The following is a 57671-nucleotide window of genomic DNA, read 5'->3' on the forward strand; positions in this document are numbered from 1 at the left end:
GCCCGGCCCCGGCCGGCACCGCCCCCGCCCGCCCCGTCCCCAGCGAGGTCCCGCACTCATGAACTCACGCCAGCGCCGCGGAGTGATCCTGCTGCTCCTGTCGGTCCTCTGCGCGCTCGGCGCGTTCGTCGGCGTGCTGTCGGTGGTCCGCAACGTGGAGTCCAAGGTCGGACCCGAGCGCACCGCGTACCGGCTCAAGTCGGACGTGGCCGCCTACCAGGCACTCGACCCGGGCCAGTTCGAACAGGTCGCGATACCGGAGCGCTGGCTGCCGGACACCGCCGTCACCGACCTGGCCCGGGTGCGCGGGAAGATCGCCGTGACACCGCTGCACAAGGGCTCGCTCCTCCAGGACGACATGGTCGTCGACCGGCCGGCGCTGAAGCCGGGGCAGCAGGAGATCGCCATCATGATCGACGCGGCCACCGGCGTGGCCGGGAAGATCAACCCCGGGGCGCGGGTGAACATCTACGCCACCTTCGAGGGCAAGCGCCCCGAGGACCGGCCCGTCTCCAAGGTGATCGTGGCCAACGCGCAGGTCATCGACCGCGGCAAGCTGACGCCGCTGGAGAACAAGGACCCCGGCGACACCCGCTCCTCCAGCACCCGCCGCGCCGCCGACGCCGTGCCGATCACCTTCGCGCTGGGCACCGCGGACGCCCAGCGCGTCGCCTACGCGGAGTCCTTCGCCACCCACGTACGTCTCGCCCTTGTCGCCCCCGGCACGGAAACCGCCATCCCGCCGGGCGAGCGCACCTACACCCTCGACGGCGACAAATGACCCGGCACCCGCGTCGGCGGCCCGTGACCCGGCCCCCTCTGACCCGGCGCCCTCGACGGCGACACACGACCCGGAGGCACAGGTGACCATCCGCATCCTCGCGGCCGTCGGCGAACCGGACGCAGCCCGTGCCGTGTCGTCGCTGATCGGCCAGTTGCCGGGCGCCGAGCCCGTACCGCCGGTCGCCGACTCGACCGCCCTGGTCAACGCCCTCGACCAGGCCGCGTCCCGTTCGGTGGCCGGTGCCGCGGACCCGCCGGGGCCGCCGTCCGCCGCCGTGGACGAACTCCCCGAGGTCGTCCTCGTCCACGAGCGCATCGGCCCCGTGCCCGCGCTGGAGCTGATCCGCGACATCGCGCTCCGCTTCCCCGCCGTCGGCGTCGTGCTGATCACCTCCGACGCGGGCCCCGCCCTGTTCGCCGCCGCGATGGACGCGGGCGCGCGCGGCGTCGTCGGCCTGCCGCTCGGCTACGACGAACTGGCCGCCCGGGTGCAGGCCGCGGCCCAATGGGCGACCGGCGTACGGGTGCACCTGGGCGGCGGCCAGGAGACGGCGGCCGGGCCCGCCGGCACGCTGGTCACCGTCACCGGCGCCAAGGGCGGTGTGGGTACCACCCTCACCGCCGTCCAACTGGCCCTCGCCGCGCGCGCCGCCGGGCGCAGCGTCGCCCTGGTGGACATGGACCTCCAGTCCGGCGACGTGGCCTCGTACCTGGACGTCCAGTTCCGCCGTTCGATCGTCGACCTGGCGGGTATCCAGGACATCTCCGTACGCGTCCTCCAGGACGCCGTGCACGCCCACCACACCGGCCTCGGCCTGCTGCTGGCGCCGGAGGAGGGGGAGCGAGGCGAGGAGGTGGACGACCGGGCCGCCCGTACGGTCCTGGCCGCGCTGCGCTCGCGCTACGAGCTGGTGGTGGTGGACTGCGGCGCCCAGATGCAGTCCGCCAACGCCGCAGCCGTCGAACTCTCCGACGTGGCCCTGCTGGTGGCCACCCCGGACGTGGTGTGCGTACGGGCCGCCAAGCGCCTCGTACGACTGTGGGACCGCCTCCAGATCCGCAAGGCCGAGGACACCACGACCGTCGTCAACCGCCTCACCCGCAACACCGAGATCCAGCCGCCGCTGGTCGCCAAGGCCACCGGCACCCGCGTTGCCCGCACCCCCGTACCCGCCGGTTTCAAGGAGCTCCAGCCGTACGTCGACGCCGGCCGGATGCAGGACCTGGACGCCCGCTCCACGGTCCGGCAGGCGCTGTGGGCACTGGCGGGGGAGCTGGGCCTGGTCGACGCGCCGGCCGTACGGCAGGGGCGGGGCAGCCACCGCGCCCGTACGTCGCTGACCGGACGCCGGCGGAAGGCGCTGACGGCCGGGCCGGGTGCCGGGGAGCCGGGCGCGTCCGGCACGTACGGACCGGCCGGCCCGTACGAGGAGGGCTGAGGCGTGCGCCGCACCCGGCTGGGCGACGACCGCGGTCAGATCTCCGTCGAGCTGCTCGGCCTCACGCCGCTGATCCTCATCGCCCTCGTCCTGGTCTGGCAGTTCGTGCTCGTCGGCTATACGTACACACTCGCCGCCAACGCGGCGGACAAGGGCGCGCGGGCAGGCACCGCCACCCGGACCGGTGGCGCGGGCGCTTGCACGGCGGCGGCCAAGAAGGACCTGCCCGGCGCCTGGCAGGGCGGCGCCGAGATCGCGTGCGGCGCGCAGGGCGGCCTGTGGACCGCGCGGGTCGGACTCAAGGTGCCGGTGCTCTTCCCCGGCGCCGGGAACTTCCCGTGGACGGTCACGGGTTCGGCGGGGGCGGCGGAGGAGGAGGGGACGTGACGGGGACGGTAGGTACCCGGAGAGGCAGGAGGCCGCGCGTCCGGCGCGACGACCGCGGCCAGGTCTCCATCGAATTCCTCGGCTTCCTGCCGATCCTGCTGCTCATCGGCCTCGCCGTGATCCAGCTCGGGCTGGCCGCGTACGCCGTCCAGCAGGCCGGTACGGGAGCCCGCGCCGCGGCCCGTACGGCCACCCTGGACGAGGCCGACCGCAGGACCACCCCGGAGGCCGCGGGCAAGGCGGCCATGAGCGACTGGGCGGGCGCGGACGCCGATGTCCGGGCCCCCCGGAACGGCGACGAGGTCCACGCGACCGCCACCGTCGAGATCCCGACCCTCCTCCCCGGTGTCGGCCCCTGGCACGTCACCCGCAGCGCCACCATGGCCCTCCCCGCGGAACCCGGAGGAACGACCACCCCATGAGCCTCAAAGCCCGCATCGCCGCGCCGGAGGCCCCGCCGACCGGCCGCGAGGACGGCCACCTCGTCGCCGTCTACCGCGCCAAGCTCCTCGAAGAGATCGACCTCGCCGAGATGTCCGCGCTGGCCGCGGCCGAGCGCCGCACCCGCCTGGAGCGCGTCCTCGGCCACATCATCAGCCGCGAGGGCCCGGTCCTGTCCACCGCCGAGCGCGCGCAGCTCATCCGCCGGGTGGTGGACGAGGCACTCGGCCTCGGCGTCCTGGAACCGCTCCTCGAAGACGCCTCGGTCACCGAGATCATGGTCAACGGCCCCGACCAGGTGTACGTGGAACGGCACGGCCGGGTGGAACTCGTCCCGGTCCGCTTCGCCTCCCACGAACAGCTCATGCAGACCATCGAGCGCATCGTCTCCACCGTGAACCGCCGGGTGGACGAGTCCAACCCGATGGTCGACGCGCGGCTGCCGTCCGGCGAGCGCGTCAACGTCATCATCCCGCCGCTCGCCCTGAACGGCGCCACCCTCACCATCCGCCGCTTCCCCCGCGCCTACACGCTGCGCGAGCTGATCGGCATGGGCACGCTCGACGAGCAGATGGTGATGCTGCTGGCGGCGCTGGTGCGCGCCAAGTTCAACGTCGTCGTCTCCGGGCCCACCGGCGCGGGCAAGACCACCCTGCTCAACGCCCTGTCCGGGCTGATCCCCGAGGGCGAGCGCATCATCACCGTCGAGGACGCCGCCGAACTCCAGCTCCAGCAGACCCATGTGATCCGCCTGGAATCCCGGCCGCCCAACGTGGAGGGCAAGGGCCGCATCACCATCCGCGACCTCGTACGCAACTCGCTGCGCATGCGCCCCGACCGCATCATCGTCGGCGAGGTCCGCGGCGGCGAGACCCTCGACATGCTCCAGGCGATGTCCACCGGCCACGACGGCTCGCTCGCCACCGTGCACGCCAACAGCGCCGAGGACGCCCTGATGCGCCTCCAGACGCTCGCCTCCATGTCGGACGTCAAGGTGCCCTTCGAGGCGCTGCGCGACCAGATCAACAGCGCCGTCGACTGCATCGTCCAGATCGCCCGGCACGCCGACGGCTCCCGCCGTATCGGCGAGATCGCCATCCTGGACTCGCACGGCCACGCCGACTACCGCCTCGCCACCGTCTGCCGCTTCGAGGCCGAACCCAGCGGCGCCGACCGCACCGTACGGGGCCGCTTCCGCTACTTCCCGCTCCCGCGCCGGGTCGCCGAACGCCTCTACCTGGCCGACGAACCCGTACCCCCGGCCTTCGGAGTCGCCGCCACCGACGGTCAGCTCGCCACCCGAGGAGCCTCGTAGCCGTTCCGAAGCCCCACTGCCCACAGCCCGCAGACCGCAGCAGGAGGACGGACCCACACCCATGTCCCTGGACAGCATCGCCCTGCTCACCCTCGGCACCGCGCTGCTCTGCGCGGTGCTGGCCGTGGTGGGCCTGCGGCTGTACGCGACCGGACGCGAGCGCCACCAGGCCCTCGTCGACCGGCTCTCCGACGACCACGGCCTGCCCCGGACGGGCCGCGGCCGCCGCTTCGCGGGCGTCGACCGCCGGCTGCGGGCCACCCGCCTCGGCCGCGGCCTCGAACTGCGGCTGGCCGCCACCGGCCTGAACATCACCCCCGGCGAGTTCTTCGTCTACCTGCTCGCCGTGGTCGCCGGGGTGTGGCTCGTCGCCCAGGCGGTCCTGGCACCCTTCTTCGGGCCGATCGCGGCGGTGGCGGCCGTCTGGGCCGCGTACGCCTTCCTCAACTGGCAGCGGCAGAAACGTATCGAGCGGTTCATCAACCAGCTGCCCGAACTCTCCCGCATCCTCGCCAACGCCACCCAGGCCGGCCTCGCGCTGCGCACCGCCCTGGGCATGGCGGCGGAGGAACTGGAGGCACCGGCCGGCGAGGAACTGGCCAAGGTCTCCGACAAGCTGGCCGTCGGCCACTCCCTCGACGAGGCCCTGGACGAGCTGGCCGCCCGCCTGCCCTCCCGCGAACTCGTCGTCCTCGTCACCACCCTCGTGCTGTCCAACCGCGCGGGCGGCACGGTCGTCGGCTCGCTGCGCAATCTCACCAAGACCCTGGAGGAGCGCAAGGAGACCCGGCGTGAGGTGCGCACCCAGCTCTCCCAGGTCGTCGTCACGGCGTACGTCGTGCCGTTCCTCGGCCTGGGGACACTGCTGCTGATGGACCGCATCGCGCCCGGGGCCATCGACCGGATGACGGCCACGTTCCTGGGGCAGGCCGCGGTGGTCGTGGCCTGTGTCCTGTACGCGGCCGGCTTCTTCGTGATCCGCCGCATCTCCAAGATCGACGTCTGAAGGCCCCGCCGTATCTCTCCGCCGTACCTCTGTCTCACTCCGCCGAACCTCCCCTCCAGAAGGCACCCACCCATGGGAATCGGAACGACCGGCCTCCTCCTGGCCCTCGCGCTCGCCCTCTCCGTGGCGGGCATCTGTTACGGCATCGCCCTCTACCGCCGCGAGGCCAGGCTGCCCCCGGACATCGCCGTCGCCCTGGAGATGGGCGCGTCCCGCACCACCGTCGTCGGCTCGGCGGTGGACCGGATGGGCATGCGCTACGCGCCTCTCGTCCTACGCCTGATGGGGGAGAAGCGGGTCGCCAAGGTACGCAGGCGCATCGATCTGGCGGGCAACCCGGGCGGCCTCACCGTGGACCGCTACGCGGCCCGCCGCGCGGTCTACGGCTTCCTCGGCTTCGGCGGCGCGTTCGTCATGCTGCTGCGCTCGCAGCTCCTGCTCGCGCTCCTCCTGGTCGCCTTCGGCCTCTTCTGGAACGAGGTCGGCATCTGGGCCGCCATTCGCCAACGCAAGGACACCATCGAACGCACCCTGCCCGACTTCCTCGATGTCCTCGCCGTCGTGGTCAGCGCCGGGCTGGGCTTCCGGCAGGCCCTGGACCGGGTGGCCGACAAGTACGAGGGTCCCTGGGCCGACGAGCTGCGGATCACCCTGCGGCAGATGGACATGGGCGTCAGCCGCCGCGAGGCGTTCGAGGAACTGCGCAGACGCAACGACTCCGATCAGGTGGCCCAGTTCGTCACCGCACTCCAGCAGGGCGAGGAACTCGGCTCCCCGATCGTGGACACCCTCATCCAGATCGCCGACGACATGCGCCGTACCGACGCGCAGAACGCCCGCCGCCGCGCCGCCCGCGCGGTGCCCAAGGCGACCGTGGTCGTCACCACGTTCATGGTGCCCGGCACGATGATCCTGCTGGTCGCGGGCTTCTTCCTGGGCTCGGGCACCGACTTCGGCTCGCTCATGGGCAAGTGATCGGCGCCGCGCGGCCGACGCGTCAACGCACATACCGCGCACGCGGTTTGCGCGTCTCGAAACGGCCCCCTGTTGCGCGTATGCCCTTCGCGTACGCAACGGTATATGGCACAGTCGGCATCCATGTGTTCCCCGGCCCCGGCCGCACCGCCGGGCACACCGGGACATCCGGATACGGCGCTGCCGACGAGGACGGGGCGGGGGTGGGACCAATGCCGTCGGACGGAACGGGCGTACCGGGAGAGCCGGGCGCGGCGGAGGGGACGGCGATGCCGGGCGGCCCGGACGGCCCGAAGTTCCACCCGATGCTTCAACTCGGTCCACCGGGAAAGGAATGGGGCCGTGTGCCCTGTTCCGGGACCGGTGTTCCGGCGTACGTTTCTCGTGTCGCGAGCGTGTGTGTGCGCAGCGTGCTCACGTTCGGTGCACGGGCGTCCGGCGCCCGCCCGGACGGGGCCCGTGCGTACGGCGCCCGCTCGCGCGGCGACACCACGGGGGCAGACCATCCGGACCGGAGCGGCCCGGCCGCCCATGGAGGGGAACACGATGGCGAAGCGGTTGTTCGTAAACGACCGGGGGCAGACCTCGAACGACCAGGGACAGGACTTGAACGATCCGGGTCGGACCTCGAACGATCGGGGACAGGCATCGAACGACCGGGGGCAGACCTCGATCGAGTACCTGGGCATCATCGCCGTGGTCGTGGCGATCGTGCTGGTGCTGTCGACCACGGACTTCGGCAGCCAGATCGCGACGGCCATCTCGAACAAGATCTCCCAGGTCGTGGGTATCTGACACGGGGGAAGTCCCGTTCCCGTTCCGTCTCCCGCCGGCAACCCCGGGACTCCGGGCAGGCGTTCCCCGTCTACATCGTGGCCGTGGCGGGCCTGCTCTTCCTCGCCCTGGCCTTCTTCGCGGTCGGGCAGGCCGCGGCGGTACGCAACTCCGCGCAGACCGCGGCCGATGCGGCGGCCCTTGCGGCGGGGCAGAAGTACCGCGACCAGTTGACCGCGAAGCTCCTTGACGCGGTCCGTACGGGCGCGCCGTGGCGCGACCTCCTCGACGGCCGTGGCGTCCCCGGTGACGAGGCGTGCACGAACGCCCAGTGGTTCGCGGGGCGCAACGACGCCGACGCGACGTGTGCCCCCGGCTCGTACCCCACATCGTTCGACGTCAAGGCCGACACCCGTAAGACGGTGGGTCGTTCGGTCATTCCGGGGACGGCGGGCAAGCATGCTTCGGCACAGGCCGAGGCGGTGGTGGAGCCGCGCTGCGTCGCGGGTCCGGAGCGGGAGCCGGGCCCCGGTACGGGCCAGGGGCAGAGCGGGGATCAGGGCCAGGGCGAGGACGGCGCCCCGCCTGCCGGGGAACCCGCACCCGGTGACGGCCCGGCCGACGGCGGGCCCGTCCCCGGCACCCCCCTCGACCTCGTCTGCGACCACGGCAAGAAGTGGACGATCGACCCCGCCGACCCGCGCGGCGTGCTGCCACAAGCGTCCGACCTGTTCTCCGTACGCCTTGCCGAATGACCAGCCGACGACGAGCAGAGGGAATCGCATCCATGAGTACCGGGCGCCCTTCGAAGGCCAGGAGAGTGGCCGCCGCGGCGATCGCCGCCGGGCTCGCTCTCGTCGTGAGCGGCTGCGGCGGTGACGACGGCGGCGGCGCGGCCGACGGCAAGCCGCCGACGCGGGCCACCGCCCCGAAGACCAGCGGGCGCGGCACCCCGGCCGCCGACGCCACCCAGGCCATCGGCGAGGTGAAGGGCCCGGACGGGGTGGTCGTCACCCTGCACTCCGCGGTCCGCGACTCCGGCGGCTTCGTCACGGTCAGCGGTACGGTCACCAACAAGGGCACCAAGATCTTCAACGCGATCAACTGGCGCTCCAACGAGACCGGCATGCGCTCGCGCTCCTCCGTCTCCGGCGCCACCCTGGTCGACAAGGCCGGCAAGAAGCGCTACCTGGTCCTGCGCGACACCGAGGGCGAATGCCTGTGCACGACCGGGCTCAGCGGCCTCAAACCCGGGGAGAGCCGGCCCCTGTTCGCCCAGTTCCCGGCCCCGCCGGAAAAGGTGACCGAGGTCGACTTCCAGCTGCCGACCCTGCCGCCCGCCACCGTCACGATCTCGGACTGACCCATGGCCACCACGTCCGGGACCAGGACCCGTACGGCGCGGGCCGCCGTCACCACGGCCGCCGCCCTCCTCCTGGCGGTCACCCTGAGCCCGCCCACCGCCCGCGCCGACGACCCGCCCGGCGTCTCCGAGGACACCACCGCACCGGTCAGGATCGACCCGCACGACCCGGACCTGCGGATGGTCCAGGGCGCGACCCTCGCCCCCGCCAAGGTCCTCAACATCAAGTCCATCGTGGAGACCGACGACGGCGCCGAGCGGCGGCAGGACACCAACTCCAACGTGACCTTCGCCCTCCAGGCCGAGGTCCTCTTCGGCAAGGACAGCGCCGAACTGACCCCCGACGCGCTGTCCCGCATCATCGCCATCGCCGCCGAGATCAAACAGCAGCGCGCCACCAGCCTGCGCGTCTTCGGCTTCACCGACGACCTGGGCACGGCCGCCCACGGCCTGGTCCTGTCCAAGGACCGCGCCAACGCCGTCCAGCGCGAACTGGCCAAGGCCCTCGGCCCGACGGTCACCTTCCAGATCCGCGGCTACGGCGAGCAGTACCCGATAGCGGACAACGCCACGGAGGACGGCCGCAAGAAGAACCGGCGGGTGGAGGTGAGCTTTCCGCGTACGGGGCGGTAGCTCTCCAGGGGGCGGCTCTCCGCGTACAGAGGCGGTTCTCCGTATATCGAGGGCGGCTCTCCGTGTGCAGGGGCGCGTCGGCCCCGGCGGGACAATCCGTTGGCGGACCACGGCGGCCACTGCTACTTTTCCGGTGGCCGTGCGAAAGAACGAGGAGGTGGTATCCGTGAACGCAGTATCGACATGGGTGCTCCCCTCCGGGGTCACGGTCGGACGATAGGCAGGTCGTCCGGGAGCGCCGCTCTGAGCCCTCCCGAAAGGCACGACCCATGCACGTCACTTCTGAGCAGCGTCTCGACGACGGCGTCCTCGAACGCGAATTCACCCTCGGTGGGATCCCCGGCATCCTGTGGACGCCCGAAGCCGCATCCGCTTCCGCGCCGGTGCCACTGATCCTGCTCGGCCACCCCACGCTCGGTCTGCGCACGATGTACCCCCGGCTGGCGGCCCGGGCCCGGCACTCCGCGGCCGAGGGCTTCGCCACGGCCACCATCGAACTCCCCGGCAGCGGCGACCGGCCCCGTTGGCCCGCCGCCGAGCACGCCCGCGCCGACCTGCGCCGGGCGAGGGAAGCCGGGCAGCCGGTCAGCGACGAGATGGTCGACGCCGTCATCCTCCCGCTGGTCGACAAGGCGGTCCCGGAATGGCAGGCCGCCCTGGACGCCCTCCTCACGCTGCCCGAGATCGGCGGCCCGGTTGGCTACTCGGGGGGAGTGATCTCCATCGGCATCCGGCTGGCGGTGGTCGAGCCGCGCATCGTGGCCGCCGGCCTCTTCGCCGGAAGTTTCGTACCCCGCGCCATGTTCGAGGAGGCCCGGCAGGTCACCATTCCCCTGCATGTCCTGTTGCAGTGGGACGACGAGGGCAATGACCGCCAGGCGGCCCTGGACCTGTTCGACGCCTTCGGCTCCAAGGAGAAGACCCTGCACGCCAACATGGGCGGGCACACCGGCGTCCCGCAGCACGCGGGGGACGACGCGGCCCGGTTCTTCAGCCGGCATCTGCGCCAGCCACGGCGGGCCGGTACCGCCGCCGGGCCCGTAGACGGGAGGCGGTGCCGGCCGGCACGCCGCTCACCCTGAGCGACCATGTGCCGAAGACTGCAAAGACTCGCCCATAAGGCGTGCGCGTCTTACCGGAGTTGATTGACTGGCGCCCATGGCCTCAACCCTCTTCGAGACCGACGCCCCCGACGCACATGTCTACCTCGACCGGCTCGCCGCGACCGACCTGGGCCGCGCCTATAAGGGGCGCATGCTCGACGAACTCGACATCCACCCGGGACAGACGGTCCTCGATCTCGGCTGCGGTCCGGGCATCGATCTCGGCGGGCTCGCCGACGCTGTCACCGCAACAGGCAGGGTGATCGGCGTCGACCACGACCAGGCAGCGCTCGATGCTGCCGCCGAGCGCACCGCCGAGCAGCGCACCGTCGTCACCACTCAGCGCGGTGACATCCACGACCTGCCGCTGCCCGACCGCTCGGCCGACCGTGCCCGCACCGACCGGGTACTGCAACACGTTGCCGATCCCGCCAGGGCGCTGGACGAGATTAGCCGCGTCCTGCGGCCCGGCGGACGGGTCGTCATGGGCGAGCCCGACTGGGGAACCCTGACCGTCGACCACCCGAACGGTGACCTGTCACACGCCTACACCCGGTACGTCACGGGCGAGGCCGTCCGCAATGCCCGTATCGGCATGCAGCTTCCTCGACTCGCGGCAGGGGTGGGACTCACGGTGCCGACGGTCATTCCGGTGACTCCCGTGTTCCGGGACGTCCAGGCGGCTGACAAGATCCTTGGGCTGGAACGCACCACACGACGCGCCCTGGCCGCCGGATACCTCACCGAAGACGCGGCACGAAGCTGGCTGGAGCACCTTGTCAGCGGCCCCTTCCTCGCGACGGTGACGTTCTACATCGTCGTGGCCGAGGCGTAGCCCACCGGACCTGGTACCGGCAGCAGGCCGGGACGGGCGGGACGGGCGGGAGAGGCGTATTGGACAGCCTGGTATTGAACTACCCGTTCCAATACCTGTACCGTCATCGCCATGGCCCGACCCAGGAAGTTCGACGAGGAGCGGGCGGTCGACGCCGCGATGCACGCGTTCCGGACCGCCGGTTACGAAGCCACGTCCACGCAGGATCTGTGCGAGGCGACCGGCCTCGGGCGGAGCAGCATCTACAACACCTTCAAGAGCAAGCATGACCTCTTCGAGCGGGCGCTCGACCGCTACATGGGGGAGCGCAACGGCGAACTGTTCGCGCTGATGGAGAGCGACCTGCCGGTACGGGAGAAGATCCGTACGCACCTTGAGCGGGTCGTCGAGGAGGAGTGCGGCGGCAAGGGCGACCGGCAGGGATGCCTGGTGGTGAATACTGCCGTCGAGGTCTCGGCCCGTGACGAGCAGGTCGCGGGCGAACTGGCGCGGGACTACCGGCTCCGACTGGAGGTGATCCGCGCCGCGCTCGCGTCCGGGCAGCGGGACGGCGACATCGCCGCGGACAAGGACGTCACCGCCCTCGCCCACCTGATCATCGCGGCCGTCGGCGGCCTGCGCGTCTCGGCGCGCTGCGGGGCCGATCGGCGCGCGCTGGGAGGGGTTGTGGAGGGGGTCATGGCGGCACTGTGAGGGGTGGCGACCCGGCAGGCGGGAGAGGGGTCCGACAAGACTCATTCGGGGCTCAGCTCACCCGCTTTCCTTTTGCCTTCGTTTTGGACTGGTCAATACATAACACCGAGTGGCTGTGTCCGTGCCACATCCGAGAACGGGAGTACGTGAAAGCCATGCCCATAGCCGTCTACCTCCTGGGGCTGGGAATCTTCGCCCAGGGAACCTCCGAGTTCATGCTTGCCGGGCTGCTGCCCAACGTGGCCGCCGACCTCGGGGTGTCCATCCCCGATGCCGGGCTGCTGGTGTCCGCGTTCGCCATCGGCATGGTCGTGGGCGCGCCCGTACTCGCCATCGGCACCCTGCGCCTGCCTCGCCGGACGGCCCTGGCCGCCTTCCAGCTCGTCTTCGTGGCGGGACACGTGATCGGCGCCCTGGCTCCGAGCTACGGGGTGCTGTTCGCGACGCGGGTCGTCAGTGCCTTCGCGTACGCGGGTTTCTGGGCGGTCGCCGCCGCGACGGCGGTGGGCCTGGTGCCCGCGGACGCCAAGGGCAAGGCGCTGTCGGTCGTCGGCACCGGCCTCACGCTGGCGACGATCGTGGGCGTACCGGCCGGGACGGTGCTGAGTCAGCACGTGGGCTGGCGCGCGGCGTTCTGGGCCGTCGTCGCCCTGACCGTACTCAGCCTGCTCACCCTCCTGGCCGCACTCCCCGCCGGCCGCACGCATCAGCGCGAACTCCCCTCCGTACGGCGCGAGATCGCAGCCATGGCCCGGCCCGCCCTCTGGGTCTCCTACCTCCTCACCGCGCTGAGCTTCGGCGCCGCCATCGTCACGTTCAGCTACCTCGCGCCGCTGCTGACCGAAGTGAGCGGCCTGCCGTCCGGGCTGGTACCGGCCGTACTCGCCCTGTACGGCGTCGGCGGCCTGCTCGGCATGACCCTCGGCGGACGCACCGCCGACCGCCGCCCCCTGCGCACCCTCTTCCTCGGCGTCGGCGCGCTGACCGCCGCCTCGGCACTACTGGCCCTGACGGCCACGAACCTGACCGCGACCATCGTCCTGATCTTCACCCTCGGCCTGACCGGCTACGTCACCAACCCGGTGGTCCAGTCCCGCGTCTTCACCCTCGCTCCGGACGCACCGACACTGGCCCCGGCGGTCAACACCTCCGCCTTCAACGTAGGCATCACCCTCACCCCCATGCTGGGCGGCCTGACCATCGACGCGGGTTACGGCTACACCTCGGTGGCCTGGGTGGGTGCGGCGGTCGGCGCGGCGGCGCTGGTGGCGGCGCTGTGGGCGGCGATGTTGCAGCGGCGGGCGGAGGCCCGTACGGCCGTGGCCCAGTCGTCGGACGCGGCCGAGGCCGGCAGGCCGCACGCACTCGCGGCGGTCGACTGACCGGCGCCCTTCAGCGGTACAGCTCGCACCACACGATCTTGCCGTCCACCCCGAGGCGGTTCGGATCGCAGTATCGAATCCGGTCGCTTCGGCCGGGACAGATGGTGCTCTACGCCTTCGGGCCGGTGTCGCAGCTGGACACCGTGCAGTTGGGCTCCGAGCATGGGGCTGAGTGTATGTATGCGGATCACCAGTTGGAGAAGTACCGCACTTTCATGCGTTGCTTCGAAGACGTCGCACTCCAAGAGGCCGCGTCTCGTGAGTTTCTTCATCAAGTAGTCAGCGAGTTCTGAGAGAGGCATGCCCGTGTCCGCCCTTTGGCAGAAGTCGTCCTACAGCAGCGAAGGAAATAATTGTCTGGAGCTTGCGGTGGGTACTGATGGTGAAGTGCTGGTTCGCGAGAGCGATGATCCGTCCATAGTCGTCGCTACCAGCCCTGCTGTGGTTGGAGGGTTGCTACGGGCCGCTCAGGGCGGAACGACCGACCGCCGAGGCTGTCCATCGGCGTAGAGACGGGTGTCGCAGCCATCGGTGTAAGGAGGATGGATCCCGATCGTGTCCATACCCACCTGGCAGAAGTCGTCCTACAGCGGCAACGCCAGCAACTGCGTCGAACTCGCGAAGGATGCTGATGCGTCAGCCCTTCTTCGCGAGAGTGATGAGCCCTCCACAATCATCGTCACCAGCCCCCGGGCTATTGGAGGGCTGCTACGGGCCGCCCGGAGCGATGTGATCGACTTCTGAGGGTTTCCGACGCCTCGGAGGTACGGCCATGTTCACCGAACCCGAACCGATGCCCAGCCATCGGGTCATAGAGAACCTGATCGCGCGGTATGCCGAGTTCGTCGACGACGGTGACTTCGCCGGGCTCGGCGCGCTGCTGGCCGATGCGACCTTCGTCGGCAGCGGGGCGCCGGTCAGTGGTGCCGCAGCGATCGAGCGGATGTTCCGGGAAACTCTGATCGTTTACGCCGACGGCACGCCGCGGACGCAGCACACCACGTCCAATGTGGCGATCGAGGTCGACGAGCAGGCCGGTACGGCGGACGCGCGGTCGTACGTCACGGTGTTGCAGGCGCTGCCCGAGTTGCCGCTGCAAGTCATTGCCGCTGGTCGTTACCGCGATCGCTTCGAGCGGCGGGACGGACGGTGGTGCTTCGTGGAGCGGCGCGTTCATATGCGGCTGGTTGGCGATGTGAGCCGGCACCTGCGTCGGACCACCGCGTAGCCGGGGCGGTGTTCGATCATGCGTGCGGCGCGGCGCGGTCATGCCTGGGTTGACGGCGCGAAGGCGCCATCTCGCGGCTGCCGGCGCCGGTTGCCGACTGGAAGGGGTAATTGCGCGGCGTCGGAAGGCCGGTTGGCGCCGGAAGATAGTACATATGCGGGTATGTGCCCTATGGTCGTTTTCGCACCGCTCACACGCGATCAGCTGGAAGCGCATCGCGCGGGCCTGCCTGCTTGCTCCTGCCCTGGGAGAGGCCGGCCCGCGGCAGGGAGACGAGCCACCAGCTGATGCGGCGTGCCGGCGGTGCCGAGCTGTCGAGCGGGGGGAGGCCGACGGGCCGAAGGGCCGGAAGGAACAGGGCCGAAAGGTCAGGGGGTGTCGACCGTGACACGTACGCCGGGGCGCAGGCCCCAGCGGGCCATCGCGCCGGCCTCCGCCTCCAGGACGTGCCGGGCGCGGAGACGGGGGAGCCCGAGCCGTCCCGGCCGCATGGTGCGGACGGTCAGCACGGTGAGGTCCCGGGTGAGGTAGGCGACGTCGATCGCGAAGCGCATGCGGAAGGTGTGAACCGAGCCGGCGGGCGTGAGGAGCAGGGCGCCGTCGATGCCGTCGCGTCCGAGGAGGCCGCGGGCGCGTGCGCGGTAGGACGCGGCGATCTCCAGGGGGATCGCCGTCGCCAGGCCAAAGGGCGCGGCCGGGCTGTAGGGGGACGCCGGGCTGTAGGGGGACGCCGGGCCACTCGGCGCCCCTGGGGCGCCGGGCGCCCCCGGCGCGCCGTAGCCGCCTCTTCCCGCCCGTGCGCCTTCCGCACCCGTCACATCTCCACCACCCCCCTGCACAAAGCGGAGCGTTCCTGATCCGTTCTGCCAGCGGGTCATGGTGAGCGTTTTATCAGCCTAGGGTCGGCCGTGTGCCTGTGTTGCTGATGGTTCTCGCCGCCGCTTACGGAGCCGCGGCCGGGCTGCTCGTGCCGCGGCCCGCGTACCGGCTGGCCGTCGAGCCGGGGGAGGCGTGGCGGGCCCACTGTCCGGGTGGGCATCCGGTCGCGGGGGTGTGGCGGGGCTGGGTGGGGCCGGGGCGTTGCCGCTCCTGTGGCTCGTACGGGCCGCGCGCGGTGCCGATCGCCCTGGTCACCGCGGTGACGTGCGCGCTGCTCGCCGCCGTCACCGGCCTCCGCCCCGAGCTGGTGGCCTGGCTGGCGGCCGCCCCGGTGGCGGTGCTGCTCGCCGTGGTCGACTGGCGCGTGCGGCGGCTGCCGGATGTGCTGACCCTGCCGTTGGCGGGAGGGGCGGTGCTCCTGCTCGGGGGTGCGGCGCTCGATACCGGGGCGGCCGGGTCGTGGGGCGGGGCGCTGCTCGGAGGGCTCGCCCTCGCGGGGTTCTATTACGTCCTTTATCTGATCAATCCGGAGGGAATGGGACTCGGGGACGTCAAGTTGGCGATCGGGCTGGGGGTCACTCTTGGGTGGTACGGCTGGGCAATTCTGATCACTGGCGCGTTCGCGGGGTTGCTGCTCGGCGCGCTCTACGGCTGCGGGCTCCTGCTGCGGCGCGCCGGACGCCCGGAACGCCGTAATGATGGGCTCAAACAGGCCATGCCGTACGGCCCTTTCATGATCATCGGCGCGTTTCTCGGGGTGCTCCTGGGGGCCGCGGCGGCACCTTGATCCAAAAACCGGCCACGCCGTTCCACCCGAAGTTGTACGGAGCACCCCCTCGACGGGGTTATGGTGGAAACCCCCCCTCGGGCCGGTCCGTATCCCCCCCACGGACCGGCCCGCTTTTTTGTGTCCGCGTACGGATCTCGCCATGATCACGCCAGGGCGGGTTTCGTACACGGAACGTGCGAACGTCTCTACGGAAGGTAGGGGGCGTTCCGTAAAGGCGTCGCGGACCGAACAGAATCAGCCGCGCTTGGCCCAGATGTTCACACCGTCGGTCGACTTCGCGAACTCCTCGATCTCGGACAATTCCTCGTCCGTGATCTTCGGGGCGCCCACCGCGGCCACATTCGCCTCCAGCTGCGCCACGCTGCTCGCCCCGATCAGCGCCGAGGTCATCCGCTCGTCCCGCAGCACCCAGGACAGCGCCAGCTGGGCGAGTGTCTGCCCGCGGCGCGCGGCGATGTCGTTCAGGCCGCGCAGCCGCCGCCGTACGTCCTCCGAGAGCAGCCCCGGGTCGAGCGACTTGCCCTGGGACGCGCGCGAGCCCTCCGGGATGCCGTTCAGGTACTTGTCCGTCAGCAGCCCCTGGGCGAGCGGGGCGAAGGAGATGCACCCCATGCCTTCCGCCTCCAGGGTGTCCAGGAGGGCGTCGTCCTCCGTCCAGCGGTTGATCATCGAGTACGAGGGCTGGTGGATCAGCGGCCGTACGCCCATCTCCCGCAGGATGCGGGCGGCTTCGCGGGTCTGCTCGGCGGAGTACGACGAGACACCCGCGTACAGCGCCTTGCCCTGCCGGACGGCGGACGCCAGGGCGCCCATCGTCTCCTCCAGCGGAGTGTCCGGGTCGAAACGGTGCGAATAGAAGATGTCGACGTAATCGACGCCCATCCGCTTCAGTGAGGCATCCAGCGACGAGAGGAGGTATTTGCGCGAACCCCATTCGCCGTACGGCCCGGGGTGCATGAGATATCCGGCCTTGGTGGAGAGGACGATCTCGTCGCGGTAGGGCCGGAAGTCCTGCGCGAAGATCTTTCCGAAGTTCAGCTCGGCCGAACCGGGCGGCGGGCCGTAGTTGTTCGCCAGGTCGAAGTGGGTCACGCCCAGGTCGAAGGCGCGGCGCAGGATGGCCCGCTGGGACGCCAGCGTGCGGTCGTCACCGAAGTTGTGCCACAGGCCCAGGGAGACGGCGGGGAGTTTGAGGCCGCTGCGTCCGGTGCGGCGGTACTCCATGGAGTCGTAGCGCGTATTCGCGGCAATGTGGACAGAGGGATCAGTCATGGTCATCTCCTTATCACGGAGTTGTGACACACCTGATTGGGCCGCCGGGAGGTCCGCGACGTAAAGTTGCCGACTTGAGGCGACGGGGGCGACCGCCATTTGCACGGAGGGGCTTGACCACACATGCTGCGATCTTCCGGGGTGCGTATCCCGTACCCGCCCGCGTTGCGCAACCTCGTCTACAGGCTCTACGCCCGCCGGGTCGAAGGCCGCCTCGACCATGCCCAGGTCCCCAAGCACATCGGCGTCATCCTGGACGGCAACCGCCGCTGGGCGCGGGCCGACGGCCGCACCACCGTGCAGGGCCACCAGGCCGGCGCCGACAAGATCACCGAGCTGCTGGGCTGGTGTGCGGAGACCGACGTCGAGGTCGTCACGCTGTGGCTGCTGTCCACGGACAACCTGGACCGGCCCGAGAAGGAACTGACCCCGCTGCTGGGCATCATCGAGAACACGGTGCGCGGCCTGGCCGCCGACGGCCGCTGGCGGGTCCACCACGTCGGCAACCGCGACCTGCTGCCCTCCGACACGCAGCGGGTGCTCAAGGAGGCCGAGCAGGCCACCGAGGACCACACCGGCATCCTGGTGAACGTCGCCGTCGGCTACGGCGGCCGCCAGGAGATCGCGGACGCGGTGCGCTCGCTCCTCCTGGACCACGCGGAGCGCGGCACCACCTTCGAGGAGCTGGCCGACGTCGTCGACATCGACCTCATCTCCGAACACCTCTACACCCGCGGCCAGCCGGACCCGGACCTGGTGATCCGCACCAGCGGCGAACAGCGCCTCTCCGGCTTCATGCTCTGGCAGAGCGCCCACTCGGAGTACTACTTCTGCGAGGTCTTCTGGCCGGCCTTCCGCAAGGTGGACTTCCTGCGCGCCCTGCGCGACTACGCCGCACGTCACCGGCGTTACGGGTTTTAGGCCACGCGGACCGTGAACTCCCGGCGCGGGACCACACCCGCGCCAAAGCCGTAACCAAGCGTTCACCGACCGTGCGTCATATGCCATTGCATGGGGGCGCGCGTTCGCGGGAATATCCCTTCCAGGTCGGTATCCGGCAGGACCAGTCATCGGATGCCGTATCTCAGCGGACGGCACGGGGCCGTCCGCCCGGGAGGCCCTTTGCACACCACGGACGACCGTGCGGAGCGCACGGACGACGCGGAGGGCCGGCGCTCGGCCCGCGTACGAGGGCCCGAGCCCGGTCCCGTCGCCCGCCGCCCGACGGCGCGGCGACTTCTCTCCCGCGACGCCGTCGCACCCCGACCTCATCCGAGGGGGTACGTCCACCCGTGGTGAACAGCAAGCAGCGCCGTGAGAACGGCCGGCGCACCTATGTCCTCGACACCAGCGTCCTGCTGGCGGATCCAGGGTCCATGTCCCGCTTCGACGAGCACGAGGTCGTGCTGCCCGTCGTCGTGGTCACCGAACTGGAGGCCAAGAGGCATCATCCGGAATTGGGCTACTTCGCCCGGCAGGCCCTGCGTCTGCTCGACGAGTACCGGGTGCGGTACGGGCGGCTGGACGCCCCGATCCCCATCGGGGACCTGGGCGGGACGCTGCGGGTCGAGCTGAACCACGCCGACCCCGGAGTGCTGCCGGCCGGCTTCCGCCTGGGCGACAACGACTCGCGGATCCTCGCGGTGGCCCGCAACCTCCAGGCGGAGGGCTACGACGTCACGGTCGTCTCCAAGGACCTGCCGCTGCGCATCAAGGCGTCCGCGGTGGGACTGCTGGCGGAGGAGTACCGCGCCGAACTCGCCATCACGGACTCCGGCTGGACCGGCATGGCGGAGCTGACCGCCACCGCCGAGCAGATCGACGAGCTGTTCGCCGCGGAGAGCGCGTACCTTCCGGAGGCCGCCGAGCTGCCCGTGCACACCGGCCTCGTACTCCAGTCGGAGCGCGGCAAGGCACTCGGCCGGGTGACGGCCGACGGCAGCGTACGGCTGGTGCGCGGCGACCGGGACGCGTTCGGCATCCACGGGCGCAGCGCCGAGCAGCGCATCGCCCTGGACCTGCTGCTCGACCAGGAGGTCGGCATCGTCTCGATGGGCGGCCGGGCCGGTACGGGCAAGTCGGCGCTGGCGCTGTGCGCGGGCCTGGAGGCGGTGCTGGAGCGGCGTCAGCACCGCAAGGTGATGGTCTTCCGGCCGCTGTACGCGGTCGGCGGCCAGGAGCTGGGCTATCTGCCGGGCACCGAGGCGGAGAAGATGAGCCCGTGGGCCCAGGCCGTCTTCGACACGCTGTCGGCGGTGACCACCACGGAGGTCATCGAAGAGGTGGTGGGCCGCGGCATGTTGGAGGTGCTGCCGCTCACCCACATCCGCGGCCGTTCGCTGCACGACGCCTTCGTCATCGTCGACGAGGCCCAGTCGCTGGAGCGCAACGTGCTGCTGACGGTGCTGTCCCGGATCGGCGCCAACTCGCGTGTCGTGCTCACGCATGACGTGGCGCAGCGCGACAACCTGCGGGTCGGCCGGTACGACGGCGTGGTCGCGGTCGTCGAGAAGCTCAAGGGCCATCCGCTGTTCGCGCACGTGACGCTGACCCGCTCGGAGCGGTCGCCGATCGCGGCGCTGGTGACCGAAATGCTGGAGGACGGCCGGATCTGACCGGGTGTGGCATACGGCGCCGTCCGGCGAAAGCGCAGCAGCTTAGCCGGGCGGCGCCGTGCTGCGCGGGCATTTCCGCAAAACACCTGGGGCAAACGGGGTGTGAGCTTTCACACGCAACGGAGAATTGATTCGACGAGTCCGCTTCGGGCAAAGTCTGGTTCCTGTCAGGCCCCGCATACGGCACACCAGCACCCCCAGCGGTGCGGAACCCCGAGAACTGCATAGCGCGCCGTATGCCGCCCGAGCACCACGCGGACCCCGAGGGGGACGTACCGGGTCAGTGCCTCCCGTGACCAGCCGTCCCCTCCGCTCGATCGGGGCCGGAACAAGGGGAGACCAGCGCCAGGGGCACGATTGCGTCCGCGAGGTCACCTATGCGGACGATGCTGGAAGGAAAGCGTGTGAGCCGGATTTCGGTCCGGGGATTCGCCGTGGCCTCCGCCACCGCGGTCACCACCGTCGGCGCCGTTGTCGGTGTCGCGTCAGGCCAGGAGCAGGGCTCGGTCGCCCACACCGAGGCCGCCGCGGCCGACACCACGATCGCCGATATACCCGCGGGCCAGCAGGCCCAGGTGCAGACCGCGTCCCTGACACACCAGGCGGACGAGGCGTCCACGCAGGCGGACGCAGCGGCCCTGAAGTCCGCGCAGGAGGCGGCCCGCAAGGCGGCGGCCCAGGACGCGCAGGACAAGAAGGACGCCGCCGACAAGAAGGCGAAGGCCGAGGAGGACGCCAAGAAGCGCGAGAAGGAGAAGGAAGAAGCTTCCCGATCCGCCACGCGCGACGCGTCCACCTTCACCGCCAAGGCGTCGTACTCGATAGCCGAGACGCAGGCCATCGCCCGGCAGATGCTGCCGGCCGACCAGTTCCAGTGCTTCAGCAACATCGTGGACCACGAGTCCGGCTGGAACTACCGCGCCACCAACGCCTCCTCCGGCGCCTACGGCCTCGTCCAGGCGCTGCCCGGCACCAAGATGGCCTCCGCCGGCTCCGACTGGCGGACCAACCCGGCCACCCAGATCAAGTGGGGGCTGAACTACATGAACAGCCGCTACAACAGCCCGTGCGGTGCCTGGGGCTTCTGGCAGAAGAACCACTGGTACTAGGCACGTGTGCGGCGGCCCCCGCGTAGGGTGGTCGCCGCTCCGCTTCGTACGCGAAACCCCCGACCGCGACGGCGTCGGGGGTTTCGTGCGCCTGTCACCGGTAACGTCGTCCTGACAGCACCGGGGGGCGGGAGGGGAAGAGGAAGCGACATGTCCAGATTGCCTCAGTGGGTCGGTGGCCTCGGCGCCGGTCTGACGCGGATCGCGCAGCGGCTGGAGGATCAGCGCCGACGCGCGGAGGCCGCCGCCGCAGAGAGCGACCCGGAAGAGCTGAGGCGTGCGGGGCACGCGGACGGTTCCCGGGCACCGCAGGACGACGCATACGGCGCGTCCGACGGCCCGGCTCCCGGCCCGCACGCCGCCGGGCTGCCCGACGGCCGGGCGCCCGGCGCGCCGGAGGACGCATCGCAGCCGCCGAACTCGGTCCCCGCCCCGCCGGCCTACGCGCCCGCCGTCGCGCCCCGCCCCGACCCGGTGGCCGCCGTGCCCTGGGGTGTACGGGTCGCCGCGGAGGCCGGGTGGCGGCTGCTGGTCCTGGCCGGGACGATCTGGGTGCTGGCCAAGGTCATCACCTCCATCCAGCTGGTCGTACTGGCGTTCGTGGCCGCGCTGCTGATCACCGCGCTGCTCCAGCCCACCGTCGCCTGGCTCAAGCGCCGGGGCGTGCCGCGGGGGCTCGCCACCGCCCTGACCTTCATCGCCGGTTTCGTCATCATGGGCCTGGTCGGCTGGTTCGTCGTCTGGCAGGTCCAGGACAACATCGACTCGGTGTCCAGCCGTATCCAGGAAGGCATCACCGAGCTGAAGGGCTGGCTCCTCAAGAGTCCGTTCCATGTGACCGAGGACCAGATCAACCACATCGCCAAGAACCTCCAGGACGCGGTCGGCGCCAACACACAGGCCATCACCTCGGCCGGTCTGGAGGGCGTGACCGTCGTCCTGGAGGTGCTCACCGGCATCCTGCTGGCGATGTTCACCACGCTCTTCCTGCTGTACGACGGCCGGCGCATCTGGAACTGGGTGCTCAGGCTGGTGCCGAGCGCGGCGCGCGAGGGCGTGGCGGGCGCCGGGCCGCGCGCCTGGCGCACGCTGACCGCGTATGTGCGCGGGACGGTGATAGTGGCGCTGATCGACGCCATCTTCATCGGCATCGGCATCTACTTCCTCGATGTGCCGCTGGCCGTGCCGCTCGCCGTCTTCATCTTCCTGTTCGCGTTCATCCCGCTGGTGGGCGCGGTGGTCTCGGGCGCGCTGGCGTGCGTGGTCGCGCTGGTGACGCAGGGCGTCTTCGCGGCGCTGATGGTGCTGGCGGTCGTGCTGGCGGTGCAGCAGATCGAGGGTCACATCCTCCAGCCGTTCATCCTGGGCCGCGCGGTACGGGTCCACCCGCTCGCCGTCATCCTGTCGGTGGCCGCGGGCGGCCTGGTCGCCGGCATCGGCGGCGCGGTGGTCGCGGTGCCGATGGTCGCGGTCACCAACACCGTCGTCGGCTACCTCCGCTCGTACTCCCGCGAACAGGCCCTGCGCATGACACCGCCCCCGCACGGCGCCACGGCCCTGGGCCTCGCGCCGACGCCGCCTAAGGGATCCGACCCGCAGGACTGAACGGAGCCCGGTCCGGGGCTCGGTTCAGTGTTCGGGGCCCGGCTCAGTACGGCGCGTCCTTCGCACCCTCGTGAGCCCGCAGCCGGGCCGTGTCCCGATCGGTCCAGCCCGGCGGCGGGACGACCGCCGCCCAGCCGTCGACCGCGCCGGTGCCGTAGCGGTGTCCGTGCGGTGGCGGCGCGCCGAAGGACACCGCCAGGTCGACGGTCGTCTGCCAGAAGGTGATGACGGGCCAGAAGCGCATCTCGTCGGTGACGTCCGGGCCGAGCGGCCGGTCCAGCCAGGCGGGCCGGTGCCAGAGCAGGTCGGGCGTCCACCACACCACCGGGTCGGAGGCGTTCTGGAGATAGACCACCCGGGGGTGCTCCCACGGCCCGTCCGGACGCTTGAGATCCCGCTCCGGGTACTGGGCGAAGCGGACGTGCCGCCCCCGGTCGTACTCCGGCCGCCACACCGGGCTGCCGGGATCGCGTCCGGCGGTCACTTCCTTCCGGATGGGGCTGACGTTCGGCGGCCCGGCCAGCAGGGCGCCGTCCACCTTGCCGAGCATGTCGTCCAGGCCGTCGAACGCCGCCTCGGTCGCGTAGGTGCCCAGGCTCTCGCCGCCGACGACCAGCTTCGGCCGGTCGTCGACGGGCAGCGCGGACCATTTGGCGTACACCGCGTCGAACACCGCGCGGGCGTCCCGTGCCGCCTTCTCCTTGTCGACGAGGAAGGAGATCCAGGACGGCAGGTACGAGTACTGGGTCGCCACGATCGCGGAGTCGCCGCCGTACATGTACTCCAACGGCTCCGGCATCCGCGGGTCCACCCACCCGCTGCCCGTGGTGCCCAGCAGCGCCAGCACCTTGCGGTCGAAGCCGCCGGTGCGCTCCAGCTCCTGTACGGCGAGGTCGGCGGTGCGCCGGAAGTGCGCGTCGCCGCCCTCCTGTTCGCCGACGTAGACCCGTACCGGGTCCTTGGCGGGGCGGCCGGTGAAGGCGGCGATGTCCTGCTTGCGGGGCACCGAGCCGATGAAATTACGGCCTTCGGCGCCCAGTTCGTCCCAGTCGACCACGGAGGTGGGACCGCCGGAGACGTACGCGGAGGCGGGCTGGGTGATGCCGTCGGCGGTGCTCAGGTTCGCGGCCTTGGAGATCCGGTCGACGATGTCGATGAAGCCGCGTTCGTACAGGACGTCCTTGGAGCCGACGGTGACCAGGAGGGCGGTCAGCGCCACGCCGATCACGTACGCCGCCGGGCGCGGCACCCAGCGGCCGAAGAACCGGGCGAGCCGGCGGGCCACCAGCCGTACGCACCGGGCCAGCAGCACCAGCAGCGCACAGACCGCCACCGCGATCAGGATGATCATCGGGGTGTGCCAGACCAGCGAGGGCTCGACCTCCTGGAGGCGGCGGAGGCGGCGCTGCGCGTGGGCGCTCCAGGAGACGGCCGCCGTGGACAGCACGATGCCGAGGGCGTAGAAGGCCAGCCAGCAGCGGGCGCGGGCGCGTTCGCCGGGGCGGTGCCGGCACAGCGCGCGGAAGAGGCTGCTCGCGGCGGCTCCGAGGGCGTAGCCGATGGCGGCCGTGATGCCGCCGATCAGGCCCTGGAGGTACCACGGGCGGGGGAGCAGCGACGGGGTGAGGGAGAGCCAGAAGAAGAGAGCCGCGACGCAGCAGGCGGTGAGGTCGGGCCAGCGGCGGACGACCCAGGAGGGGCCGGGCGCGTCCCAGTAGGGGCGCTTGAGCCACCGGACGGGAAGGTGCAGCAGCGCGGACATTTTTCCCATTATGCGCAAAGCCCCGCGGACGCACGGTCCGCGGGGCTTTGACTTACCGGGTCATGCCGGATCTCGCCGGGGTATACCGGGTCGTATCCGGCCGGTGCCCGCCGGGCACCTCCGGTTCACCTACTCGGCGAGGGTGGCCTCGGCGTCGAGGGTGGCGCCGACGGCCTGGAGGACGGAGGCGATCTTGATGGCCTCAAGGATCGTCTCGCGGTCCACGCCGGCCTTGCGCAGCACCTGCTCGTGCGAGTCCAGGCACATGCCGCAGCCGTTGATGGCCGAGACGGCCAGCGACCACAGCTCGAAGTCGACCTTCTCCACGCCCGGGTTGCCGATGACGTTCATCCGCAGGCCGGCGCGCATCGTGCCGTACTCCGGGTCCGACAGCAGGTGCCGGGTCCGGTAGAACACGTTGTTCATCGCCATGATGGCGGCGGCGGACTTGGCCGCGCCGTACGCCTCGTCGGAGAGGTTGGCCTTGGCCTCCGGCTCCAGCTCACGCAGCACCTTCGGCGAGCGCGAGGCGATCGCGCAGGCCAGAACGGTGCCCCAGAGCTGCTGCTTGGGCAGCTCGCTGTTGCCGATGACCGAGCCGAGGTTCAGCTTCAGGTCCTTGGCGAAGTCCGGGATCGCGGACTTCAGCTCGTCGAGAGCCATGTCAGATCAGCCTTTCCCGTGGTGCTGTTCGCCGCAGTTCACTCGCCCGCGAGCAGCGCGACCGGGTCGAGGGTCTCGTCACCCTTGCTCCAGTTGCAGGGGCACAGCTCGTCGGTCTGCAGGGCGTCCAGGACCCGCAGGACCTCCTTGGGGTTACGGCCGACGGAGCCGGCGGTCACCATGGTGAACTGGATCTCGTTGTTCTGGTCCACGATGAAGACGGCGCGCTGCGCGAAGCCGTCCTCGCCCTCGATGCCGAGCGCGCGCATCAGCTCGTGCTTGGAGTCGGCCAGCATCGGGAAGGGCAGGTCGGTCAGGTCCGGGTGGTCCTTGCGCCAGGCGTGGTGCACGAACTCGGAGTCACCGGAGAAGCCGAGGATCTGGGCGTCACGGTCGGCGAACTCGTCGTTCAGCTTGCCGAAGGCGGCGATCTCCGTGGGGCAGACGAAGGTGAAGTCCTTGGGCCACGCGAAGACGATCTTCCACTTGCCCTCGTAGGTCTTGTGGTTGATCTGCTCGAACTCGCTGCCCTTCTCCAGGGAGACGCAGGCGGTCAGATCGAACTCGGGGAACTTGTCACCGACAGTGAGCACAGGCTCTCCTTCGTGTGCCGTAAGTCCTGATTCAGGGCTTACGCGAGGGGTTGGACGGTTCCCTACACTGCCACAGGCCCCATTGATCAGTGAAATAGCCAGATCATGATGCGTTGATCGGTGCTGGCTATCAGTCGCGCGGAGAGAAGGGTGACGGGGGTGACGGACGGGCCGGGCTGGGGGTGAGGTGTTCCGAGGTGGGCAGGCTCGTGCACAACAATGCCGGATCGGTCGAAAAGGGACGGGAATCCGGGGAATCCACCGGCTATCTCCGAAACGATGTTCCCCGGATCGTGCACCTCGCCAAAGCTTCGCCCCATCACGGGCCATGAGACGTACAATCACCCGCATGGCACAGAAGATCGTCACTATTTACACGGATGACCTCACCGGGGAAGAATCCTCGGAGGTCGCCACGCACTCTCTCGCGGTCGACGGTATTGCTTACGAGGTCGACCTCGCGCCGGACAGCTACGACAAGCTGCTGGAGGCGATCGGCCCGTTCCTGAAGGCCGGCCGCCGTACCGGTCGTATGAAGACGAGTGCCGGGGCGCGCAAGAGCGGCTCCGCGTCGGGTTCGGGCGAGACCGCGAAGATCCGCGCCTGGGCCAAGGAGAACGGCTATGAGGTGAACGAGCGCGGTCGCGTGTCGGCCGAAATCCGTGAGGCGTACCAGAACGCCAACAAGTAGGACCTCGCGGCATCGGCGACGATGCCGCGGCCGTGGCCCCTTTCGCTGCTGTCCGGGGCGCGGCCTGTTGAAAGGTGCTGGTGGCAGCCGGTGCGCCGGGGAATCGGCGACGGCTGCCGCCGCCCGAATTGCGGTTGATTGCGGCCGTGGGAAATCCGGCACCGTACGTTTCGTGAACGGTACCTACCGGGAGGTCCGTTTTCGCGACGGCCCGGTTACGAGGTGCTCGTGTGGCGCGTGGGCTGCCGCACCCGCAAAATGCGCGCCGCCCGTGTGCGGAGAATCCGGCCCGCGACGGCCGGGCGCCAATCCCGGAGCCGACGAGCGGACGAGCCGAAGAGCCGGTGAGTCGACGATCCGGCGACCCGGCGGCAGAACGGCGGAATAGGGCGACGGAGAATCCCGGCCACCGGAATGCGCGGTCCGCGGCCGTCCCGGTGGACGCCCGCGGGCGGCGGCCCCGAAACCCGGCCCAAACCCGGCGGCCCGAACCCGGCCGCGAAACCGGCCCCGAAACCGGCTCCGAAACCGGCCGGTAACCCGCCGTGGCAATTGCCCGGCGGCCCGCCCGCCGGAACCCGCCCCGGAAATCTCCGAGCCGTGGCGCGTGCCCGGACGCCATTAGACTGGACGGTCCTGATCGGAGGTGGCTATCGGTGGCGTCCCCCACGCATGCCGGGACCCGGCCGCGGCAGCCCAGTCTGGCGCAGCTGCGGGCCTTTGTCGCGGTGGCCGAACACCTGCACTTCCGCGAGGCCGCGGCCGAGATCGGCATGAGCCAGCCCGCGCTGTCCGGCGCCGTGTCCGCGCTGGAGGAGGCCCTCGGTGTACAGCTGCTGGAGCGGACCACCCGCAAGGTGCTGCTCTCGCCGGCCGGGGAGCGGGTCGCGGCCCGGGCCCGTACGGTCCTGGAAGCGGTCGGTGACCTCATGGAGGAGGCGGAGGCGGCCCGCGCGCCGTTCACCGGCGTGCTGCGGCTCGGGGTGATCCCGACCGTCGCCCCGTACCTGCTCCCGACCGTGCTGCGGCTGGTCCACGACCGGTACCCGGACCTGGATCTCCAGGTCCACGAGGAGCAGACCGGCTCGCTGCTGGACGGCCTCCAGCAGGGCCGGCTGGACCTGCTGCTGCTCGCGGTCCCGCTGGGCGCCCCGACGGTCACCGAACTGCCGCTCTTCGACGAGGACTTCGTCCTGGTCGCGCCCCAGGACCACTGGCTGGGCGGGCGCGGCGACATCCCGCGCGAGGCCCTCAAGGACATGGACCTGCTGCTGCTGGACGAAGGCCACTGCCTGCGCGATCAGGCGCTGGACATCTGCCGGGAGGCGGGCCGCGAGGACGGCGCTCCGGTGACGACCAGCGCGGCCGGACTGTCCACCCTGGTGCAGCTGGTCGCGGGCGGCCTGGGCGTCACACTCCTGCCGCGCACCGCGCTGCGCGTCGAGACCGCCCGCAACGACCAGCTGACGACCGGCTATTTCGCCGACCCGGCGCCCTCCCGCCGGATCGCCCTGGCGATGCGGTCCGGCGCGGCACGCCAGAGCGAGTTCGAGGAGTTCGCGGCGGCGCTGCGCGAGGCGATGCGGGGCCTTCCGGTGCGGATCGTGGAGTGAGGGTGGGGAGTGAGGGGCGCGGCTCCGTCCGTACGGGCCGCTGTTGCACCCGTACGTGACGGACCCGCGCGCCCCCACTCCGGCACCCCCTATTCCGTACGCAGCCCGTCCGGCCGCATCAGCCGCCACAGCAGCGGCAGGCTGAGCGCGGTCACCGCGAGGATCACCGCCCCGGCTGAACCGGTGAGGGCGGCGATCCCGAACCAGTCCGGCAGCACCGGCTTGCCGACCAGGTGCAGCAGCAGGAGACCGAGGCCCAGACCGCAGCCGACCGCCAGCGCCAGCCCGAGGACGACGGGGACGGCGGTCTGCCACAGCACCGACCGGCCGAGCGTGCCGCGCGGCGTGCCGAAGGCATCGAGTGCGGACAACAGCCGCCTGCGCTCCCGGAGTTGTTCCAGTACGGAGATGAGCAGCCCGGCGCCGATGACGCAGAGCACGCCCACCGCGCCTGCTTGGAGCGCTGAGCTGACGGTGTCGTACACGCTGTCTGATCCCAGGCCGGCCCCCGGCGCCGTCACGTGCAGCAGTGGATCGATCCGCGCCGCTGTGTTGCGTACGTGCTCGACCGCGTCCGGGCGGCCCGGGTCGAGATGGACCTCGGCCTCGGCGACCGGGGACCGCAGCAGCGCGGGGTCCAGGGCGCCGGGGGTGGCCAGGATCTTGGTGCTGCCGAGGGAGAAGAAGTTGGCGCGCGGGGAGACGGTGCGTGCGGTGGGCGGAAGCGTCCAGACGGCAGGGTGGCGGACGGCGTTCGAGCCGTAGCCCGGGGAGACGGCCAGCCGGGTGCCGGGAGCGGGGAGCCGTGGTGCTTCGGGGTCAGGTCCGGTGGGGTCCTCCGGAGCCCCGCTGCCCCGGCTGAGGAACACGTCTCCGTCGGCGCACCGGTCGATCCGGGCCAGCCTGCGCAGTGCGTCGCAGTCGCCGACGGCCAGCGAGTAGGGCTCCGGGTCGGTCGCTTCCGCCAAGCCGGGCTTGCCGGACGGCACCGGCCCCGCGCCGTCGAACAGCACACCGTGGGCGTCCCGCACGCCGGTGGTGTCCCGCAGCCGCTGGAACATGCCGGGGGACGGGCTATCGAGCCGCTGCCCGTGCCAGGAGGCGACCTGCACCTGGTTTCTGTCGGACGGCCGGTGCGGAAGGGGCACGTCGGTGGACTGTACGCCCGCCAGCAGCAGTTGCACCGCGACGGCTCCGGCGACCGCCACGGTGATGCCGCTGACCGAGCGCGCCGCCGCGGTCGTGCTCAGCTGGAGCCGCCGTACGGCCAGTTGCCAGGACGGTATGCCGCCCCCGCCGAACCGGGAGACCACCGCGTCCAGCAGCCACGGCAGCACCGCCGCCACCCCCAGCAGGAGCAGCGAGGTGCCCACGACCACCTGGGCACCGGCCTTGTTGCCCACCAGCGCCGCGTCGCCGAACGCCATCGGCCACAGCAGCGCGGTGCCCGCGGCGGGCAGCAGCAGCCGCCACCACAGACGGCGCCGGACCGCCGGTGCGGAGCGGGTCACGCCGAGCGGTTCGACCGTGACCCGGCGCATCGTGAACAGGGCGACGCCGACCGAACAGACCGGCACGGCGAGGGCGACGAGGGTGGCCAGCCGGGCGTCCGGTACCACGTCGGAAGGGAAGATCCCGAGGTTCAGCATCTGTATCCGCGCGATCGGGTAGCGGGCCGCGAGGAAGAGGGCGGTGCCGGTGAGCAGGCCGAGCAGTGATCCGGCCAGGGCCTCGCCGGCCGCGATCCGCCGGGTCGTGGCGCGGTCGGTGCCCACCAGCCGCAGCGCCGCCAGCCGCCGGTCCCGGCGCTCTGCGCCGAACCGCACGGCCACCGCGATGAAGACGGCCACCGGAGAGAGCAGCGCGGCGCACCCGACGAGGACGGCCAGCAGCAACTCCGGTTGCTTGGAGGTTTCTCCGGACTCATGTGCGTGGAAGCCGCTGCCGAAGGCGTGCACCCGGGTGACGCCGGCACCGATGTCGGTGAGCCGGTCCGTGCCCTGGTAGTACGCCAGTTCGCCCGGCCCGGCCAGCCCTTCGTCCTCGATCTTCCCCACGACGCGGATGCCGTGGAAGCGGTCGCGCAGCAGCGTGCCGTCCGGGGAGGCCAGCAGCGCGGCGAGGGCCGGTGAGGCCACCATCTCGCCGGGCCGCGGCAGGCGGGCCACGCCGGGCGGCACGGCGGGCCGTTCGCCGTCGGGCTGCACCAGCCGGCCGCGGACGGGCTGCTCGCGATAGGGGGCGTGGGTCTCGGCGACCAGCAGCGAGTGGGCGTCGGGACGGGCGTCCTCGGTCAGCCGGTCGGAGCGGGCGTTGTCGCGTGCGACCGCCGCGCCCACCACGTGCGGGACGGCCGCGGCCGCCAGCAGAACCGCGACCCCCAGCCCCACGCCGAGCGCGGTCAGTGCCGTACGGACCCAGCCCTCCCGGCCCCCGCCGACCGCGAACCGTACGCCCATGGCGAGGTCACGGCACCAGCGCCGGACCAGGTGCCGTCGGGACTTCTCCACCTGCGTTCACTCCGTCCGTAGGCCGTCCGGCCGCATCATCCGCCACAGCGGCGGCAGGCTGACCACCGTCACCAGCAGGATCACCGCCGCCCCTGCGCCCGCCATGCCCGCCACCACCGGCCAGTCCACGAACACCGCACTGTCGATCAGCGACAGCAGCAGGATGCCCAGCGCCAGCCCGCCGCCGACGGCGAGCAGCAGGCCCAGCACGACGGGGATCGCGGTCTGCCACAGGACCGACCAGCCGAGCGTGGTGCGGCGGGTGCCGAACGCGTCCAGCACCGACAGCAGGCGCCGGTGCTCGTACAGCTGCTCCACGGTGGAGACCACCAGGCCCGCGCCGATCAGCAGCAGGGTGACCACCGCGCCGATGAACAGGCCGGCGCGCAGGCTGTCGTACTGCCCGTCGTGCCGGTTCTCGGCCCGTGCGACCACGCCCAGCGTCGGGTTGATCCGCATGGCGGTGGTACGGATGTGCTCCACCGCATCCGGCGTGCGCGGGTCGTAGCGGACGCTCAGGTTCATGAGGGGCTGGTGCATCCGGCCGACGTCCACCGCGGACGGGGTGATCAGAATGCTGTGGACGGGCAGACCGTCGTCGTCGGCCTTCGCCCGGACGGCGCGCGCCGTGGCGGGCAGCGTCCACGGCTGCGGCGGGCGGACGGGGCCGATGCCCTCGGGCGGATCGAGGTTGAGCCGGGCGCCCGGCCGTACGAAGGCGCGGTCCTCCAGGTTGTCGGTGAAGAAGACATCGCCGTCCCGGCAGGAGCCGAGGTCGGCGATCCGGGCCAGTCGGTCGCAGTCGCCGACGGTGGCGTACACACTGTCCGCCACCCGGAAGTCGCTGCCGTCCATGTACCGGCCACGGTCGTCGGCCGCCGCGACGGCCGAGTCGATCGTGCCGCCTGCGGTACGGACCCCCTCGGTGCCGCGCAGCAGCGTGAGCGCGTGCCGGACCTGTGCCCAGCCGTCGGTCCGCCCGGTCATCTCGACCACCGGGCTGCTACGGGCGTGGGCCCCGGCGAAACCGGCCTGCATGCCGGTGAAGGTCATGTGGACGGCGATGGCCCCGGCGACCGCGACGGTGATGCCGGCGACCGCGCGGGTGGCGGCGCCGCTGTTCAGCTGGAGGCGGCGGGTGGCCAGCTGCCAGGGCACCGGGCCGCCGCGCAGCCGCCGGACCACCGCGTCGACCAGCCACGGCAGCAGCGCCGTGACGCCGAGCAGCAGCAGCGTCGCGCCGGTGGCCAGCCAGACCGTGTTGAGCGGGCTGTCCGCCCGGCCGACGTCCCGCGAGACCGTCAGCAGCAGCCCGGCGCCGGTCAGCGGCACCAGCGGCCGCCACCACAGGCGCCGCCGCACGGGCGGCCGGTTACGGATGACGCCCAGCGGCTCGACCGTCACCCCGCGCTGCGCGAACAGCGTCACCAGCACGGCCGCGGCCGGCACCAGCACCGCGACCAGCGCGGCCAGCAGCGGGTCCGGCACGATGTCCGACGGGAAGACGTTGATGTCCCACAGCGTCACCACCGAGGCCAGCTGCCGCCCGCCGAGGAAGAACCCGGCGCCCAGCACCAGCCCGGCCAGTGAGCCGAGCAGCGCCTCGCCGGCGGCGATCCGGCGGGTCGTGCGGACGTCCGCGCCGACCAGGCGCAGCGCGGCGAGCCGCTGTTCGCGGCGCTCGTTGCCGAACCGTACGGACGTGCCGATGAACACCACGACCGGCGTCAGCAGCGCCACGCACGTCATGATGACCAGCACCACCGCCGGGGCCCGCATCGGGCGCTGGACGAACTCCATCCCGAAGTGGTCGATGCGGCTGCCGCCGAGCCGTTCGGTCAGCGCGGAACTGCCCGCGAGGTAGGTCAGTTCGGCCGGTCCTTGCAGCCCGTCGTCGCCGATGGTGCCCACCACTCGGTACGGGAGCCGTTCGCGCAGCGCCCTGCCGTCGGACGAGTCCAGCAGCGCCTTGAGGGCGGGGGAGACCAGCATGGTTCCCGGGCGCGGGAGTTCGGCGACGCCCGGCGGCTTCGGCGGGTGGGCGCCGTCGGGCCGTACCAGCCGGCCGCGGATGTCCTGGTGGTGGAAGCGGGTGTCGGCACGGGCGTACAGCAGCGTGTTGTCGGCGGGCCGCGGCGGGTGCTCCTGCCCCAGGCTCTCGCGCGCCTTCTCCCGGCCGTGCCAGGAGTCGAGCAGGGAGGGCACGGATGCGCCGAGGAACAGGACGGCGACGCCGAGACCCACGCCGACGGCGGTCAGAGCCGTACGGATCCAGCCTTCGCGGCCGCCGCTCGCGGCGAAGCGCAGGCCCATCACGAGGTCGCGGAGCCAGGCGGCGGGGCCCGCGGGCGGGGAGCCGGGCAGGGCCGGGAGCGCGGGTCCGGCGGCTTCGCGGGACGGGGCGCCGCGTCCGGCGGGTCCGCCGTTGGTACGGGGGCCGAGCAACGTCATCCGGAGGCGCTGCCGATCGGGGCGCTGCCGGGAGCGGAGGGCGGGTGGGCGTCGGACGGGCTCATAGCAGGCCCGCCAGCATGTCCTTCACCTTGCCGTCGCGGACGACGATCTCGCGGTCGGAGTAGGCGGCGACCCGGGCCTCGTGGGTGACCAGCACGACGGCCGCGTTGGTGTCGCGGGCCGCGTCGGTCAGCAGCGTCATCACGCGTTCGCCGTTGAGCGAGTCCAGCGCGCCGGTGGGCTCGTCGGCGAAGATCACGCGGGGGCGGGCGGCGAGCGCGCGGGCGACCGCGACCCGCTGGCCCTGGCCGCCGGAGACCTCGCCGGGCCGGCTGCCCGCGGTGTCCTCGACCTCCAGGCGTTCCAGCCACTCGCGGGCGTGCCGCTGCGCTTCCTTGCGCTTGACGCCGTTCAGGCGCAGCGGCAGTGCCACGTTCTCCAGGCAGGTCAGCTCGGGGACCAGCTGGCCGAACTGGAAGACGAAGCCGAAGTCGGAGCGCCGCAGCGCGCTGCGCTGCGCGTCGTTCATCCCCGTCACGTCGTGGTCGCCGTAGCGGACCGTGCCGGAGTCCGGCAGGACGATGCCCGCCAGGCAGTGCAGCAGGGTCGATTTGCCGGAGCCGGAGGGGCCCAGGACGGCGACGACCTCGCCCGGGTGGATGGAGAAGTCCACCCCGTCCAGCGCGGTGGTCCGTCCGAACGCCTTGTGCAGCCCCTCGGCGGCCAGCAGCGAGCCCGCGGGCGTCACGAGCCGATCACCGCGGCCAGCTTGTCCAGGCGCGCGGCCGTCAGCTCCAGCCAGCGCAGATCGGCCTCCAGGTGGAACAGGGCGTGGTCGCAGATGAGCTGGTCGGCGAGGTCGCCCTTGCGCTTGCGCTCGGTCAGGCCGCGCATCAGCCGCAGGTGCTCGGTGCGCTGGGTGTCCAGCAGCTCGGCGGCGTCCCGGCCGGTGAGGAGGGCCAGCACCACCTTCGTGTACAGCGTCGACTGGAGGTACGGCTCGGGCTTCTCGGGCCGGGCCAGCCACTGGGCTACGTCGGTGACGCCGGCGTCCGTGATGGCGTAGCGCTTGCGCTCGGGACCCGCGCCCGCCTCGACGCCGTCCACCTCGACGAGGCCGTTCTTCAACAGCCGGGACATGGTCGAGTAGACCTGTCCGTAGTGCAGCGGACGGTCGTGGCCGAAGTGCTCGTCGAACGCCCGCTTCAGGTCGTAGCCATGGCGGGGGCCGGACTCCAGGAGGCCCAGCAGCGTATGACCGATTGACATGCCGACCACCTTACTTCGTCGCTACAGCCGTGGTGTATACGCGTCGTGCATAGCGCTGCCGGGCCCCGGTGTCCAGGGGCCCGGCAGCGCTCCGGTCACTCCGAACGCAGCCCGTCCGCCCGCATCATCCGCCACAGCGGTGGCATGCTGAGCAGCGTCACGAGCAGCACCAGACCGGCGCCGAACAGCGGCAGCGGCCAGACCACCGACCACGCGATGCCGCTCTTGCCCGTCAGGCCCAGCAGCACCCGGCCGAGACCGAGGCCGCCGGCCACCGCGAGCGCCAGGCCGAGGGCCATCGGGACGGCCGTCTGCCACAGCACGGACCAGGCGAGCGTGCCGCGCCGGGTGCCGAAGGCCACCAGGACCGACAGCAGGCGGCGGCGTTCGCGCAGCTGCTCCAGGGTGGTGACCAGCATGCTGGCGGCGATCAGCGTCATGGTCGCCACGGACGCGATCAGCAGGCCGTTGCGGACGCTGACGAAGCGCCGGTCGTCGCTGGTGTCCATGAGCTGGAAGGCGTTGGCCGTCACGTCGAAGCGGGCCGCGGTGTTGCGGGCGTACTCGGCGGCGTCCGGGACGGACGGGTCGAGCCGCACCATGGCCCGCGCCGTGGGGTCGGCGAGCTTCTTGACGTCGACCGCGCCCGTGGTGGCGAACAGGCCGGTGTTCTGTTCGCCGGTCGGGTCGGGCCGGGCGTCGACGGGGCGGATCGTCCGGGGCAGGGTCCACGTGCTGGGGCGGCCCAGGACATTGCCCTTGTCGTCGAAGTCGTTGAGCAGTGCCCGGGCGCCGGGGCGTGCGATCTTGGGCAGGTCCTCGTCCACGTAGGAGCCGGGGCCGCCCTTGATCTGGAAGACGTCGCCGTCCTTGCACGGGCCCGGCCGGGCGATCTCCTGGAGGGTCTCGCAACTGCCGACCGTGAGCGAGGTGCTCAGCGGGAATCCGTCCTCGTTGCGCTCCTGGCCGGCGGAGAGGATCCGCGAGCTGATGGTGGCGATGACACCGCTGACGCCCTTGGTGTCCTTGAACGCGTCGATCATCTTCTCCGTGGTGGCGCCGTCCCGGGCCGGCAGCATCACCTGGAGCTGCGCCCGGGACGTGTCCTGCCCGGTGGGCTTGGTGAAGTCGTCGCCGACGGCGGTGAACAGCATCTGCAACGCGATGGCGCCGGCCACCGCGACCGTGATGCCGCTGACCGCGCGCGCCGCGCTGCTGCTGCTCAGCTGGAGCCGGCGGGCGGCCAGCTGCCAGGGGACCGGGCCGCCCGTGAAGCGCGCCACGACCGCCTCCACCAGCCAGGGCAGCAGCATGGTCAGGCCGAGCAGCGTCAGGACCGCGCCGGCGCCGATCAGGTACGTGTTGACGGAGCCGGTCTTCCTGTCGACGGTGCCGAACGCCGCCAGCAGCGCCAGCCCGATGACCGGGATCGGCAGCCGCCACCACAGCCGCCGCCGGCGCGGCACCGCGCTGCGGACGACGCCCAGCGGCTCGATGGCGATGCCGCGCAGCGCGAAGAGCGTGACGGCGACGGCCGACGCCGGCACGGCCAGCAGGATCAGGACGGCCAGGGCGGGGACCGGCGACAGGTCGGTGGGGAAGGCGTTGAGGCTGCTGATGTCGACCGCGCCGATGAACTGCCGGCCGAACAGGAACAGTCCGGCGCCGACGATCAGCCCGAACAGCGAGCCGAGCAGGGCCTCACCGGCGGCGATCCGGCGCGCCATGTGGTTGTCGGCGCCCACCAGGCGCAGCGCGGCCAGCCGCCGGTCGCGGCGCTCGCCGCCGAAGCGGACGGCGGTGGCGATGAAGATGGCCACCGGCATCAGCAGGACGACACAGCCCACCAGGATCAGGACCAGCAGGACGGGGTCCATGTCGGGGGACTGGATCCGCCATCCGTAGGCGGTGGCGCGGTTGGTGCCGCTGTCCTTCAGGGAGAGCTTGTCGCTGCCCGCGTAGTAGTAGTGCTCGCTGGGGCCGATGAGGCCCGCTTGGCCGATGGTGCCGACCACGCGGTACGGGAGCCGGTCGTGCAGCAGCTTGCCGTCCGGGGATTCCAGGAGCTTCTTCAGGGCGGGGGAGACGACCGCCTCGCCCGGCCCGGGCACCTTGTCCACGCCGGGCGGCAGCACGGGGTGGCCACCCTCCGGACGCAGCAGGATGCCGTCCACGCTCTCGCCCCGGAACTGGGAACCCACGCGGTGGAAGAGGAAGGAGCTGTCGGAGCGCGGTGCCTTCTGCTCCCCGAATTCGATGGTGCGCGCGTTGCTGCGCTCGGAGCGGTTGTTCAGCAGGCTCGGTACGGAGGAGGCGCCCAGCAGCAGCGCCACGCCGAGGCCGACGCCGACGGCGGTCAGCGCCGTACGGGTCCAGCCCTCGCGGCCGCTGCCGACGGCGAAGCGCATGCCCATGACGAGGTCGCGGAACCAGACGGCGAGCCCGGTCGGGGCCTTGCCGGAGGGTTCCCGCTGGTCCGTGGGTCCGGGGCGGTGGTCGACGGCGGTCATGCCAGCCCCGCCATTTCCCGCGCCTGGCCGTCGCGGACGACGACCTCGCGGTCGGAGTAGGCGGCGACCCGCGCCTCGTGGGTGACCAGCACGACGGCCGCGTTGGTGCCCCGCGCGGCCTCCGTCAGCAGCGTCATCACGCGTTCGCCGTTGAGCGAGTCCAGCGCGCCGGTGGGCTCGTCGGCGAAGATCACGCGGGGCCGGGCGGCGAGCGCGCGGGCGACCGCGACCCGCTGGCCCTGGCCGCCGGAGACCTCGCCGGGCCGCTTGGCCCGCACCTCGCCGACCTCCAGCCGCTCCAGCCACTCCAGCGAGCGCTCCTCGGCCTCCTTGCGCTTGACGCCGTTCAGGCGCAGCGGCAGCGCCACGTTCTCCAGGCAGGTCAGCTCGGGGACCAGCTGGCCGAACTGGAAGACGAAGCCGAAGTCGGAGCGCCGCAGCGCGCTGCGCTGCGCGTCGGACATCTGGCTCAGGTCGCGCGAGCCGTAGAGCACGCTGCCGGAGTCCGGGCGGATGATCCCGGCCAGGCAGTGCAGCAGGGTCGACTTGCCGGAGCCCGACGGGCCCATGACGGCGACGACCTCGCCCGGGTGGATGGAGAAGTCCGCGCCGTCGAGCGCGGGGGTCGAGCCGTACGCCTTGTGCAGCGCACGGGCCGTGAGCAGGGAACCGGCCGGGGTCATACGAGGGCCTCCGGAAGTGCGGACAGGGGCGGTCCGGGCGGCAGCGGCCGACGCCGCTGCCGGGGCGCGCCGAAGCGGTACCGGATACGGCGCACGGCGCTCCGAGGGACCTGCCCCAATGGACAGGGCACACACTACATGGTGTGTATACCCACGGTGTATAGCCGGGGAAAAGGAAGCCGGGAACCCCGCCCGCGTACGGGCCGGACTCCCGGCATCCCGGTCTCAGTCGTGCGTTCCGGCGTCCTCCGGGCCCGGCGGCTCCGCCGACTTCGGCGGCCGTCCCCGCCGGGGCGGGCCGCCCGCGCCCTTCGGCAGCCGGCCGGCGTCCGCCAGCGCCTTCCGCAGCAGGAACTCGACCTGTGCGTTGGCGCTGCGCAGCTCGTCGTCGGCCCAGCGGGCGAGTGCGTCGTGCACCAGCGGGTCGAGCCGCAGCAGCATCTGCTTGCGCCGCTGCGCCGCCCGCCGCTTCGGTGCCTGCCCGCCGTCCCCGGGCCCGGTGGGCCCGGGCGCGTCCTCGGGGCCGCCCTCGCTCACTGGTACAGGGAGCCGGTGTTCAGTACGGGCTGTGCGGCCCGGTCGCCGCACAGCACCACCATCAGGTTGCTGACCATGGCCGCCTTCCGCTCCTCGTCCAGTTCCACGATGTCCTGCTCGCTGATGCGGGCCAGCGCCATCTCGACCATGCCGACTGCGCCCTCGACGATCTGCTGGCGGGCCGCCACCACCGCGCCGGCCTGCTGCCGCTGGAGCATCGCCGAGGCGATCTCCGGAGCGTACGCGAGGTGGCTGAAGCGGGACTCGATGATCCGCACGCCCGCGGCCTGCACCCGGGCGGTCAGCTCGACGGCCAGCTTCTCGGTGATCTCCTCGGCGTTGCCGCGCAGCGACAGCGCGTCCTCGTCGTGTGCGTCGTAGGGGTACTCGATCGCGATGTGTCGTACCGCCGCCTCGGTCTGGGTGGCGACGAACTCCAGGAAGTCATCGACCTCGAAGAGCGCCTGCGCGGTGTCCTCGACCTGCCACACGACGATGGAGGCCAGTTCGATCGGGTTGCCGTAGGCGTCGTTGACCTTCAGGACCGCGGTCTCGTGGTTGCGCACCCGGGTGGAGATCTTGCGGTCGGCGGTCAGCGGGTTGACCCAGCGCAGGCCGTCCTCGCGGATGGTGCCCACGTAGCGCCCGAAGAGCTGGATGACGCGGGCCTCGCCGGGGGCGACCATCTTCACGCCCGTCATGCAGAACAGCGAGCCCACCAGCAGCAGGACCCCGACGATGATCAGCGGTACGCCCGCCGCCTTGTTGCCGTTCGAGGCGAGCACGCCGCCGCCGATGATCATGCCGAGCCCGGCGAACGCGCCCAGGACGGTGAGCAGCAGGCCCAGACCGCCCGGGATGCTGTGCGCCGGCGTCTCGCGGACCTGCGGGCGCGGCATCGGCGGGGTGTCGGCCGCGAGCTGCGCGCCGTCGCCCGTCCCGCCGTTGCCGTCGGCCGGTGTCTGGTCGGACATGTCTCTCCCCGTTCTCGCGGGATTCCCGTAAGGGCCCCGCGGGTGGGGCCCGGGCCGTCGCACGCGCGGTGCCGCGGCCGGGCCGTACTGGTCGGTGATGCTTGCGCAAGCCTAGCAAAGTGATAGCACTTTAAGAGCGTTCTCAGGCGGGTGAGGCATCCTTGTCCGGAGGTTCCCCCAGGAGCGGGTGCTCTTTGTCACGTCGGCAAAAGCCTTGATCGATGAGCATTTGTTGACAGATGCGGTGTTAGCTTCGTGAGCTGAGCTATGGGGGCGGAACGACTGGAGTTGCGGGAGCGATGGGGCGAGCGGACGCGAGACGGGCGGCGCAGGGACGTAACCGCCGGGCGAAGCCGAAGGCCAAGAAGAAGGGCGGCATACGCCGCTTCTTCACCTGGAAGAAGCTGCTCGGGGCCTTCCTCGGCGTATGCCTGCTGGGCATCCTCGGTTTCATCGGCCTGTACCTGTACGTGGACGTCCCCGACCAGGGCAACGCGAACGCCACGACGCAGAGCAACGTCTACAAGTACGCCGACGGCTCGATCATGGCCCGCAAGGGCCTGCTCAACCGCGAGACGGTCAAGATCGACCAGATCCCCGAGCACGTCCAGCACGCCTTCGTCGCCGCCGAGAACAAGACCTTCTACCAGGACTCCGGCGTCGACCTGAAGGGCACGCTGCGCGGCATCCTCAACACGCTCCAGGGCCACGGCAAGCAGGGTGGCTCCACCATCACCCAGCAGTACGTCAAGAACTACTACCTGAGCCAGGAGCAGACGGTCAGCCGCAAGCTCCAGGAGATCGTCATCTCCCTCAAGGTCGACAACAAGCTGGACAAGAAGGACATCCTCGCCGGCTACATGAACACCAGCTACTACGGCCGCGGCGCGTACGGCATCCAGGCCGCCGCGCAGGCGTACTACGGCGTGGACGTGGGCAAGCTGACCGTCAGCCAGGGCGCGTACCTGGCCTCGCTCCTCCAGGCGCCGAGCCAGTACGACTGGGCCATCGCCTCCGCCGGAGGCAAGGAACTGGTCCAGAAGCGCTGGGCGTACACCCTCGACAACATGGTCGAGATGAAGTGGCTCAGCCCCGAGGACCGGCAGAAGCAGACGTTCCAGCAGCCCATCAAGCCCAAGCCGCTGCCCGGTGTCGCCGGCCAGATCGGCTACTTCATCAACGCCGCCAACGACGAACTGATCCGCAAGGGCGTCGACGAGAAGGAACTCGCGGCCGGCGGCTGGACCATCACCCTGGGCATCGACAAGAAGAAGCAGCAGGAGCTGGAGAAGGCGGTCAAGAACAAGCTGACCGACGACCTCAAGCCGGAGAGCCGCAAGGCGGACCGGGACGCCCAGCTCGGTGCCGTCTCGGTCGACCCCAAGACCGGGCACGTCCTGGCGATGTACGGCGGCGCGGGCTACACCAAGCACTACACGAACAACGCCACGCGGGCCGACTTCCAGCCCGCCTCCACGTTCAAGCCGCTGATCTTCGCCTCCGCCCTGGAGAACCACGCCAAGACCCAGTCCGGCGTGCCGATCACCCCCAACACGGTCTACGACGGACGCAACCGGCGCCCGGTTGTGGGCGGCACCAAGCCGTTCGCCCCGCCGAACGAGGACGAGCACACCTACGGCCGCATCACCGTCCAGCAGGCGACCAACAACTCCGTCAACTCCGTCTTCGCGCAGATGGGCGCCGACGTGGGCCTGGACGAGGTCAAGAAGACCGCGGTCGGCCTCGGCATGGACGGCAGCCGGATGGACGTCCAGCCCGCCATGACGCTCGGCACCATGGGCGCCAGTCCGCTCCAGATGGCCGGCGCCTACGCCACCCTCGACAACCACGGCAAGAAGGTCACCCCGGCGCTGGTCGTCAAGGCCGAGCACGGCTCGCAGGAGACCGAGCTGCCCGACCCGATCGGCTCCCAGGTGCTGACCCGCAACACCGCCGACACCGTCACCTCCGTCCTGCGCGGCGTGGTCAACGACGGTACGGCCAAGGAGGCGATCGGCGGCACGGACTACCAGGCGGCGGGCAAGACCGGCACCTCCGACGACAACAAGTCGGCGTGGTTCGTCGGCTACACGCCCAAGCTGGTCACCGCGGTCGGCATGTTCGGCGAGGAGACCAAGGGCGGCAAGCAGGTCACGCTCAAGGGCGCCGGCGGCGGCGGGCGCGTCAACGGCGGCGGCTACCCGGCCAAGGTCTGGGCCGCCTACACCGCCGCCGCGATCGGTGACGACAGCGGCGCCAAGTTCGACCTCGAAACGGACCTCGGCGCCGGGTCCGGCCCGGCCGGCCCCCCGCCGCCGAGCAACACGCCTTCGCACACGCCGTCCCAGACGCCCTCGCAGACGCCGTCCCAGACCCCGTCGCAGACTCCGTCGCACACGCCGTCCCAGACGCCGTCGCGGACTCCGTCGCACACGCCGTCCCGGACGCCCTCGAAGCCCCCGGAGTCGCCGCCCGCCTCCCCGACGACCGGCAGCGGCGGCAGCGGCAACAACGACCGCCCGCCCGGCTTCGACGACCTGGGCTGACCCGGCGTCCGACGCGAACGGCCGTGGCCCCCGCCTTTTCGGCGGGGGCCACGGCCGTTTCCGTGCCGCCGTCCGCGTTCCGGCTCAGCGGCCGTCGAACCGCGCGGCGATCCGGTCCCCGAGCGCCTTGTCGACATTGCGCCAGTACTGGAAGGCCCGCAGCAGCACCGGCCGGCTGACGCCCTTGGACAGGTGCCCGGCCACGTTGTCCACCAGCCGCTCGCGCGCCGCGTCGTCCAGCACCTTGCGCACCTGGGTGCCCGCCTGGCCGAAGTCGTCGTCGTCACGGCGCAGCTTGTACGCCTCGCGCACCATCTCGCCCGCCGCGTGCCAGCCCGCCGGGTCGCCGAAGTTCTGCGTGTCGGCACTCGGCCCGCCGTACGAGTTGGGCGCGTACGGCGCCGCCGCGCGGGACGGCTCGTAGCGCATCGGGCCGTCCTTCGCGTACGAGGTCACCGTCGCGTGGGGGCGGTTGGGCGGCAGCTGCGCGTAGTTCGGGCCGATGCGGTAGCGGTGGGTGTCCGGGTACGAGAACAGCCGGCCCAGCAGCATCTTGTCCGGCGACGGGCCGATGCCCGGCACCATGTTGGACGGCTCGAACGCCGCCTGCTCGACGTGTACGAAGAAGTCCTCCGGATTGCGGTCCAGCGTCATCCGGCCGACCTCGATCAGCGGGTAGTCGCCGTGCGGCCACACCTTCGTCAGGTCGAACGGGTTGAAGCGGTAGTCCGGCGCGTCGTCGAACGGCATGACCTGGACGTACATGGTCCATGAAGGGGCGTCCCCGGCCGCGATCGAGGTGTACAGGTCGCGGCGGTGCACATCGCCGTCCTCACCGGCCAGCCGGTCCGCCTCCTCCTGCGTCAGGAACTCGATGCCCTGGTCCGTCTTGATGTGGTACTTGATCCAGAACCGCTCGCCGCCGCCGTTGATCCACATGAAGGTGTGCGAGCCGTAGCCGTTCATGTGGCGGTACGTCTTCGGGATGCCGCGGTCGCCCATCAGCCAGGTGACCATGTGCGCCGACTCCGGCGAGAGCGTCCAGAAGTCCCACTGCATGTCGTGGTCGCGCACCCCGCTGTCCGGGCGGCGCTTCTGCGACCGGATGAAGTCCTGGAACTTGATCGTGTCCCGCACGAAGAAGACCGGCGTGTTGTTGCCGACCAGGTCGTAGTTGCCGTACTCGGTGTAGAACTTCAGCGCGAAGCCGCGCGGGTCGCGCCAGGTGTCCGGCGAGCCCTGCTCGCCCGCCACCGTCGAGAAGCGGGCCAGCATCTCCGTGCGCCGCCCCGGCTGGAAGAGGTCCGCCTTGGTGAACTGGCTCACGTCGTTGGTCACTTCGAAGAAGCCGTACGCGCCGCTGCCCTTGGCGTGCACCACCCGCTCGGGCACCCGCTCCCGGTTGAACTGGGCCATCTTCTCGATCAGGTAGTGGTCCTGGAGCAGCAGCGGACCGTCGGAGCCCACCGAGAGCGAGTGCTCGTCGCTCTCGACCGGGATGCCGGCGTTGGTCGTCGTACGCGGGACGTCGTGCGCGGAGCTGGTCATGGGGTTGCGCCTCCCGGTGGTGGGTCGTCGGCCCTTGCCACCCCAGAAGTCAACTCCGCCGACGCGGTGTCGGCAACCGTTGGACGCCGTCCAGTTCGGGACGAAGTCCGGCCGCCGGTACGCCCGTTGGCGGCCCGGCGGCCGGTACGCCGACGCTCGCGCGCGCCCTGCCTACGGCGTGCCCCCGTACGGCATGGACAGCTCGAACCACACCACCTTGCCCGTGCTCAGCCGTGTCGCGCCCCACCGCCGGGCCATCCGGTTGACCAGGTACAGACCGCGCCCGCCCTCGTCGGACGGGCGGGCCTGCCGCAGCCGCGGCAGCTGCGGCACATCGTCGCCGACCTCGCAGCGCAGCACATCCGTCCGCAGCAGCCGCAGCGTGATGGGCCGCTCCGCGTACCGCACCGCGTTCGTCACCACCTCGCTGACCAGCAGCTCCAGCTGGTCGGTCAGCTCCTCCAGACCCCAGCGGGACAGCGCCCGGCGGGCCAGGCGGCGGGCCTGCCCGGCGGTCTGCGCCTTCGGGTCCAGGTACCAGTACGCGACGTCGCTCGGCGCGATGCCGTCGAAGCGGGCCGCCAGCAGCGCGATGTCGTCGTCCCGGTCGCCGGGACCGAGCATGTCCAGCACCTCGTCGCACAGCGGCTCCAGCGGCGGCGGGTTGGGCCCGGTCAGCCGGGCCGTCTCCGTCAGCCGCTCCCGCAGCTGCTCGATGCCGGTCCACACGTCGCGGATACGGGACTCCACCAGGCCGTCCGTGTACAGCACCAGCGTGGCGCCCGCGGGCGCGTCCAGCTCGACCGCCTCGAAGTCCACCCCGCCCACGCCGATCGGCGCGCCCGGCGGCACCTTCAGCACCTCCGCACGCCCGCCGCGGTGCAGCATCACGGGCGGCGGGTGCCCGGCGTTGGCGACCATGATGCGGTGCGCCACCGGGTCGTAGACCGCGTACAGGCACGTCGCCATCCGGTCGCTGCCCAGCCGCTGCGCCTGCTCGTCGAGGTGGTGCAGCACCTCCTGCGGCGGCAGGTCCAGCCCCGCGAGGGTCTGCGCGGTGGTGCGCAGCTGGCCCATGATCGCCGCCGAGGTCATCGAGTGGCCCATCACGTCGCCGACGACCAGCGCCACCCGGCTGCCCGGCAGCGGGATCGCGTCGTACCAGTCACCGCCCACCCGCGCCGTCTCGGCGGCGGGCAGATAGCGGCTGGCCAGCCGGACGCCGGTGGGCTGCGGCAGCGAGTCCGGCAGCATCGTGCGCTGGAGCGCGTCCGCGATGTACGCCTCGCGCCCGTACAGCACCGCCTTGTCCACGCCCAGCGCCGTGTGCGTCGCCAGCTGCGCCGCCACCAGCAGGTCGTCCGCCTCGAAGGCCGGGCGGTCCGGGCGGCGCAGGAACACCGCCGCGCCGATCACCCGGCGGCGCCCGCGCAGCGGCGCCAGGATCACCCGGTGCCCGGCCGGCAGCTGGGTGAGCGGGCCGAGCAGCTCCGGCAGCGCCGCGCGCGCCGCCTGCACCTCGCCGAACAGCGGCCGTACGCCGCGCAGCACCTCCGCCAGCGGCCCGCCCGGCAGCACCTCGGACAGCTCCGCCGCGCTGCCGCCCATCGCCGGGCTCAGGTCCGGCTGCGCGGGCAGCATCGGCAGCCGCCCGCCGTTGGTGTCCGGCTCCTCGGGGATCCGGTCGGTACGGCGCAGCCGCAGCACCACCGGGCCGGTCGGCCGCTCGTCGCCCACCGGCAGCGGATCGCGCAGGTAGACCAGGATGGCGTCGGCGAACGTCGGCACGGTCGCCCGGCACAGCCCCAGCACGATCTCGTCCAGGTCTATGCCGCGGGCGATCCGCCGGGTCGCCGCGCCGATGAAGCGCAGCCGGTCGCCGCCCGCCTGACGCGCCGCCAGCACCTCGCCGCTCTCGGCGGGGTGCGCGGAACGGGCGGGCGGCGCCGCCGGTCCCGCGGCCTGCTCGGACGTCCGCGAGGGCTCCCCGCCGCGCGCGCCGGACTCCACCGGCACGCCGTGCGGCGCGGCGGGCGGCGGGACCGTGGGCGTCCCCTCGGGGCACGGGCGCGGCCGGCCGACGCCGGGGGTGCCGCCGTCGCCGGGCGCCTGCCAGGGGATGTCCCCGGCGCCGGTGACGGGCTCCTCGCCGTGGTTGTCCGCGGCGTGCGCAGAATCGTCACCGCGCGGTGCCGCGGGAGACATGTCAGCCACCTCGGCCGGTCCGCGGGCCGGGGGCTGCCCCGGGAGGCCGCCGGGACCGGCGGCCGCGGCGTACGGCGACCGGGGCGGGGTCGCCGAGGACGCGGCAGGCGGGGCGGCCTGCCGCGGTTCGTGGGAGGTCGGGTGCTCCGTCACGCGTGGGATTCCATCCGTCCGGGGCTGCGCGCGTGGCGCGCCGCGTCTCAAGCGCGTCGCAGGTGCAGGAAGAGCTGGATCTCGGGTGGGGTGTCCGTACTGGCCGGGGCATACGCATACGAGTCCTCCCCGGTGACTTCGAAGCCCGCGTCGTGCACGACCTGGCGCAAGTCGTCCCGCAGGTAACCCGATACCCGGATCGTGCTGCCCAGGAACGGAATCGGGCAGTCGTCCAGATCGGCTTCGACCATGGCCAGTACCAGCAGCCCGCCGGGCCGCAGCAGCGAGTGCAGCATCCGCAGCGTGTACGGGATCTCCGCGCGGGGCAGCATGAGCAGCGAGAAGAAGGCGGTGACCCCGTCGAAGGAGCCGGCCCCGCCGAGTTCGCCGTGGCGCAGGTCGGCGATGTCCAGCCGGTGGAACTCCCCCGCCGGAACGTTCTCCCGGGCCAGCGCCACCATCGAGGGGGACAGGTCCACACCGACGACCGCGTGGCCCGCGTCCGCCAGCTGACGGGCCGTCGGCAGCCCCGTACCGCAGCCGAGGTCCAGCACCCGGGACCCGGGCGGCAGCGCGGCCGCGAGCCGGGCGCCCGCGGCGAGCTGGCCGTCCTTGTGGGGGAAGGCCTCGTCGTAGCGGTCGCCGATCGTATCGAACGCCTCCGCCTGCCCCGCCCGGTCCAGGACTAACCCGTTCAGGCCCTCGTATCCGTCGTAGCTCTCAGCGCTCACGACCTCGCCTCTCCTGCGACCGCGGTCAAGTTCGGGCTCCGGCGCGGGAGCCACGTCCGTGCAGTTCCGTGCAGTCTTGAGTTACGCCTGTGCAGTCTTGTGGAGGACGATCCTACGGTTGATCCCCAGGGGCGCATCAAGGGGGCTCACTCGCACGCCACGCGGCGGCCCGGCCCGCTCACCGGGGCGGGCGGAAGCGCCCCGGCGCCGGGCGGGGCCACGCTCCCCGCGCCGTGGGGCCACGCGCCTGCGTCTGCGCCTACGCCTGCACGTCCGGTACGGATACGGCCCGGTCCCAGTCCTCCGGCAGCCCCGGCACCTCCCACGCCGGGTCCGGCCGCCAGTCCTCCCAGCCGCCGCCGAACGGCACCCCCCACGCGCCGATGTGCTCGACCGCCGCGCGGCCCGCCGCCCGTACGTCCGCCGCCAGCGCGGGCGGCATCAGCCCGTCCCGCTGCGCCTGCGCGAATTCGTCCTCGTCCCGCCACTCCCAATGCCGGTCCGGATACACGCAGATGTCCAGGAAGTGGTCCTGGGAGTCGATGCCGCCCGCCCAGCGGCGACGCGGCTCCTCCAGGTTCACGTACCAGTTCTTGAAGTTCCAGCCCGGCTCCCAGAACAGCCACACCGACCAGGGGTCGTGCGGCCGGGCCAGCTTCAGCACCCCGGTGCCGAACCACTGGTCGCGCGCGGTGCGCCGGGGCTTGGTGTAGCGGGTGGCGAGCGGTTCGCGGTGGACGGGCGTCCCGTCGGCCAGCACCGGCTTGACGCAGGGCGTGCCCGGGGCCATCCACACCGCGAGCAGCTCGTCGGTGTCCTGGACGACGGTCATCGGCCGGCAGATGTGGATGCCGTCGCCCGCGTTGTCGCGGTAACGCCACAGAATCCGGTCCCCGGGCGCCCAGCGCCCCGCCCGCTCCACGGCGTCCCGCGCGTCCCCCGCCCCGGCGGCGCCCTTCCTCGTCTCCACCATGTCCGCTGTCATGCGCAGATCTTAGTGGGGTCATGGTTGCCGCGCCGTGACGCAGGACGCACGGTCCGTTACGGGTGGGTCGGGGCGCCACGGGGGCGCCATTCCCTTACGGGTGCGTCATCCGCAGCACATCCAGCGCCTCGTCCAACTGCTCCTCGGTCAGCAGCCCCTTGTCGACGTACCCCGACTCGATGACCACCTCGCGGATGGTCTTGCGCTCCGCGAGCGACTTCTTGGCGACCTTCGCGGCCTCCTCGTACCCGATGTACTTGTTGAGCGGGGTGACGACGGACGGCGACGACTCCGCGTACTCCCGGGCCCGTTCGGCGTTCGCGGTGATCCCGTCCACCGTGCGGTCCGCCAGCAGCCGGGTGACGTTGGCCAGCAGCCGCACCGACTCCAGCACGTTCTTCGCGATGACCGGCAGCATCACGTTCAGCTCGAAGTTGCCGGCGGCGCCCGCCGTGGCCACCGTCGCGTCGTTGCCGGTGACCTGCGCCGCCACCATCAGCGTCGCTTCCGGCAGCACCGGGTTGACCTTGCCCGGCATGATGGACGAACCGGGCTGGAGGTCGGGCAGGTTGATCTCGGCGAGGCCGGTGCGCGGCCCCGAGGACATCCACCGCAGATCGTTTGCGATCTTCGTCAGGCCGACGGCGATGGTGCGCAGCTGCCCGCTGGTCTCCACGACCGCGTCCCGCGCGCCCTGCGCCTCGAAGTGGTTGCGCGCCTCGGTCAGCGGCAGCCCCGTCGTCCGCGCCACCTCGGCGATCACCGCCGCGGGGAAGCCGGGCGGGGTGTTGATGCCGGTGCCCACGGCCGTACCCCCCAGCGGCAGTTCGGCCAGCCGCGGCAGCGCGGACCGCAGCCGCTCCACTCCGTAGCGGACCTGCGCGGCGAAGCCGCCGAACTCCTGGCCGAGGGTGACGGGCGTGGCGTCCATCAGATGCGTCCGCCCCGCCTTCACCACCTCGGCGAACTCGCTCTCCTTACGCTCCAGGGCGGCCGCCAGGTGCTCCAGCGCGGGGATCAGATCGTGGGTGACGGCCGCGGTCGCCGCGATGTGGATCGAGGAGGGGAAGACGTCGTTGGACGACTGCGAGGCGTTGACGTGGTCGTTCGGATGCACGTCGCGCCCCAGCCGCTCGGTGGCCAGGGTCGCGAGCACCTCGTTGGTGTTCATGTTCGACGACGTACCGGACCCGGTCTGGAAGACGTCGACGGGAAAGTGCTCATCCCATGTCCCGTCGGCGACCTCGGCCGCGGCCTCCTGGATCGCCGCCGCGACGTCCTCGTCCAGCACCCCCAGCTCGGCGTTGACCTTGGCCGCGGCCGCCTTGATCCGCGCCAGCGCCTCGATGTGCGCCCGCTCCAGCCGCTGCCCGGAAACCGGAAAGTTCTCCACCGCCCGCTGCGTCTGCGCCCGCCACTTCGCCCGGGCGGGCACCTTCACCTCGCCCATCGAGTCGTGCTCGGTCCGGTACTCGCCGTTGTCGCCGCTCAGGCCGTTGTCACTCATACCTGTGTCAGTGCCCGGGAACGGTGATCTGTTCCCGGGCAGGGGCGGGTATTCGTCCGTCAGGCGGTACGGTGGCGGGGCCCGGCCCGCTGTGACGTCACGTCCGCATCGGCACCGGGTGGGGGTGACTTCGGATCTCGACGTCGGCGTCCGTGGCCGCCGAGAGGTCTCCCCTGTCCCGCGCTTCCCGACGTTGTTCGACCAACGCGGCGCACACGTCACAGCCTGGCGCCGGTTCCGGGGGCGGGGGCGGCAGCAACAGGTGCACCGGTGCGGGCATCGTTTTCGTGCGTGCTCCACTCATGCCGTTTGGCCTCTCGCCGTGGCTTCTTGTCTGCCCGGCAATGATTCCGTGGGGCAATCAATGTCCCGCGTTTTATGCACGTTGTGGGTTAAAGATCACGAACGGCAGATCGCCGACCACTCGGTGAGCTTGGCTCTGGCTTCTGCTCCGAACAGTGCGCACTCCTCGTAACCAGAGAATTCATCCAGGTAGCTTTGGACGTCGCGAGCATCGCGGAGCACGAGACTTCCCGTCGATGTCTCGACGGTTGCCAGGGACGCGTCATAGATCGTGAAGGTGTTCAACGGTGTTCTCGGGGTAACGGCTCCGACGGGCAAGAGGCCGATGCGTACGTTCGGACGGTAGGTGAGTGAGGAAAGCCGGTCCAACTGTTCGGCCAAGGCCAAGGGGGAAACAACGGGCCAGCGGGCCGCTTGCTCCGTGAGGATGAAAGTGAATCGCTTGGCGGTGTCGTTCAGGACGGCTTGCCTTTCCAGCTTCCCTGCGATCGCCTTACGGGTGTCCACGGGCGAGTGGGCCAGACTGGCCCGCACGTATTCGGAGGTGGCGAGAAGTCCGGTGATCATGGAGAGCAGCAGGTAGCGCAGGTGTGTCGAGGACGCTTCGAGCGCCTTCAGTTCGGCTTGCCGACTCCCCAGGCCCTTGCGGCGCAGCTCTCGGAGATTTTGCCATTCCGTGTTCGCCAGCCGGGCGAGAGCCGAGACATCTTCGACCATCTTCGATGGCGCGTCGAGAGCTTTCAGGATCTGTTCCACGTCGACCAGGGAAGGGCGGACCTTACCGCTTTCGATCCGGCTCACCTTGGATTGAGACATGTTGCAGCGCGCGGCGAGCCGGACTCCTGAGAGCCCGGATCGCTTACGCAGTTCTCGGAGTGCCGAGGCCAGTTCCTGACCGGTCCGGCCCAGTTGCTCGGGTTGGAAGGTCACTCCTTCACATACTCCAGGAACGGTATCGACTCGGCCTCGGCAATGCGCTGGTACTCGATGAACGGGGCGGGGTTCCCCTCGTACACCTCTCGACCGGTCTGCGTCCCGTCTTCCGCGTAGTGCATGAGGACGACCGTCGACCGATCGAAGATCCAGAAGTCCTGCGCTCCTCGAAGAGGGTTGTCCCGGCCGGTCACGTCGAGAATGCGGATGTCCTCCCCGGCCCGCGCATGAGGAGCGTAGTACCGCGAGAACTCGAACCGCAGATACTCGGAAAGCGGCCGGGTAAGAACATGAACCCGCCCTTTCCGCTTCCCGTCATTCCGCAGCCGCTTCAAATCCTCCGTATACGGAGACGAGTAGGTGTGCGGGGCCACACGCTTGCCCATGCGGAATGCCTCGACCTCCTGGGACTCCTGGGGCACGAGGTATTGAGGCAGTGTCTCCAGCCGCCACGCTTCGAACCGGATGTTCCGGAACATCGCCCGCCACCCGTCACCATCCAAGAGCACGGACAGCCTCCCTGAGAACCGCTTCCGGGATCTCTGCAAGCCTTTCCCCCTGCGGTGGAGCGAAGGCATCGGACTTGACGCCCTGAATGACGAAGGTTCCTCGTTTCGTGAGGTACACGTTCGGACAGTCGTTCTCGCCGCACTCGCCATTGCCGCTTCCGGTGAGCCGAGTCAGTTCCTCACCTGGCATTGCGAACCTCCCCGGTTGATGGCCCTGGTTGGGCCGTCGTGCATGACGGTACGAGGGCCGATCGGGGGGCGTCCATGCACCCACGCGACTATGCGCGTTGTCGCATAAACAGGGCAGGAGCGGCGAACAGGCAAGAGCCCCCGGCCATCGACCGGGGGCCCCGCAGAGGTACTGCTGCCGGATCAGGCCACGCCCGGCCCCCGCACCGGAATGCTCGTGAACGTAGGAGCCGGCGCCGGGTCCTGGAAGAAGTCGTTGCCCTTGTCGTCGACGACGATGAACGCCGGGAAGTCCTCGACCTCGATGCGCCAGACCGCCTCCATGCCCAGCTCCTCGTATTCGAGGACCTCGACCTTCTTGATGCAGTCCTGCGCCAGGCGGGCCGCGGGGCCGCCGATCGAGCCGAGGTAGAAGCCGCCGTGCGTGGCGCACGCGTCGGTGACCTGCTTGGAGCGGTTGCCCTTGGCCAGCATGACCTTCGAGCCGCCTGCCGCCTGGAACTGCTCGACGTAGGCGTCCATCCGGCCGGCCGTGGTCGGGCCGAAGGAGCCGGACGCGTAGCCCTCGGGGGTCTTCGCCGGGCCCGCGTAGTACACCGGGTGGTTCTTCAGGTACTCGGGCATCTCCTCGCCCGCGTCCAGCCGCTCCTTGATCTTCGCGTGCGCGATGTCGCGGGCGACGACCAGCGTGCCGGTCAGGGAGAGGCGGGTCTTGACCGGGTGCTTGGTGAGCTCGGCCAGGATGTCGTCCATCGGCTGGTTGAGGTCGACGCGTACGGCGTCGAGGTCCGGGCCCGCGCCCTCGGTCAGCTCCTCCTCGGTCGTCTCCGGGAGGAAGCGCGCCGGGTCCTTCTCCAGCTGCTCCAGGAAGACGCCCTCGGCGGTGATCTTCGCGACGGCCTGGCGGTCGGCGGAGCAGGAGACGGCGATGGCGACCGGGCAGGACGCGCCGTGCCGGGGCAGCCGGACCACGCGTACGTCGTGGCAGAAGTACTTGCCGCCGAACTGCGCGCCGATGCCGATCTTCTGCGTCAGCTCGAAGACCTTCTCCTCCAGCTCCTTGTCCCGGAAGCCGTGGCCGGTGGGGGAGCCCTCGGCCGGCAGCTCGTCCAGGTAGTGGGCGGAGGCGTACTTGGCGGTCTTCAGGGCGTACTCGGCGCTGGTGCCGCCGACGACGATCGCCAGGTGGTACGGCGGGCAGGCGGCCGTGCCCAGCGAGCGGATCTTCTCCTCCAGGAACTTCATCATGGAGGCCTCGTTGAGGACCGCCTTGGTCTCCTGGTAGAGGAAGGACTTGTTGGCCGAGCCGCCGCCCTTGGCCATGAACAGGAACTTGTACGCGTCCCCGTCGGTGGCGTACAGCTCGATCTGCGCCGGCAGGTTGGAGCCGGTGTTCTTCTCGTCCCACATGGTCAGCGGGGCCATCTGCGAGTAGCGCAGGTTGAGCTGGGTGTACGCGTCGTAGATGCCGCGGGAGAGGGCCTCCTCGTCGCGGCCCTGGGTCAGCACGTTCTGGCCGCGCTTGCCCATGACGATGGCGGTGCCGGTGTCCTGGCACATCGGCAGTACGCCGGCCGCCGCAATGTTCGCGTTCTTCAGCAGGTCCAGCGCCACGAAGCGGTCGTTGGCGGACGCCTCGGGGTCGTCCAGGATGCGGCGCAGCTGGGCGAGGTGGGCCGGGCGCAGGTAGTGCGAGATGTCGTGCATCGCCTCGGCGGCCAGCTTGCGCAGCGCCTCCGGCTCGACCTTGAGGAACGTACGGCCGTCGGCCTCGAAGGTGCTCACACCCTCGGAAGTGACCAGGCGGTACGGGGTGTTGTCCTCGCCTACGGGCAGCAGGTCGGTATAGGCGAATTCCGGCATAACGGGCCATTCCTCACTCGACGGTGGCTTTCGGCTGACATCTGCGGCAGCGCCTGAACAGCGTAGAACCCTCCCTCGCGGTCGCCGCTGTGAGGTAAGGCTCACCCGGGGCGCGGGACGGGGCCGTGCGTCCCCTAGTCGCGATCTATCGCGTTTCGGTACGCTGCTGTCCGTGGACGAATCGTCGCTCGCCAAACGAGCCCAGCAGCCGGTGAACCTGACCAAGCCCGTGGCGGAGGCCGAGATCCGGGCATCCGACGCAGACCGGGACCGGATCGCGGAGATCCTCCGCGAGGCGCTGGCGGTCGGACGGCTGGACGCGGAGGAGCACGCCGAACGCATCGACCTGGTCTACCGCGCCAAGACGATGGGCGAACTGGAGCCGCTGGTACGGGACCTGCCCGCGGAGGACGGCGCTCCCCGGCAGCGGCCCGCCTCCGCCGCCTCCGCCGCGTACGAGGCCGAGGGCGCCGCACCGCCGGACCAGACCATGGTCGCGATCTTCAGCGCCTCGACCCGCAAGGGCCGCTGGCGGGTGCCCGGCCGGATCAACGCCGTGGCCGTCTTCGGCAGCGTGGAGATCGACCTGACCGAGGGGATCTTCCAGCAGCAGCACGTCCAGATCAACGTCACCGCGATCTTCGGCAGTGTGGAGATCCGGGTGCCGGAGAACGTCACGCTGCGCAGCAGCGGTTCCGGTGTGCTCGGCGCCTTCGAGGTCGAGACCCACGAGTCGGTCGAGGGCGACGCGCCGATCGTCCAGGTCAACGGTTACGCGGTGCTCGGCAGCGTCGAGGCCAAGGCCAAGCGCGGCAAGTGGCTGCGCGATCTGCGCGACGACCTGCGCGGCGCGCGGCGCGCGTGGCAGGAGCAGCGGCGCGACGACCGGCGGGCGCTCCACGAGCAGCGCCGGGACGAGCGCCGGGCCTGGCACGAGCAGCGCCGGGACGAGCGGCGCGAACGGCACGGGCGGTCGCACGGCGGCCGTTGGGACTGACGGGGGACGGTGGTGCCGACGGCGGTGCCGGGGCTGCTGACGGCGGTGCCGGGGACTGCTGACGGCAGACCCCGCAACCGCTGCGGACGGGGCGCGCGAGGCATGGGGAAACCGGGCGGACGGTGCCCTTCCGGGCCGCGGGAAGGTTGAATTCACCGCGCTTCCGCACTGCTCAAACGCCGTTCGCAACCGTGTGCATAAGCACGCGTACAGCGGGTAGGGCTGGTGCATCGTCTCTCGTACGGCTGCGGGGTGCGAAAAGTCGTGCGCAGCGAGACGGGCAAGGGTGACTCTTTCGCCGAAGCCGTCGTCAGGAGTAGACCGTGCTGCTACCGCATCAGCCTCTGCAGGACACCGCAGTTGTTCCGCCCCAGCGGGTTCCCTCTCGCGAAGAGGCCGGTCCCTGGCACGCGGAGGCGGTGTGCCGCCGTGACGAGGCGGGACTGTTCTTCGCACCGTCCAAGGAGCCGACCGCCGCACGCCTGGCGCGGGAGGAAGCCGCCAAGCGGGTCTGTGCCCGCTGCCCGGTGATGATCGAATGCCGGGAGCACGCCCTGATGCAGCCGGAGCCCTACGGAGTGTGGGGCGGCCTCACCGCTGCCGAGCGCCGGGTGGTGCTCGCCCGCCGCCGGCGCCGGGAGACCGAGCTGCAGCGCTCGGCCCGGATGCAGGCCGCCGGCTGAGCGGCCCGTGCACCCGGCACGCGTAACGGGCCGGGACCCCGCCGAGCAAGACGGCGGAGTCCCGGCCCGAGCGCTGTGCCCGCCGGCCGGCCATGGCCGGCCGGGGCGCCGCCCGGCTGCCGCTAGCTGGGACGCTCGAAGTCGACCGAGCTGTACGCGCGCAGCTTGGCGAGCCGGTGCTCGGAGTCGACCCGGCGGATCGTGCCGGACTTGGAGCGCATCACCAGCGACGAGGTGGTCGCGGTCTCGGCGCGGTAGCGCACCCCGCGCAGCAGCTCGCCGTCGGTGATGCCGGTGGCCACGAAGAAGACGTTGTCGCCGCGGACCAGGTCGTCGGTCTGCAGCACCTTGTCCAGGTCGTGCCCGGCGTCGATCGCGCGCTGCCGCTCCTCGTCGTCCTTCGGCCACAGCCTGGCCTGGAGGGTGCCGCCCAGGCACTTGAGGGCGCATGCGGCGATGATGCCCTCGGGCGTACCGCCGATGCCCAGCAGCAGGTCCACACCGGTGCCTTCGCGGGCCGCCATGATGGCGCCGGCCACGTCGCCGTCGGAGATGAACTTGATCCGGGCGCCCGCCTCCCGTACCTCCTTGACCAGGCCCTCGTGGCGCGGCCGGTCCAGGATGACGACGGTGACGTCCTCGACGGCGGACTTCTTCGCCTTGGCGATGCGGCGGATGTTCACGCCGACCGGCGCGGTGATGTCGACGAAGTCGGCGGCCTCCGGGCCGGTGGCCAGCTTGTCCATGTAGAACACCGCGGACGGGTCGAACATGGCGCCGCGCTCGGCGACGGCCATTACCGAGACCGCGTTGGCCATGCCCTTGGCGGTCAGCGTCGTACCGTCGACCGGGTCCACGGCCACGTCGCACTCGGCGCCGGTGCCGTCGCCGACCCGCTCGCCGTTGTAGAGCATCGGGGCGTTGTCCTTCTCGCCCTCCCCGATGACCACGACGCCGTTCATGGAGACGGTGTGGATCAAGGCGCGCATGGCCTTGACGGCGGCGCCGTCGGCGCCGTTCTTGTCGCCGCGCCCGACCCAGCGGCCCGAGGCCATGGCTCCGGCCTCGGTCACCCGGACGAGTTCCAGTGCGAGGTTGCGGTCGGGAGCCTCGGGGCTGACCTCGAGTTGGGACGGCAGATGATGCTCGGTCATCGAGCGCACCTTTCTGTACGGCGACGGCCGGAATGGTGAGGGTGGCTATGACTTTATCGGTAGGTCGCCACAATGAGCAGTGGGCCCTTCGCATGAGCGGGCGTCCAGGCCCCGTACGGGCGTGTCCGCGGGCGGCGGGCGCCGGACGCGGACGGTGAGCGCCGCCCGGCCGACGCCGGGTGCCGGACGGTGGGGGCGTGCCGGTGGGGGGCGTGTCTTCGCGGGGCCGGGCATGGGGGACCATAGAGGCGTGGCAGGTATGCGAGGCAAGCAGACGGTTCGGGACATGGTCCTGTCGATGGCGGTGATCGGCGCCCTCGTCGCGGGCGTCTATCTCTTCATCCCGCACGACGACAGCCGGTCCGCCGAGGTGAACGCGGTCAAGACGGTCGACTACCGCGTGGAGCTCGCGACCGCCCGGCGTGCCGCGCCGTACCCCATTGCCGCGCCCAAGGGCCTGCCCGAGGGCTGGCGCGCCACCTCCGTCTCGTACAAGGCGAGCAACGACGGCAAGGGCGGCGCCTGGCACCTGGGCTTCCTCGACCCGGAGCAGGAGTACGCGGCGCTGGAGCAGAGCGACGCGCCCGCGAAGAAGTTCATCCAGGACGTCACGCTCGGCGCGGAGAAGGCCGCGGGCAAGCAGGCCGTCGGCGGCGTGAAGTGGGACCGCTACAAGGGCGAGAAGTACCGCGCGCTGGTGCGCGAGGAGGAGGGCGTCACCACCGTCCTCACCGGCACCGCGCCGTACGGGCGGCTCGCGGAGATGGCCGCGTCCCTGGAGGCGAAGAAGGGCTGACGGCCCGCCTGTCGGCCCGCCTGACGCCGGTGCGGCTCCGGATACGGCTCCATACGTACGACATACGTGCGACATACGTACGACGAGGCCGCCGCGCCCGGGATGGGTGCGGCGGCCTCGTCGTACGCGGGGAAGGCTAAGACGGGCTCAGACGGTGGTCACGGCCTCGTCGAAGCCCAGGCGGGGCGAGCGCGGGAAGAACGCGTCGGCGCCCGGCTTGCCGATGTTGATGACCATGAAGGACTTCTGCTTGCCGTCGCCGAAGAACTCCTTGTCGATGCCGGCGAAGTCGAAGCCGGTCATCGGGCCGGCGGCCAGGCCGGCCGCGCGGATGCCGAGGATCAGGTAGCCGGCCTGCAGGGTCGCGTTCTGGGCGCCGGCGACCTCGCGGACGGACAGCTCGGAGAAGTAGGCGTCCTTGATGCCCGGGGCGTGCGGGAACAGGGTCGGCAGCTTCTCGTGGAAGTCCAGGTCCGTGGAGAGCACCAGGGTCAGCGGCGCGCTCAGCGTCTTCGGGCCGTTGGCGCCCATGGCGTGCTTGACCAGGCGCTCACGGGCGTCCGCCGAGCGGACCAGGGTCAGCCGCAGCGGCGACTGGTTGAAGGCGGTCGGCGCGTACTTCACCAGGTCGTAGATGGCCTGCACCTGCTCGTCCGTCACCGGCTCGTCGGTGAACGAGTTGGCGGTCTGGGCCTCGCGGAAGAGGAGGTCCTGGGCGGCGGCGTCGAGCGCGAGAGACATGAGGGCACCTCGGGGAGTCGGTGTTTTCCGTGTTCGGTATCAACTGTAACCAAGATAGATTAAGTTTCAACTAAAACCGGGGAATCGTGACTCGGTTCACAAGGTGGGGTGGGTTGGGTGGCCCCGGGGGTGGTCGTACGGGGGCGTACGGGATCCGTATGGGTTCGTGCGGATAGGGGGTGCGGTGCGGCAGGAGCGGCCGGCGTTCCGGCTCGGTCCCGTACGTACGGGTGCAGGATGCCGGGCCCGCCGGGCCGCCAGCCCGCCGGTCAGCAGCCGTGCAGTCGTGCAGCCGCGCCTGCGGCCGACCGCTACTCGGCCGCCGCCTCCGCCTCGTCCTCCTCCGCCAGCGCCGCGTCCAGCCGCGCCCGCGCGCCGTCCAGCCAGCGGCGGCAGACCTTTGCCAGCTCCTCACCGCGCTCCCAGAGCGCGAGGGACTCCTCCAGGGTGGTCCCGCCGGCCTCCAGGCTGCGGACGACCTCGATCAGCTCGTCCCGGGCCTGCTCGTACCCGAGCGCGGAACCCTCCGGCTGCGCCGCCGCGTCCGTCGTGTCCGCCGCGCCGCCCGCCATCGTGCCGTCCGTCTTCGCCTTCGCCATGGCTCCCAGCCTAATCCGGGGGTGTGACATCGGACGGTGCGCCGGAAACCCGTACCCGGAACTCGCCCTCGGCGACCCTGGCCCGCAGCTCCTCGTCCGGCGCGACCTCCTCGGGCGAGCGCACGGCCGAGCCGTCCGGCCTCTGGAGCACCGCGTACCCGCGCTCCAGGGTGGCCTTGGGGGAGAGGGCGACCACCCGCGCCAGGGTGTGCGACAGCTCGGAGTCGGCCCGGTCGAGCAGATGCCCCAGTGTGCGCCGGCCGCGCTCCAGCAGCGCCGTGACCTGGTCCTCGCGCTCCTCGACCATCCGGTGGGGCCGCTCCATCGAGGGCCTGCTCAGCGC

54 protein-coding genes and 1 pseudogene (1 of these 55 running past the window's edge) are annotated in these 57671 nt (G+C 71.3%); 29 read left to right on the top strand and 26 right to left on the bottom strand.

Annotated elements, in window-relative coordinates:
• Positions 1-58: 58 nt before the first annotated feature.
• The 18 genes from cpaB (at position 59) to IH45_RS0123690 (ending at position 14357) form a co-directional block, all read left to right on the top strand.
• A complete protein-coding gene (gene cpaB / locus IH45_RS0123610; protein WP_030671860.1) occupies positions 59-781 on the top strand; it encodes a Flp pilus assembly protein CpaB in 723 nt (240 codons plus the stop codon).
• A gap of 82 nt (positions 782-863) precedes the next feature.
• Positions 864-2222 carry an AAA family ATPase gene (locus tag IH45_RS0123615; protein WP_030671862.1) on the top strand — a complete coding sequence of 453 codons (1359 nt, stop codon included), beginning with the start codon at positions 864-866 and terminating at the stop codon, positions 2220-2222.
• A gap of 3 nt (positions 2223-2225) precedes the next feature.
• On the top strand, positions 2226-2609 hold the full coding sequence (locus IH45_RS0123620) for a TadE/TadG family type IV pilus assembly protein (RefSeq protein ID WP_030671866.1): 384 nt from the start codon (positions 2226-2228) through the stop codon (positions 2607-2609).
• Positions 2606-3031, top strand: coding sequence for a TadE/TadG family type IV pilus assembly protein (locus IH45_RS0123625; protein WP_032918188.1), 426 nt, complete (start codon positions 2606-2608; stop codon positions 3029-3031). Before IH45_RS0123620 ends, IH45_RS0123625 begins: the two co-directional genes overlap by 4 nt.
• Positions 3028-4365: a CpaF family protein gene (locus IH45_RS0123630; RefSeq protein WP_030671872.1), complete on the top strand. Its 1338-nt coding sequence runs from the start codon at positions 3028-3030 to the stop codon at positions 4363-4365. Before IH45_RS0123625 ends, IH45_RS0123630 begins: the two co-directional genes overlap by 4 nt.
• A gap of 61 nt (positions 4366-4426) precedes the next feature.
• Positions 4427-5371: a type II secretion system F family protein gene (locus IH45_RS0123635; RefSeq protein ID WP_030671875.1), complete on the top strand. Its 945-nt coding sequence runs from the start codon at positions 4427-4429 to the stop codon at positions 5369-5371.
• 72 nt (positions 5372-5443) lie between these two features.
• A complete protein-coding gene (locus IH45_RS0123640) occupies positions 5444-6346 on the top strand; it encodes a DUF5936 domain-containing protein (protein WP_030671877.1) in 903 nt (300 codons plus the stop codon).
• A gap of 606 nt (positions 6347-6952) precedes the next feature.
• A complete protein-coding gene (locus IH45_RS0123645; RefSeq protein WP_050515125.1) occupies positions 6953-7141 on the top strand; it encodes a hypothetical protein in 189 nt (62 codons plus the stop codon).
• Entirely contained in the window at positions 7138-7875 is a 738-nt protein-coding gene (locus IH45_RS0123650) for a pilus assembly protein TadG-related protein (protein WP_078897743.1), read from the top strand. The genes IH45_RS0123645 and IH45_RS0123650 overlap by 4 nt, the downstream gene beginning before the upstream one ends.
• Positions 7876-7907: 32 nt before the next feature.
• Positions 7908-8483 carry a hypothetical protein gene (locus IH45_RS0123655; RefSeq protein ID WP_030671884.1) on the top strand — a complete coding sequence of 192 codons (576 nt, stop codon included), beginning with the start codon at positions 7908-7910 and terminating at the stop codon, positions 8481-8483.
• 3 nt (positions 8484-8486) lie between these two features.
• Positions 8487-9116, top strand: a complete 630-nt coding sequence (locus tag IH45_RS0123660) for an OmpA family protein (RefSeq protein ID WP_030671886.1) — start codon at positions 8487-8489, stop codon at positions 9114-9116.
• A gap of 269 nt (positions 9117-9385) precedes the next feature.
• Positions 9386-10198: an alpha/beta hydrolase gene (locus IH45_RS0123665; RefSeq protein WP_234440641.1), complete on the top strand. Its 813-nt coding sequence runs from the start codon at positions 9386-9388 to the stop codon at positions 10196-10198.
• A 76-nt stretch (positions 10199-10274) separates the two neighbouring features.
• A complete protein-coding gene (locus IH45_RS0123670) occupies positions 10275-11054 on the top strand; it encodes a methyltransferase domain-containing protein (protein WP_030671890.1) in 780 nt (259 codons plus the stop codon).
• Positions 11055-11165: 111 nt separating this feature from the next.
• Positions 11166-11747: a TetR/AcrR family transcriptional regulator gene (locus tag IH45_RS0123675; RefSeq protein WP_030671892.1), complete on the top strand. Its 582-nt coding sequence runs from the start codon at positions 11166-11168 to the stop codon at positions 11745-11747.
• Positions 11748-11902: 155 nt separating this feature from the next.
• Positions 11903-13129: a Cmx/CmrA family chloramphenicol efflux MFS transporter gene (locus IH45_RS0123680; protein WP_030671896.1), complete on the top strand. Its 1227-nt coding sequence runs from the start codon at positions 11903-11905 to the stop codon at positions 13127-13129.
• 300 nt (positions 13130-13429) lie between these two features.
• Positions 13430-13639, top strand: coding sequence for a DUF397 domain-containing protein (locus IH45_RS1000000146790; protein WP_078897735.1), 210 nt, complete (start codon positions 13430-13432; stop codon positions 13637-13639).
• A 45-nt stretch (positions 13640-13684) separates the two neighbouring features.
• The gene (locus tag IH45_RS1000000146795; RefSeq protein ID WP_078897736.1) at positions 13685-13873 is read left to right on the top strand and encodes a DUF397 domain-containing protein; all 189 of its coding nucleotides are present in this window, start codon (positions 13685-13687) and stop codon (positions 13871-13873) included.
• A 28-nt stretch (positions 13874-13901) separates the two neighbouring features.
• On the top strand, positions 13902-14357 hold the full coding sequence (locus IH45_RS0123690) for a nuclear transport factor 2 family protein (RefSeq protein ID WP_050515118.1): 456 nt from the start codon (positions 13902-13904) through the stop codon (positions 14355-14357).
• A gap of 368 nt (positions 14358-14725) precedes the next feature.
• On the opposite strand, the gene IH45_RS0123695 is transcribed toward IH45_RS0123690, so the two are convergent.
• Positions 14726-15037, bottom strand: a complete 312-nt coding sequence (locus IH45_RS0123695; RefSeq protein ID WP_032918195.1) for a DUF192 domain-containing protein — start codon at positions 15035-15037, stop codon at positions 14726-14728.
• Between the two features lie 230 nt (positions 15038-15267).
• Between IH45_RS0123695 and IH45_RS0123700 the strand changes: the two genes are divergently transcribed.
• The gene (locus tag IH45_RS0123700; protein ID WP_030671908.1) at positions 15268-16023 is read left to right on the top strand and encodes a prepilin peptidase; all 756 of its coding nucleotides are present in this window, start codon (positions 15268-15270) and stop codon (positions 16021-16023) included.
• 237 nt (positions 16024-16260) lie between these two features.
• On the opposite strand, the gene mgrA is transcribed toward IH45_RS0123700, so the two are convergent.
• Positions 16261-17304: an L-glyceraldehyde 3-phosphate reductase gene (gene mgrA, locus IH45_RS0123705; RefSeq protein WP_394298699.1), complete on the bottom strand. Its 1044-nt coding sequence runs from the start codon at positions 17302-17304 to the stop codon at positions 16261-16263.
• 117 nt (positions 17305-17421) lie between these two features.
• Between mgrA and IH45_RS0123710 the strand changes: the two genes are divergently transcribed.
• The 4 genes from IH45_RS0123710 to IH45_RS0123725 all read left to right on the top strand — a co-directional run bounded on the left by IH45_RS0123710 (position 17422) and on the right by IH45_RS0123725 (position 22627).
• A complete protein-coding gene (locus tag IH45_RS0123710) occupies positions 17422-18219 on the top strand; it encodes an isoprenyl transferase (RefSeq protein WP_050515119.1) in 798 nt (265 codons plus the stop codon).
• A 371-nt stretch (positions 18220-18590) separates the two neighbouring features.
• On the top strand, positions 18591-19913 hold the full coding sequence (locus IH45_RS0123715; RefSeq protein WP_030671917.1) for a PhoH family protein: 1323 nt from the start codon (positions 18591-18593) through the stop codon (positions 19911-19913).
• Between the two features lie 404 nt (positions 19914-20317).
• Complete coding sequence (locus tag IH45_RS0123720; RefSeq protein WP_030671920.1) at positions 20318-21022, top strand: aggregation-promoting factor C-terminal-like domain-containing protein; 705 nt, start codon at positions 20318-20320, stop codon at positions 21020-21022.
• Between the two features lie 150 nt (positions 21023-21172).
• Positions 21173-22627 (top strand): AI-2E family transporter, encoded by a 1455-nt coding sequence (locus IH45_RS0123725; RefSeq protein WP_030671923.1) that lies wholly within the window; start codon positions 21173-21175, stop codon positions 22625-22627.
• A 43-nt stretch (positions 22628-22670) separates the two neighbouring features.
• On the opposite strand, the gene IH45_RS0123730 is transcribed toward IH45_RS0123725, so the two are convergent.
• The 3 genes from IH45_RS0123730 to IH45_RS0123740 form a co-directional block, all read right to left on the bottom strand.
• Positions 22671-24389: an alpha/beta hydrolase gene (locus IH45_RS0123730; RefSeq protein WP_050515120.1), complete on the bottom strand. Its 1719-nt coding sequence runs from the start codon at positions 24387-24389 to the stop codon at positions 22671-22673.
• A 129-nt stretch (positions 24390-24518) separates the two neighbouring features.
• Positions 24519-25052 carry an alkyl hydroperoxide reductase gene (locus IH45_RS0123735; protein ID WP_030671930.1) on the bottom strand — a complete coding sequence of 178 codons (534 nt, stop codon included), beginning with the start codon at positions 25050-25052 and terminating at the stop codon, positions 24519-24521.
• Between the two features lie 38 nt (positions 25053-25090).
• A complete protein-coding gene (locus tag IH45_RS0123740; protein WP_003982744.1) occupies positions 25091-25645 on the bottom strand; it encodes a peroxiredoxin in 555 nt (184 codons plus the stop codon).
• 349 nt (positions 25646-25994) lie between these two features.
• Here IH45_RS0123740 and IH45_RS0123745 point away from each other — a divergent pair, with 349 nt between their 5' ends.
• Positions 25995-26336, top strand: coding sequence for a histone-like nucleoid-structuring protein Lsr2 (locus tag IH45_RS0123745; RefSeq protein WP_003982743.1), 342 nt, complete (start codon positions 25995-25997; stop codon positions 26334-26336).
• 656 nt (positions 26337-26992) lie between these two features.
• Positions 26993-27949, top strand: coding sequence for a LysR substrate-binding domain-containing protein (locus IH45_RS0123750; RefSeq protein WP_078897737.1), 957 nt, complete (start codon positions 26993-26995; stop codon positions 27947-27949).
• 89 nt (positions 27950-28038) lie between these two features.
• Here IH45_RS0123750 and IH45_RS0123755 read toward each other — a convergent pair whose 3' ends face one another.
• The 8 genes from IH45_RS0123755 to IH45_RS0123790 form a co-directional block, all read right to left on the bottom strand.
• Positions 28039-30459, bottom strand: a complete 2421-nt coding sequence (locus IH45_RS0123755; protein ID WP_030671935.1) for an FtsX-like permease family protein — start codon at positions 30457-30459, stop codon at positions 28039-28041.
• A gap of 6 nt (positions 30460-30465) precedes the next feature.
• Complete coding sequence (locus tag IH45_RS0123760; protein ID WP_030671937.1) at positions 30466-32910, bottom strand: ABC transporter permease; 2445 nt, start codon at positions 32908-32910, stop codon at positions 30466-30468.
• A gap of 61 nt (positions 32911-32971) precedes the next feature.
• Positions 32972-33661 (bottom strand): ABC transporter ATP-binding protein, encoded by a 690-nt coding sequence (locus IH45_RS0123765; RefSeq protein WP_030671939.1) that lies wholly within the window; start codon positions 33659-33661, stop codon positions 32972-32974.
• Entirely contained in the window at positions 33658-34182 is a 525-nt protein-coding gene (locus IH45_RS0123770; RefSeq protein ID WP_003982738.1) for a PadR family transcriptional regulator, read from the bottom strand. The genes IH45_RS0123765 and IH45_RS0123770 overlap by 4 nt, the downstream gene beginning before the upstream one ends.
• A gap of 95 nt (positions 34183-34277) precedes the next feature.
• Positions 34278-36692 (bottom strand): ABC transporter permease, encoded by a 2415-nt coding sequence (locus tag IH45_RS0123775; protein WP_030671942.1) that lies wholly within the window; start codon positions 36690-36692, stop codon positions 34278-34280.
• A complete protein-coding gene (locus tag IH45_RS0123780; RefSeq protein WP_030671943.1) occupies positions 36689-37375 on the bottom strand; it encodes an ABC transporter ATP-binding protein in 687 nt (228 codons plus the stop codon). Before IH45_RS0123780 ends, IH45_RS0123775 begins: the two co-directional genes overlap by 4 nt.
• A gap of 225 nt (positions 37376-37600) precedes the next feature.
• Positions 37601-37816: a type II toxin-antitoxin system antitoxin gene (locus tag IH45_RS0123785; protein WP_394298700.1), complete on the bottom strand. Its 216-nt coding sequence runs from the start codon at positions 37814-37816 to the stop codon at positions 37601-37603.
• Positions 37817-37908: 92 nt separating this feature from the next.
• A complete protein-coding gene (locus IH45_RS0123790) occupies positions 37909-38886 on the bottom strand; it encodes an SPFH domain-containing protein (RefSeq protein ID WP_030671947.1) in 978 nt (325 codons plus the stop codon).
• A 299-nt stretch (positions 38887-39185) separates the two neighbouring features.
• On the opposite strand from IH45_RS0123790, the gene IH45_RS0123795 reads away from it, so the two are divergent.
• Positions 39186-41432: a transglycosylase domain-containing protein gene (locus IH45_RS0123795; RefSeq protein WP_030671950.1), complete on the top strand. Its 2247-nt coding sequence runs from the start codon at positions 39186-39188 to the stop codon at positions 41430-41432.
• 84 nt (positions 41433-41516) lie between these two features.
• On the opposite strand, the gene IH45_RS0123800 is transcribed toward IH45_RS0123795, so the two are convergent.
• The 9 genes from IH45_RS0123800 to IH45_RS0123835 all read right to left on the bottom strand — a co-directional run bounded on the left by IH45_RS0123800 (position 41517) and on the right by IH45_RS0123835 (position 52358).
• Positions 41517-42980 (bottom strand): catalase, encoded by a 1464-nt coding sequence (locus IH45_RS0123800; RefSeq protein WP_030671953.1) that lies wholly within the window; start codon positions 42978-42980, stop codon positions 41517-41519.
• A 171-nt stretch (positions 42981-43151) separates the two neighbouring features.
• Positions 43152-45185 carry a SpoIIE family protein phosphatase gene (locus tag IH45_RS0123805; RefSeq protein ID WP_463607457.1) on the bottom strand — a complete coding sequence of 678 codons (2034 nt, stop codon included), beginning with the start codon at positions 45183-45185 and terminating at the stop codon, positions 43152-43154.
• Between the two features lie 200 nt (positions 45186-45385).
• Positions 45386-46069, bottom strand: a complete 684-nt coding sequence (locus IH45_RS0123810) for a class I SAM-dependent DNA methyltransferase (protein ID WP_030671957.1) — start codon at positions 46067-46069, stop codon at positions 45386-45388.
• A 259-nt stretch (positions 46070-46328) separates the two neighbouring features.
• A complete protein-coding gene (fomD, locus tag IH45_RS0123815) occupies positions 46329-47042 on the bottom strand; it encodes a cytidylyl-2-hydroxypropylphosphonate hydrolase (protein WP_030671960.1) in 714 nt (237 codons plus the stop codon).
• Between the two features lie 106 nt (positions 47043-47148).
• Entirely contained in the window at positions 47149-48561 is a 1413-nt protein-coding gene (locus IH45_RS0123820; protein ID WP_030671964.1) for a class II fumarate hydratase, read from the bottom strand.
• A 399-nt stretch (positions 48562-48960) separates the two neighbouring features.
• Positions 48961-49794, bottom strand: a complete 834-nt coding sequence (locus IH45_RS0123825) for a helix-turn-helix domain-containing protein (RefSeq protein ID WP_032918189.1) — start codon at positions 49792-49794, stop codon at positions 48961-48963.
• Entirely contained in the window at positions 49791-50306 is a 516-nt protein-coding gene (locus IH45_RS0123830; RefSeq protein ID WP_030671970.1) for a DUF6879 family protein, read from the bottom strand. Before IH45_RS0123830 ends, IH45_RS0123825 begins: the two co-directional genes overlap by 4 nt.
• A complete protein-coding gene (locus IH45_RS1000000150085) occupies positions 50290-50496 on the bottom strand; it encodes a hypothetical protein (protein WP_078897739.1) in 207 nt (68 codons plus the stop codon). Before IH45_RS1000000150085 ends, IH45_RS0123830 begins: the two co-directional genes overlap by 17 nt.
• Before the next feature lie 182 nt (positions 50497-50678).
• Positions 50679-52358, bottom strand: a complete 1680-nt coding sequence (locus IH45_RS0123835; protein WP_030671973.1) for a fumarate hydratase — start codon at positions 52356-52358, stop codon at positions 50679-50681.
• 163 nt (positions 52359-52521) lie between these two features.
• On the opposite strand from IH45_RS0123835, the pseudogene IH45_RS0123840 reads away from it, so the two are divergent.
• Both IH45_RS0123840 and IH45_RS0123845 read left to right on the top strand, forming a co-directional pair.
• A pseudogene (locus IH45_RS0123840) lies at positions 52522-53205 on the top strand (DUF1707 SHOCT-like domain-containing protein); the annotation flags it as partial.
• A 473-nt stretch (positions 53206-53678) separates the two neighbouring features.
• Positions 53679-54038 (top strand): WhiB family transcriptional regulator, encoded by a 360-nt coding sequence (locus IH45_RS0123845; protein WP_032922291.1) that lies wholly within the window; start codon positions 53679-53681, stop codon positions 54036-54038.
• 122 nt (positions 54039-54160) lie between these two features.
• Here IH45_RS0123845 and glpX read toward each other — a convergent pair whose 3' ends face one another.
• The gene (gene glpX / locus IH45_RS0123850) at positions 54161-55192 is read right to left on the bottom strand and encodes a class II fructose-bisphosphatase (protein ID WP_030671978.1); all 1032 of its coding nucleotides are present in this window, start codon (positions 55190-55192) and stop codon (positions 54161-54163) included.
• Positions 55193-55478: 286 nt separating this feature from the next.
• On the opposite strand from glpX, the gene IH45_RS0123855 reads away from it, so the two are divergent.
• Entirely contained in the window at positions 55479-55988 is a 510-nt protein-coding gene (locus IH45_RS0123855) for a DUF4245 domain-containing protein (RefSeq protein WP_030671982.1), read from the top strand.
• Positions 55989-56135: 147 nt separating this feature from the next.
• On the opposite strand, the gene IH45_RS0123860 is transcribed toward IH45_RS0123855, so the two are convergent.
• From IH45_RS0123860 to xseA, 3 genes are all read right to left on the bottom strand, one after another.
• A complete protein-coding gene (locus tag IH45_RS0123860; protein ID WP_030671986.1) occupies positions 56136-56729 on the bottom strand; it encodes a malonic semialdehyde reductase in 594 nt (197 codons plus the stop codon).
• A 311-nt stretch (positions 56730-57040) separates the two neighbouring features.
• A complete protein-coding gene (locus IH45_RS0123865) occupies positions 57041-57328 on the bottom strand; it encodes an exodeoxyribonuclease VII small subunit (RefSeq protein WP_030671989.1) in 288 nt (95 codons plus the stop codon).
• Positions 57329-57338: 10 nt separating this feature from the next.
• On the bottom strand, positions 57339-57671 hold the end of the coding sequence (gene xseA / locus IH45_RS0123870) for an exodeoxyribonuclease VII large subunit (RefSeq protein ID WP_032918190.1). 903 nt of this gene lie beyond the right edge of the window; the window shows 333 of its 1236 coding nt (coding positions 904-1236); its start codon lies off the right edge, out of view; its stop codon occupies positions 57339-57341.

The organism is Streptomyces rimosus subsp. rimosus (assembly GCF_000720725.1).
GTDB lineage: Bacteria > Actinomycetota > Actinomycetes > Streptomycetales > Streptomycetaceae > Streptomyces > Streptomyces rimosus_A.

Coding starts and splice junctions, on each gene's coding strand:
- IH45_RS0123680 (WP_030671896.1), top strand. CDS start 11,903: ATGCCCATAGCCGTCTACCTCCTGGGGCTGGGAATCTTCGCCCAGGGA.
- IH45_RS0123660 (WP_030671886.1), top strand. CDS start 8,487: ATGGCCACCACGTCCGGGACCAGGACCCGTACGGCGCGGGCCGCCGTC.
- IH45_RS0123790 (WP_030671947.1), bottom strand. CDS start 38,886: ATGTCCGACCAGACACCGGCCGACGGCAACGGCGGGACGGGCGACGGC.
- IH45_RS0123665 (WP_234440641.1), top strand. CDS start 9,386: ATGCACGTCACTTCTGAGCAGCGTCTCGACGACGGCGTCCTCGAACGC.
- IH45_RS0123855 (WP_030671982.1), top strand. CDS start 55,479: ATGGTCCTGTCGATGGCGGTGATCGGCGCCCTCGTCGCGGGCGTCTAT.
- IH45_RS0123800 (WP_030671953.1), bottom strand. CDS start 42,980: ATGACCAGCTCCGCGCACGACGTCCCGCGTACGACGACCAACGCCGGC.
- IH45_RS0123820 (WP_030671964.1), bottom strand. CDS start 48,561: ATGAGTGACAACGGCCTGAGCGGCGACAACGGCGAGTACCGGACCGAG.
- fomD (WP_030671960.1), bottom strand. CDS start 47,042: ATGGTGGAGACGAGGAAGGGCGCCGCCGGGGCGGGGGACGCGCGGGAC.
- IH45_RS0123735 (WP_030671930.1), bottom strand. CDS start 25,052: ATGGCTCTCGACGAGCTGAAGTCCGCGATCCCGGACTTCGCCAAGGAC.
- IH45_RS0123670 (WP_030671890.1), top strand. CDS start 10,275: ATGGCCTCAACCCTCTTCGAGACCGACGCCCCCGACGCACATGTCTAC.
- IH45_RS1000000146790 (WP_078897735.1), top strand. CDS start 13,430: ATGCCCGTGTCCGCCCTTTGGCAGAAGTCGTCCTACAGCAGCGAAGGA.
- IH45_RS0123865 (WP_030671989.1), bottom strand. CDS start 57,328: ATGGCGAAGGCGAAGACGGACGGCACGATGGCGGGCGGCGCGGCGGAC.
- IH45_RS0123730 (WP_050515120.1), bottom strand. CDS start 24,389: ATGTCCGCGCTGCTGCACCTTCCCGTCCGGTGGCTCAAGCGCCCCTAC.
- IH45_RS0123760 (WP_030671937.1), bottom strand. CDS start 32,910: ATGACGTTGCTCGGCCCCCGTACCAACGGCGGACCCGCCGGACGCGGC.
- IH45_RS0123630 (WP_030671872.1), top strand. CDS start 3,028: ATGAGCCTCAAAGCCCGCATCGCCGCGCCGGAGGCCCCGCCGACCGGC.
- IH45_RS0123640 (WP_030671877.1), top strand. CDS start 5,444: ATGGGAATCGGAACGACCGGCCTCCTCCTGGCCCTCGCGCTCGCCCTC.
- IH45_RS0123805 (WP_463607457.1), bottom strand. CDS start 45,185: ATGTCTCCCGCGGCACCGCGCGGTGACGATTCTGCGCACGCCGCGGAC.
- IH45_RS0123710 (WP_050515119.1), top strand. CDS start 17,422: ATGCTGCGATCTTCCGGGGTGCGTATCCCGTACCCGCCCGCGTTGCGC.
- IH45_RS0123655 (WP_030671884.1), top strand. CDS start 7,908: ATGAGTACCGGGCGCCCTTCGAAGGCCAGGAGAGTGGCCGCCGCGGCG.
- IH45_RS0123795 (WP_030671950.1), top strand. CDS start 39,186: ATGGGGCGAGCGGACGCGAGACGGGCGGCGCAGGGACGTAACCGCCGG.
- cpaB (WP_030671860.1), top strand. CDS start 59: ATGAACTCACGCCAGCGCCGCGGAGTGATCCTGCTGCTCCTGTCGGTC.
- IH45_RS0123770 (WP_003982738.1), bottom strand. CDS start 34,182: ATGTCAATCGGTCATACGCTGCTGGGCCTCCTGGAGTCCGGCCCCCGC.
- mgrA (WP_394298699.1), bottom strand. CDS start 17,304: ATGACCATGACTGATCCCTCTGTCCACATTGCCGCGAATACGCGCTAC.
- glpX (WP_030671978.1), bottom strand. CDS start 55,192: ATGACCGAGCATCATCTGCCGTCCCAACTCGAGGTCAGCCCCGAGGCT.
- IH45_RS0123775 (WP_030671942.1), bottom strand. CDS start 36,692: ATGACCGCCGTCGACCACCGCCCCGGACCCACGGACCAGCGGGAACCC.
- IH45_RS0123690 (WP_050515118.1), top strand. CDS start 13,902: ATGTTCACCGAACCCGAACCGATGCCCAGCCATCGGGTCATAGAGAAC.
- IH45_RS0123780 (WP_030671943.1), bottom strand. CDS start 37,375: ATGACCCCGGCCGGTTCCCTGCTCACGGCCCGTGCGCTGCACAAGGCG.
- IH45_RS0123745 (WP_003982743.1), top strand. CDS start 25,995: ATGGCACAGAAGATCGTCACTATTTACACGGATGACCTCACCGGGGAA.
- IH45_RS0123785 (WP_394298700.1), bottom strand. CDS start 37,816: ATGCTGCTGCGGCTCGACCCGCTGGTGCACGACGCACTCGCCCGCTGG.
- IH45_RS1000000150085 (WP_078897739.1), bottom strand. CDS start 50,496: ATGCCAGGTGAGGAACTGACTCGGCTCACCGGAAGCGGCAATGGCGAG.
- IH45_RS0123835 (WP_030671973.1), bottom strand. CDS start 52,358: ATGCCGGAATTCGCCTATACCGACCTGCTGCCCGTAGGCGAGGACAAC.
- IH45_RS0123860 (WP_030671986.1), bottom strand. CDS start 56,729: ATGTCTCTCGCGCTCGACGCCGCCGCCCAGGACCTCCTCTTCCGCGAG.
- IH45_RS0123635 (WP_030671875.1), top strand. CDS start 4,427: ATGTCCCTGGACAGCATCGCCCTGCTCACCCTCGGCACCGCGCTGCTC.
- IH45_RS0123725 (WP_030671923.1), top strand. CDS start 21,173: ATGTCCAGATTGCCTCAGTGGGTCGGTGGCCTCGGCGCCGGTCTGACG.
- IH45_RS0123675 (WP_030671892.1), top strand. CDS start 11,166: ATGGCCCGACCCAGGAAGTTCGACGAGGAGCGGGCGGTCGACGCCGCG.